We start from the raw sequence: 57,135 nt of genomic DNA, 5'->3' as shown, positions 1-57,135 counted from the left end.
TGGGCAACCGACGAGTAGGCCAGCATCCGCTTCACGTCGTTCTGCGTCACGGCCAGCACCGATCCCGCCACCATCGTCAGGATTGCGACGCCCCACAGCAGGGGACGCCAGTCGTCGCGCAGCCCGGGCAGCGCTACGTAGAACACCCGCAGCATCGCGCCGAACGCCGCGACCTTGGTGGCCGACGCCATGAAGGCGGTGATCGGTGTGGGCGCCCCCTGATAGACGTCGGGGATCCACGAATGGAACGGCACCGCCCCGATCTTGAACAGCAGACCCACCGCGAGCATCGCCGCGCCGATCAAGACCAGCGTGTCCCCGTCCGCGCGGTCGGCGACGGCGTCGGCGATACCCGCCAACCGGACCGTGCCCGCGTAGCCGTACAGCAGCGCCACGCCGAAGAGGAAGAAGGCCGAGGAGAACGCGCCGAGCAGGAAGTACTTCAGCGCCGCTTCCTGCGAGAGCAGGCGCTGCCGCCGGGCCAGGCCGCACAGCAGGTACAGGGGCAGCGACAGGACCTCGAGCGCGATGAACATCGTGAGCAGGTCGTTCGAGGCCGGGAACAGCAGCATCCCCCCGACCGCGAACAGCACCAACGGGAAGACCTCGGTCTGCGACATCCCCACCGCGGCGGCCTCGCGCTCGGCGACGCTGCCCGGCACCGCGGACGCCTGCGGGGCGAACGCGTCGGCACCGCCGGCGCCCGTCGCCACCGCCGCGCCCGGTCCCTCCTGCGTGGCGCCCCGGGCGCCCGGCTCGATTCCGCGTTCGGCGACGAGCAGCACCGCGAGGATCGAGACGAGCAGGATGGTGCCCTGCAGGAACAGGGTGGGCCCGTCGACCGCCACCGCGTCCACCGCGGCGGTGTACCCGGGCGCGGTCTCGGTGGAGAAGTCCAGCCCCGCGGCGAGTACGACGACGGCCACGAACGCGGCCACGAGACCACCGAGCGCGAGCAGCAACTGGCTCGCGTACCGGCCGCGGCGGGGAACGAACGCCTCGACGAGCACTGCGGCGACGGCGACCCCGAACACGATCAGCATGGGAGAGAGCGGGCCGTATTCGAGGTCGGGGGCCGGAATCGCCTGAGCGAGAACGGTGGTGCCGTCCGAGAGAGTCACCTGTGCGTCCCTCCGTGAGTGTCGGGCCCGGTCCCGCCGCCCGCGACGGGCTCGGCCGGCGCGGGCGGCGCCGGATCGGACTGGTCGATCGTGACCAGGACCCGGGTCACCGACGGGGTGATCACGTCGAGCGCGGGTTTCGGATACACGCCCAGGACGAGGAGCAACGCGATGAGCGGCGCCACGACGGCGAGTTCGCGGGGCACCAGATCGGACACGTGCTCGTTGCCGTCGGTGAGCGGCCCCGTCATCATGCGCTGGTACAGCCACAGCACGTAGATCGCCGAGAGGACGAGTGCGAGCACTGCGAACACGGCGGCGACCTGGTAGCGCGGATACGTGCCGATCAGCACCAGGAATTCGCTGACGAACGGCGCCAGCCCGGGAAGGGACAGGGTCGCCAGTCCCGCGACGAGGAACGTGCCGGCCAGGACGGGGGCGACCTTGCGGACGCCACCGTAGGCGGCGATCGCGCGGGATCCCCGCCGGGAGACGAGGAACCCGGCGATCAGGAACAGCGCCGCGGTGGAGATGCCGTGGTTGACCATGTACAGGGTCGAGCCGGCCTGCCCCTGGCTGGTCATCGCGAAGATGCCGAGGATGATGAACCCGAAGTGCGAGATGGAGGTGTAGGCGATCAGGCGCATCACGTCCGTCTGGCCGATGGCGACCGCCGCGCCGTAGACGATGCCGATCACCGCGAGGGTGACGATCACCGGCGCGAAGTACACCGACGACTCGGGAAACAGTTGCAGGCAGTAGCGCAGCATGCCGAACGTGCCGACCTTGTCGACCACGGCCATCATCAGCACCGCGCCGGCCGGGGTGGCCTGCACCGCGGCGCCGGGCAGCCAGGTGTGGAACGGCCACAGGGGTGCCTTCACGGCGAAGGCGAACATGAAGCCGAGGAACAGCGCGTGCAGCACCACGGCGTCGGCGCCGAGACCGCCGCCGGTGACGGCGGCGACGATTTCCCGGAAGTCGAAGGTGCCGGCGCCCTGCCGGGCGGTGACCACGTACAGCCCGATGACCGCGGCCAGCATGATCAGTCCGCCGAACAGGTTGTAGAGCAGGAACTTCACCGCCGCGCGGGAGCGCTGCGTGCGGTCCCCGAGACGATCCCCGAATCCTCCGATGAGGAAATACATGGGGATGAGCATCGCTTCGAAGAAGATGTAGAACAGCAGCACGTCGAGGGCGGTGAACGACACCATCACCATCGCCTCGACCGTCAGCATCAGCGCCATGTACAGCTGCGTGGTACGCCGCGGCGCGGTTCCCCGAGCGGTCGCGGCGGGCTCGGCCGGTGTCGCGTCGTTCCAGCCGGCCAGCATCAGCAACGGAAGCAGCACCGCGGTCAGCAGCACCAGCACGAGCGCGATGCCGTCCACGCCCAGCGTGTACCGGGTGCCCAGGGCCGGAATCCACGGGTGGGATTCGACGTACTGGTACTGCTCGCCTGCCGGATCGAAGCCGACCGCCAGCGCGCAGGCCAGTACGAGCACCACGGACGCGACCGCCAGCGCGGTCGTCTTGGCGAGGCTCCGCATGCGGGCGGGAAGCGCCAGCACGACGACGGCACCGACGAGCGGCACCACCCACAGGGTCGTCAACCAGGGAAAGTCGTCCACTACAGCCTCCCCAGCACCATCGCCGCGACCACGACGGCCGCGCCTACCAACATGGACAAGCCGTAGGACCGCACGAAACCGGTCTGCAGGTGCCGCATCCGGACGGAGAGAGCGCCGACTGTGGCGGAGATCCCGTCGACCGCCCCGTCGACCGCCTTGTCGTCGACGGTCACCAGGGTCGTGGTCAGGGACCGCCCGGGTCGCATGAACACCGCCTCGTTGACCGTGTCGCCGTAGAGATCCCTGCGGGCGGCGACGGTGAACGCCGACACGTCGGCGGGGGCGACCTCGGGAATCTCGCGCCGGGCGTACTGCCGGTAGGCCACCGCGACACCGGCGAGCACGACGGCGAGGGTGAGGGCGGTGATCACCCACACCGGGAGCACGTGTTCGATCTCGGAGGCCCCCACCACCGGCTCGAGCCAGTTCTGCAGCGCTCCCCCCAGGCTGAGCGCAGCACCGGCGCCGACCGAGCCCACGGCCAGCACGATCATGGGCACCGTCATCACGGCGGGCGCCTCGTGGGGGTGGACGTCGGCGGCCCAGCGGCGCCGGCCGAAGAAGGTCATCAGCATCACCCGCGTCATGTAGAACGCGGTGATGCCGGCACCGAGCAGGGCGGCCGTGCCGAGGACGACTCCCTCGGCGCCGCCCGCTCCGAACGCGGCCTCGATGATCTTGTCCTTGGAGAAGAACCCGGCGAACGGCGGAGCGCCGATGATCGCGAGGTAGCCGAGGCCGAAGGTGACGAACGTGACGGGCATGACGGTGCGCAGGCCGCCGTAGCGCCGCATGTTCACCTCGTCGTTCATGCCGTGCATCACCGATCCGGCACCGAGGAACAGTCCGGCCTTGAAGAAGCCGTGGGTGAGCAGGTGCATGATCGCGAAGGCGTACCCGGCGGGACCGAGTCCCGCGGCGAGGACCATGTAGCCGATCTGGCTCATCGTCGACGCGGCCAGCGCCTTCTTGATGTCGTCCTTGGCGCAGCCGATGACGGCCCCGAACAGCAGGGTCACCGCCCCCACGGTCACGACGGCGAGTTGTGCGGTGGGGGCGAGGTCGAAGATCGCGTCGGACCGGACGATCAGGTAGACGCCCGCGGTGACCATGGTGGCCGCGTGGATCAGCGCCGACACCGGTGTCGGGCCTTCCATCGCGTCACCGAGCCAGGACTGCAGCGGCACCTGCGCGGACTTGCCGCAGGCGGCGAGCAGCAGCACGAGGCCGAGTGCGGTGAGCACGCCGTCGCTCGCACCCTCGGCCCCGCCGAAGACGTCGTCGAACGTGACGGAACCGAACGTCGCGAACATGATCATCATGGCGACGGCCAGGCCCATGTCGCCGACGCGGTTGACGACGAACGCCTTCTTCGCGGCTGCCGCGGCGGACGGCTTGTACTGCCAGAACCCGATGAGCAGGTACGAGGCGAGCCCGACCCCCTCCCAGCCCACGTACAGGCCGAGATAGTTGTCGGCGAGGACGAGCAGCAACATCGCCGCAAGGAAGAGGTTGAGGTAGGCGAAGAACAGCCGGCGCCCGGGAGCGGCGGAGCGACCCGACGAACCCGAAGCGGAGCCGGCGGCGCGACCGGAGGGGTCGGGGCCGTGTGCCATGTACCCGACCGAGTAGATGTGGATGAGCGAGCCGACACCGGTGATCAGCAGCACGAAGCACATCGACAGCTGGTCGAGCTGGAGCCCGAAGTCGATCTGCAGGCCCGCGACCGGTACCCATTCGAAGAGGCTCTGATTCACGGCACGGTCGTCGGCGTCGTGGCCGAGCATGTCGACGAAGAGGGCGACACCGACCGCGAACGAGGCGAGTGCCGTCGCGCAGCCGAGCAGGTGTCCCCACGGGTCGCTGCGCCGGCCGGCCAGCAGCAGCACGGCCGCGCCGAGCAGCGGCAGCGCGGGCAGCAGCCAGACGGTCGACGAGATTCCGCCGTTCATGCCGGTCCGCCCGTCGGGGCGCCGCCGGCGCGGGCCGTCGTCTCGGGCACGGTCGTCTCGGGCACAGTCTCCTCCTCGTGCGTGTGCGGACGGGTGTGGCCGTCCGGGGTCGTCAGTACCTCAGGAGGTTGGCGTCGTCGACGGAAACCGAACGCCGGGCACGGAAGATGGTCATGATGATCGCCAGGCCGACGACGACCTCGGCGGCCGCGACGACCATGGTGAAGAACGCGATGACCTGACCGTCGAGGTTGCCGTGCATACGGGCGAACGTGACGAACGCCAGGTTCGCGGCGTTGAGCATGAGCTCGATGCACATGAACACGACGATCGCGTTGCGGCGCAGCAGGACACCGGCCGCACCGATGGTGAACAACAGGGCGGACAGGTACAGGTAGTTCTCGGGGTTCACCGCGATCCCTCCTCACCGGACGAGCCGCGTCGGGGTGCGTCGCCCGCGTGTGGGCCGGCTGCTCCGTCCGCGGACATCGCCCGCCGCCGGAGCACCTCGCTGACCGACAGGTCCGAGTACGATCCGTCGGGCAGCCGGGCCGGCACGTCGACCGCGTTGTGGCGGGCATAGACCCCGGGACTCGGCAGCGGGGTGGCGCGGCCGCCGGCGCGGAAGCGTTCCTGCGACAGTTCCTGCTGGGTCTTGCGCAGCCCGAAGCGTTCCCGGTGGGCGAGGACCATGGCGCCGATCGTGGCGGTGATCAGCAGGGCTCCGGTGAGTTCGAAGGCCCAGACGTACCGGACGAAGATCAGCTCGGCCAGGCCGGCGATGTTGCCTGCGGCGTTCGCGTCGTCGAGTCCGGCGAACTCCCCGACGGCGGCGTTGCCGAGTCCGCCGACGAGCAGCAGTCCGAATCCGAGGCCGGCCGCGATCGCGGCGACCCGCTGGCCGCGCAGGGTCTCGACGAGCGCGTCGGAGGAATCGACGCCGACGAGCATGACCACGAACAGGAACAGCATCATGACCGCCCCCGTGTACACCACGATCTGGACGACGCCGAGGAACAACGCGTCCTGGGCGATGTAGAACACCGCGAGGATGATCATGGTGACGGCGAGGAACATCGCCGAGTACACGGCCTTGGTCGCGGTGACGACGCCCAGTGCGCCGATCACCGCGAGTGTTCCGAGGATCCAGAACAGCACGGCCTCACCGGTGGACGTGCGGGTGAAGGCCTCGGCCGCCAGCAGGGCCGGCGTCATCGGGTCCATCGAGACCACTCCCCTCTCCGCCGGTCACGCCACATCACGGCCGCCTCGCGGCTGCGGCGGTTCCCGGTCGGATTCGACGGTTCCGTCGGCGGCCGACGCGGTGCCGGGCGCGGCCTCGGTCACCGTGCCGAGGTAGTAGTCCTCGTCCGTCGTGCCCGGGTACATGTCGTGGGGCGGAGCGGCCATGCCGGGCGCGAGCGGCGCGAGCAGCCTGGTCTTGTCGTAGATCAGGTCCGTCCGGTTGTCGTCGGCCATCTCGTACTCGTTGGTCATGGTCAGCGCCCGCGTCGGGCAGGCCTCGATGCACAGACCGCACCCGATGCAGCGCAGGTAGTTGATCTGGTAGACGCGCCCGTAGCGCTCCCCCGGCGAGTATCGCTCGGTGTCGGTGTTGTCCGCGCCCTCGACGTAGATCGCGTCGGCGGGGCACGCCCAGGCACACAGTTCGCACCCGATGCACTTCTCCAGTCCGTCGGGGTGACGGTTGAGCTGATGGCGGCCGTGGTAGCGCGGTGCGGTCGGTTCCTTCTGCTCGGGGTAGCGCTCGGTCTGGGCCTTGTGGAACATCGCCCGGAAGGTCACTCCGAATCCCGCGACGGGATCGAGGAAGTCAGGCATCGCGGTTCTCCTCGGTAATCGGATCGGAACGGCGCCCGCTCCCGCCCTCGGCGGCTGCGGCGACGGGGGTGCGTCGACGCCGCGGCGGCAGCGTCTGGCCGGGCAGCGGCGGGACGGGGAAGCCCCCGGCCATCGGGTCGAACGGCTCGGCCGGCGCCGTCCCCCCGGGGGTCTCGCCGGGCCGGGGGCGGCCGGCGCGCATGCGGTTCCACAGGAGCGACGGCACCGCCAGGGCGACGAGGACACCCGCCGAGGCGAGGACGATCTGCCACCGGTCCAGGCCCTCCGTGCGCAGGACGCGGATCACGGCGACGACCATGATCCAGGCGAGCGCCACCGGAATCAGCACCTTCCAGCCCAGGTTCATGAACTGGTCGTACCGCAGCCGCGGCAGTGTGCCCCGCAGCCAGACGAACAGGAACAGGAATCCCCACACCTTGAGGACGAACCAGAGCAGCGGCACCCAGCCGGAGTTCGCGCCCTCCCACATGTTCAGCGGCCACGGCGCGCGCCAGCCGCCGAGGAACAGGGTGGTGGCCAGCGCCGAGACCGTCACCATGTTGACGTACTCGGCGAGCATGAACATCGCGAACTTCAGCGACGAGTACTCCGTGTGGAAGCCGCCGACGAGTTCGCCCTCGGCCTCGGGCAGGTCGAACGGTGCCCGGTTGGTCTCGCCGACCATCGACGTGACGTAGATGAGGAACGAGGGCAGGAGCAGGAAGACGTACCAGACGCCGTCCTGGGCGGCGACGATGCCGGAGGTGGACAGCGTGCCCGACAGCAGGAAGACGGCCGCGAACGAGAGCGCCATCGCGATCTCGTAGGAGATCACCTGCGCCGTCGAGCGCAGACCACCCAGCAGCGGATAGGTGGATCCGGACGCCCAGCCGGCGAGCACGATGCCGTAGACCCCGATCGAGGTGGCCGCGAGGATGTACAGCACGGCCACGGGCAGGTCCGTCAACTGCAGCGGGGTGCGCTGGCCGAACACCGAGACCACCGGCCCGAGCGGGATGACGGCGAACGCCATGAACGCCGGCACCGTCGCGATGATCGGCGCGAGGACGTAGATGGGTTTGTCCACGCCCGCGGGCACGATGCCCTCCTTCAGGGCGAGCTTGACGCCGTCGGCGAGGCTCTGCAGCAACCCCCGCGGGCCCACCCGGTTCGGCCCGACCCGCATCTGCATGCGTGCCAGGATCTTTCGTTCCGCAAGGATCGCGACGAGCACCGTCAACACCAGGAAGGCGAAGACGGCCACCGCCTTCACGACGACCAGCCACCACGGATCCTGGCCGAACGACGCCGGATCGGGGTACCCGGACTGCGCCGACAGGGCACCGGGAGCCGGCACCGCCGCGGCGCCGAACAGCACGGCGTCACTCATCGGGCACCCCCTGCGACCGGGCGTCGCCCCGGCGGATGCGGACGGTGTCCCCCACGGACGCGGCCAGTTGCCGGTGCACCGCGCATCCCGGCGAATTGAGCGGCACCCACACCACCCGCTCGGGCATGTCGGTGATCACCAGGGGCAGCGTGATCGAGCCCCGGTCCGTCGCGACGGTCACCGGATCCCCGGCATCCGCGCCGATCTCGGCGGCGGTGGCGGCGGACAGCCGCGCCACCGGCCGCCGGGCGGTCCCGGCGAGATGCGGTTCACCGTCCTGCATCCGTCCGCGGTCGAGGAGCATCCGCCATCCCGCGAGCACCGCCTCACCGGGACCCGGCTCCGGGCGGTCCCGCGGCGCGACGTCCGGCGGACCGGCAGGCCCGCCGCCCCAGGAGCCCAGCGCCACGAGCTCGTCGAGGGCCGCCGCGGCGTCGGCGAGGCCGAGGCGGACCCCCATCTCGTCGGCGATCGCGCCGAGGACCCGCTGATCCGGCAGGGCGCCGGTGTTGCGCAGCGCGGCGGCGAAGGGGCGCTCCCGGCCCTCCCAATCGAGGAAGGTTCCCGGTTTCTCCACCGCGGGTGCGACGGGGAAGACGACGTCGGCCCGGTCGGTGATCGCGCTGCGCCGCAGTTCCAGGCTGACGACGAAGCCGGCGGCGTCGACCGCGGCGACGGCGGCGTGCGGGTCGGGCAGGTCGTCGACGTCGACCCCGCCGATCACCAGGGCTCCGAGCGCGCCCGACGCGGCGTCGGTGAGGATCTGCGCCGTGTCCCGGCCGGCGGACGGCGGCAGGTCCGGCACGCCCCAGACGGCAGCGACCTGGCGTCGGGCGCCGGCGTCGGCGACCGGGCGGGCGCCGGGCAGAAGTCCCGGCAGGGCCCCGGCCTCCAGCGCACCGCGTTCACCGGCCCGCCGCGGGATCCACGCCAGCCGCGCACCGGTGTCGTCGGCGAGACGGCCGACGGCCGACAGCGCCCCCGGCACTGCGGCCAGCCGCTCCCCCACCAGGACGACCGCCCCGGGTCGGCGTAGGAGTTCGGCGGTCTCCGCGACGTCCCGGTGTCCGGGCCGGCCGGCGAGGTGGAGGGCGTCGAGCAGGTCCGGTTCGGCGCCCGGGACGGCCGGCAGGAGCCGGCCGGACAGCTTCTCGAGGCCACGGCTCGCGAACGGTGCGATCGCGCACACCGCCAGTCCCCGTCTGCGGACCGCCTTGCGCAGCCGCAGGAACACGATCGGCGACTCGTCCTCGGGCTCGAATCCGACGAGCAGCACCGCGGGGGCGTGCTCCAGGTCGTCGTAGGTCACGGCGCCGGCGCCGGGCCATCGCCCGGCGACCCGGGCCGCCAGGAACTGTGCCTCCTCGGCGGAATGCGGACGCGCCCGGAAGTCGATGTCGTTGGTGCCCAGTCCGATACGCGCGAACTTGCCGTACGCGTACGCGTCCTCGACGGTGACGCGGCCGCCGACGAGCACGCCGGTACGGCCGCGGGCGGCGGTCAGGCCGCGGGCGGCGACCCGCAGGGCGTCGCGCCACGAGGCGGGCGCGAGCGTGCCGTCGTCGCCCCGGACCAACGGGGTGGTGAGGCGGTCGGGCTGGGTGGCGTAGGTGAAGGCCCACCGGCCCTTGTCGCAGTTCCATTCCTCGTTGACCTGCGGGTCGTCGCCGGCCAGCCGGCGCAGCACCGTCCCGCGCCGGTGGTCGGTGCGCTGGGCGCAGCCGCTGGCGCAGTGTTCGCACACGCTCGGGCTCGACACCAGGTCGAACGGCCGGGCACGGAACCGGTAGGCCGCCCCCGTGAGTGCGCCGACCGGGCAGATCTGCACGGTGTTGCCGGAGAAGTACGACTCGAACGGCTCCTTCTCGTAGATGCCGACCTGCTGCAGGGCGCCCCGTTCCATCAGTTCGATGAAGGGGTCGCCTGCGATCTGCTGGGAGAACCGCGTGCACCGGGCGCAGAGCACGCATCGCTCACGGTCCAGGAGGATCTGAGAGGAGAGCGAGATCGGTTTGGGGAACGTGCGTTTGACCTCGGTGAAGCGGGACTCGGCGCGCCCGTTCGACATCGCCTGGTTCTGCAGGGGACATTCGCCGCCCTTGTCGCAGACCGGGCAGTCCAGCGGATGGTTGATCAGCAGCAGCTCCATCACGCCTTTCTGCGCCTTGTCGGCCACGGGCGACGTCAGCTGCGTGTGCACGACCATTCCGTCCGTCACCGGGGTCGTGCACGAGGCGACGGGCTTGCGCTGGCCCTCCACGTCGACCAGGCACTGGCGGCACGCGCCGACGGGTTCGAGCAGCGGGTGGTCGCAGAATCGGGGAATCTGGACGCCGAGCAGTTCCGCGGCGCGGATGACGAGGGTGCCCTTCGGGACGCTGATCTCGACGCCGTCGACGACGACGGTCACCAGGTCGGGCGGGGTCGGCAGGCCGGTGGTGTCGTGGTTGGTGTGGACGCTCATCGCGCACCCCCGTCGTTCGGTCGGCCCGCACCGGCCATGACGGTGGACAGGTGCGGGTCGAACGGGCAGCCGCCCTGCTCGAAGTGCGCCAGGTACTCGTCGCGGAAGTACTTGATCGAGGACGTGATCGGGCTGGTCGCTCCGTCGCCGAGGGCGCAGAACGACCTGCCGAGGATGTTGTCGGAGAGGTCGAGCAGCTTGTCCAGGTCGGCTCCGGTTCCCTCGCCTCGCTCGAGCCGCCGCAGGATCTGCACCAGCCAGTAGGTGCCCTCCCGGCACGGGGTGCACTTGCCGCACGACTCGTGCGCGTAGAACTCGGTCCAGCGCAGCACCGCGCGCACCACGCAGGTGGTGTCGTCGAAGATCTGCAGCGCCTTGGTGCCCAGCATGGAACCGGCCCCGGCGACGCCCTCGTAGTCGAGCGGGACGTCGAGGTGCTCGTCGGTGAAGAGGGGCGTCGACGAGCCGCCGGGGGTCCAGAACTTCAGCCGGTGCCCGGCCCGGACGCCGCCCGCATAGTCGAGCAGCTCCCGCAGGGTGATTCCCAGGGGCGCCTCGTACTGGCCGGGCGTCGTCACGTGACCGGACAGGGAGTAGAGCGTGAAGCCCGGCGACTTCTCGGTCCCCATGGAGCGGAACCACTCGATCCCGTTGTGCAGGATCGACGGCACGCTCGCGATCGACTCGACGTTGTTGACGACCGTCGGGCGCGCGTACAGGCCCGCCACGGCGGGGAACGGCGGGCGCAGCCGGGGCTGGCCGCGCCGGCCCTCGAGGGAGTCCAGCAGCGCGGTCTCCTCACCGCAGATGTACGCCCCGGCGCCGGCGTGGACGACGAGTTCGAGGTCGTAGCCGCTGCCGAGGATGTCGCGGCCGAGGAAGCCCGCGGCGTACGCCTCGGCGACCGCGGCCTGCAGCCGGCGCAGCACCGGCACCACCTCGCCGCGGACGTAGACGAAGGCGTGCGCGGCGCGGATGGCGTACGCCGCGATGACGGCGCCTTCGACGAGCGCGTGCGGTGTGGCCAGCAGCAGGGGCATGTCCTTGCAGGTGCCCGGTTCGGATTCGTCGGCGTTGACCACCAGGTAGTGGGGTTTGCCGTCGCCCTGGGGGATGAAGCTCCACTTCACGCCGGTGGCGAAGCCGGCGCCGCCGCGGCCGCGCAGGCCCGCCTCCTTGACGGTGGCGATCACCTCGTCCGGGGGCATGCGCAGTGCCTTGCGCAGGCCCTCGTATCCGTCGTGGCGACGGTAGGTGTCGAGCGTCCAGGACTCGGGCTCGTCCCAGTACCGGCTCAGGACAGGGGTCAACGCCACGTCAGCCTCCTTCGGATCGGGGTCCGGCGACCGGGTCGGAGGGCTGTTCCGGCTCCGGGGCGGGCGCCCGCATGCCCCGCTCCCGGGCGATGCGCAGGCCCGCGAGCGATGCCGCACCCGCGCTGCCGCCGGCCGCCAGGGCGCCGGGACGCTCGTCCGGGAACCCGGCGAGGATGCGGGCGGTCTGCCGGAAGGTGCACAGCGGTGCGCCCCGGGTGGGCGTGACGGGCCGGCCGGCGCGCAGATCGTCGACGAGCGCGCGGGCCGAGTCCGGGGTCTGGTGGTCGAAGAACTCCCAGTTGACCATCACGACGGGCGCGAAGTCGCAGGCGGCGTTGCATTCGAGGTGCTCGAGGGTGACGGCGCCGGCTTCGGTGACGGCGCCGGCCGCGTCCTGCGCGGTGCCGGCGGCTGCGGTGCGCAGCCCGAGGTGTTCCTCGAGCGCTTCGAGGATCTCGTCGCCGCCCATGATCGCGCACAGGGTGTTGGTGCAGACGCCGACGAGGTAGTCACCGGTGGGCTCGCGCCGGTACATGGAGTAGAACGTGGCCACCGCGCCGACCTCGGCGCCGGTGAGCCCGAGCCGGTCGGCGCAGAACTCGACGCCGGCCGGGGTGATGTACCCGTCCTCGGACTGCACCAGGTGCAGCAGCGGCAGCAGGGCGGAGCGTGGCTGCGGGTAGCGGCCGATGATCTCCGCGGCATCGGTCTCGAGGCGGGTCCGCACGTCCGCCGGGTACCGCTCGCGGGCGCCCGGCCGCACCAACCGGGACCGCTCCTCGGGGCGTGGGCCGAACTGGATGAACACGGGGCCGGAGGCAGGGTCCGGCTCGATCGCTACGCGCTGCTCCGGTGTCAACGGTCCACTCCCCCCATCACGGGATCGATGCTGGCGACCGCGGCGATGACGTCGGCGACCATGCCGCCCTCGCACATCGCGGACACCGCCTGCAGGTTCGTGAAGGAGGGGTCCCGGAAGTGCACCCGGTACGGCCGGGTGCCACCGTCGCTGACCATGTGCACGCCCAGTTCCCCGCGCGGGGACTCGACGGCGGTGTACACCTGGCCGGGTGGGACGCGGAAGCCCTCGGTGACGAGCTTGAAGTGGTGGATCAGGCCCTCCATCGAGTTGCCCATGATCTTCCGGATGTGCTCCGGGGAGTTGCCGAGACCGTCCGCGCCGAGGGACAGGTCGGCCGGCCAGGCGATCTTCTTGTCCTCCACCATGACCGGTCCGGGCCGTAGCCGGTCGAGACACTGCTCGACGATCTTGATCGACTCCTTCATCTCGTCGATCCGGATCAGGTAGCGGCCGTAGGCGTCGCACCCGGTGTCGGTGCACACGTCGAACTCGTAGGTGTCGTAGCCGCAGTACGGTTGCGACTTGCGCAGGTCGTGCGGCAGGCCGGTCGAACGCAGGACGGGACCGGTGATGCCGAGGGCCATGCAGCCGGTCAGGTCGAGGTAGCCGATGCCCTGGGTGCGGGCCTTCCAGATGTGGTTCTCGTTGAGCAGGTCCGCCATGTCCCGCAGTCGCCGCGGCAGCAGGTCGAGCAGGTCGCGGATCTTTTCGACCGCCCCGGCCGGCAGGTCCTGCGCGAGCCCGCCGGGACGGATGTAGGCGTGGTTCATGCGCAGACCGGTGATCGTCTCGAACACGTCGAGGATCAGTTCCCGCTCACGGAAACCGAGGAACATCGCGGTCATCGCGCCGAGTTCCATGCCGCCGGTGGCCAGGGCGACGAGGTGCGAGGAGATCCGGTTGAGCTCCATGAGCAGCACCCGGACCACGGTGGCCCGTTCGGGGATCGCGTCGGTGATGTCGAGCAGCTTCTCGACACCGAGGCAGTAGGCGGTCTCGTTGAAGAACGGCGACAGGTAGTCCATCCGGGTGACGAAGGTGACGCCCTGGGTCCAGGTGCGGTACTCGAGGTTCTTCTCGATGCCGGTGTGCAGGTAGCCGATTCCGCAGCGGGCCTCGGTGACGGTCTCGCCCTCGATCTCGAGCACGAGTCGCAGGACGCCGTGCGTCGACGGGTGCTGCGGCCCCATGTTGACCACGATGCGTTCGTCGCCGCGGTCGGCGGCCGAGGCGCGGGCGGCCTCGACGATGCTGTCCCAGTCCTCACCGACGACGGTGTGGACCGGCCCCTCGGTGATGTCGGTCATCAGCTGTACGCCCTCCGCTCGTCGGGCGGCGGGATCTCCGCCCCGTGGTACTCGACGGGGATGCCGCCGAGCGGATAGTCCTTGCGTTGCGGATGCCCCGACCAGTCGTCGGGCATCTCGATGCGGGTCAGCGACGGGTGGCCGTCGAAGACGATCCCGAAGAAGTCGTAGGTCTCGCGCTCGTGCCAGTCGTTGGTCGGATACACCCCGTACAGCGACGGGATGTGGGGGTCGGCGTCCGGGGCCGACACCTCGAGCCGGATGCGGCGGTTGTGGGTGATCGACATGAGCGGATACACGGCGTGCAGTTCGCGGCCGGTGTCCTGCGGGTAGTGCGCCCCGTCGACGCCGAGGCACAGTTCGAAGCGCAGGTCCGGTTCGTCGCGCAACCGCCGGGCCACCTCGGGAAGGTGCTCGCGACGGACGTGGAAGGTCAGCTCACCGCGATGGACGACGACCTTCTCGATCGCCGCCGCGAAATCCACCCCGGACTCGGCGACGGCGGCGTGCAGGGCATCGGCCACGTCGTCGAAGTACCCGCCGTACGGGCGCGGGGTGCCCCCGGGCAGGGTCACCGGGCGCACGAGCCGCCCGTAGCCGGAGGTGTCGCCGCTGCCGCGGACCCCGAACATGCCCTTGCGGACGCCGATCACCTCGGCGCCGCCGTCGGGCCGCGCCGGCAGCGTTCCCTCGGGGCCGGTGGTGGCCACCCGGTCCACCGGCAGTGCGGCGTCCTGCCTGCGCGCTGCGGGATCCGTAGGGCGCGAGGACCGTTCGTTGTCGGAGGAGGCGGTCACCGGGCCGACCCCCGCACCTCGAGGGTGGGCACGACGGGCCGGGCGGCGGCCAGGGCCGCCTCCTCGGCGGCCTGCACGGCCTTGTCCCGGTCCACGCCGAGCGGCATCTGCTGGATCTTCTCGTGCAGCATCAGGACGGCATGCAGCAGCATCTCCGGCCGGGGCGGGCACCCGGGTAGGTAGATGTCGACGGGAACGATGTGGTCGACACCCTGCACGACGGCGTAGTTGTTGAACATGCCGCCCGAGGAGGCGCACACACCCATGGCCAGCACCCATTTCGGCTCGACCATCTGGTCGTAGACCTGCCGCAGCACCGGGGCCATCTTCTGGCTGACCCGGCCGGCGACGATCATGAGGTCGGCCTGTCGCGGCGAGGCGCGGAACGCCTCCATCCCGAACCGCGCGATGTCGAACCGCGGCGACACGGTGGTCATCATCTCGATCGCGCAGCACGCGAGCCCGAAGGTCGCGGGCCACAGCGAACCCTTGCGCGCGAAACCGGCGAAGCTCTCCACCGTGCTCAGCAGAAAGCCGCTCGGCAACTTCTCCTCGAGACCCATGTCCGACTCTTATCACTTTCGGTCGGTGTTCGAATCCATTACGGCACAATCCCATTCCCTGTCGCGCCCAATACCTGCCGCGGTCAGTCCCAGCCGAGACCACCCCGCCGCCACTCGTAGACGTAGGCGACGGCGACGTTGAACACGAACAGCGCCATCGCGGCCAGCCCGAAGACCCCCAGGGCATCGAGGTGCACGGCCCACGGATAGAGGAAGACGATCTCGATGTCGAAGATGATGAACAGCATGGCCGTCAGGTAGTACTTCACCGGGAACCTGCCACCCCCCGGCGGCTGCGGCGTCGGGTCGATCCCGCACTCATAGGCTTCGAGCTTGGCTCGGTTGTAGCGGCTCGGGCCGATCACCGAGGACACGACTACGGAGAACACGGCGAAGGCGACCGCTATCCCCCCGAGCACGAGGATCGGGATGTAGACGTTCATGCGCCTGGCTCCTCTCCGTGCGAGCCGGCCCCACGCGCCGACCCCGTTGCCCTTGCCGACCTCCTCCGGCCGCTGGGGCCGAACGATCACGATACGGGGACAGTGCCGTCAGTCACTTCAGCCGCATCATTGTGATGTACGGCTCAGCCTACCGGCGTGGTGTCCCGCCGAGGCGGATACGACGCGGCGTGATTTCTCCGTTTCGCCCGACCCGTGCGGGGACGCCGGCGCCGGCAGTTCGCCTGGGCCGCGGGCCGATGCCCGGGCCTGCCGGGCGGCGGGCCGATGCCCGGGCCTGCCGGACGGCGCCCGCTTCGCCGCCGCCCTCAGGTGGCGTTGCGGCCGCGTAGCAGCGCGACGACCGTCTCCGCGAGGCGGAACGGGTCGAGAGGCCGCGGCACCGCGGCCTCGGCCCGGGACCAGTCGGCCAGCCACGCGTCGTCCGCCCGGCCGGTCAGCACGACGACGGGCGGGCACTGTTCGAGTTCGTCCTTGAGTTGCTTGGCGATCCCCATTCCCCCGGCGGGGGCCGCCTCGCCGTCCAGGATCGCGAGGTCGATACCGCCGGCGTCCATGCGGCGGATCACCATCGGCTCGGTCGCCACCTCGACGAAGTCGAGTTCGGGGAGCTCGGGATCGGGTCGCCGGCCCAGCGCCCGGGTGACCTGCTCGCGCGTGTCGGCGTCGTCGCTGTAGACGAGAACGCGCAGGGCGGCAGGACGGCTGGTACTCGCGGTCGAGTCGGTCACGGAGCAGATGCTACTGGCCGGAACCGGGCGGCCCCGGGAGGCGAGCCGCGGCACGCACGGCCCCCGGCCACCTGCGCCCCGCCGGTCCCGCCGACGGCAGGCGACCGGTCCCCGTGCTCACCTGGCGTTACCGGGTGAGGAGAACCAGGCTGCCACGAGGGCCGGTCACACCGTCGATTCTACTCGCCCGGAAGAGCTTCGGAATCTCCCGCCCGCTTCCCCTCGGAACCGGCGGCGGCCGGGGCGTAGCGGTGTTCCGGCAGCACCAGCATGCGGGCGTAGGCGATCGCTCGGGGCGTGGTCGCAAAGACGTGCCGCTCCTCACTGTCCTTGGTGGTGAAGACGCCCAGCGCGGACAGCGGCCGCAGGTGCTCCGGTCTGGCCCCGGAGATCAGGACCGTGATGTGCCGGTGCTCGAGCTTGGTGATGGCGTCCTTGAGGACGAGGGCGCCGGTGGCGTCGATGGCCGTCACCCGGGACATGCGCAGGATCACGACCTTGACGTCCGTGACGTCGGCGAGCTCGAGCAGGAACCGGTGGGCCGCGGCGAAGAACAGAGCGCCGTCGATCCGGTACGCGACGATGTGCTCGCGCAGCAGCTCGTGTTCCTCGGCGGCGTGATCCCCTTCCTCGTCCAGGGGAACCTGCTCGATCCGGGCGGACTTGGCGACCGCCCGCAGCGCGAGAACCGCAGCGAACCCGACACCGATCGCCACCGCCGTCACGAGGTCGAGGGCGACGGTGACCAGGAACGTCACCATCATGACGATCGCATCCGCGCGGCTGGCCCGCGTGATCGCGACGATCGAGGCGGTTTCGACCATGCGCACCGTGGTGGCGAGCAGAACGCCGGCGAGCGCGGCAAGGGGGATCTGCGCGACGAGCGGCGAGGCGAGGTAGACGATCCCGGCGAGGATGACGGCGTGGGTGAGGGCGGACAGCCGCGACCGCGCCCCCGAGCGGACGTTGACGGCCGTCCGGGCAATCGCGCCCGTGGCCGGAACACCGCCGAACAGGGGGGCGGCGATGTTGGCCAGGCCCTGCCCGAACAACTCCCGGTCCGGGTCGTGCCGGGTGCCGACGCTCATCGAATCCGCGGCGGTCGCGGACAGCAGCGATTCGAGGGCCGCGAGCGCGGCCACCGCGAGCGCCGGCGCGAGAAGCGACGTCAGCTCGCCGAGGTCGAGGAATCCGAGGCTGGGGACACTGAAGCCGGACGGGATGGACCCGATCCGCGTGACGTCCAGATGGAACAGCTGCGCGACGACAGTGGCCACCACCACCGCGACGAGCGAGAACGGCAGCTTCGGCAGGTACCGGCCCCCGATCAGGATGGCCGTCGCGACAAGCACCGCCACGGCCGTGGGCAGGAGGGACGGCTGGTCGACGAACTGCCGGACGGCGTCGAACGCGCTCTGCCACACCTTCTCCCCCTCGGCGTGGGCGATGCCGAGCGCGGCCGGGACCTGCTGCAGGGCGATGACGACGGCGATCCCGGCGGTGAAGCCCTCGATCACCGGGGCGGGCATGAAGCGCACCGCCCGGCCGATGCCGGCGAAGGCGAGAACCACAAGAACGACGCCGGCGACGAGTCCCACCGCGAGGACGCCGGAGGCGCCGTGCTCGTGGAAGATCGGCACCAGGACGACGGTCATCGCGCCGGTCGGGCCCGACACCTGGAAGCGGGAGCCGCCGAACACGGCGGCGACCACACCCGCGACGACGGCGGTCGCGAGGCCCGCCGCGGCCCCCAGACCGGAGCTGATGCCGAAGCCGAGTGCGAGGGGCAACGCGACGAGGGCGACGACGAGTCCGGCGGTCAGATCGGCGCGGGGCGAACGCAGGGCCGGTTTCCACTCGCCCCAGCGCGGCATCAGCGCGGCGACCGACCGCGCGGCGCGAGCCAGGACGGGGCCGGCTCCCGTCACCTCTTCCTCCGTGCGCCCGGTCACCGCATCATGCTGCTCTGTCGACATCGACATCGTGCCTCCACCACAAACAATAAATAAGCACTTAATAAAGTCTGCAATCAATGCGCGCGAAGCGCCCCGGTGCGCGACCGGCTCAGCGGCGCACTCGGCCCGCCGGTTCGGCTACGTCCTCTTCGAGCAGTTCCGCCTGTCCGGCGACGACCCCCGTGAGGATGGCGCGGGCGACGCCCAGCAGTTCCGCGACCCGCGGCGACGTCAGCGCGTACGTCACCGACAGCCCCTCCCGGCGCGCGGTGACCAGGCCTGCGCGGCGGAGGATCGCCAGTTGCTGGGAGAGATTGGCGGGTTCGATCCCCACCTCGGGCAACATCTCGGAGACGGCATGCTCGCGCTCGCTGAGCAGCTCGAGGACGCGGATGCGCGCCGGATGTCCGAGCGTCTTGAAGAAGTCGGCCTTCATCCGATAGAGGGGCTGACGCGCCTGCGCGACCATCACCGTTCCCGTCGTCCGAGCCACCGCCGGCGGGCGATGCTGCTACTTGCGTAGTTTAGCAATCAAAGAGGTGGGGTGTGCGTGACATGCAACACACCGGACTCCGGCATCGTCGGCGCCCGGGGCGGTTCAGGAACGCGCCGCGCGCCCGAGCCGGGCGAGGCTCGCGGACATCTGCTCGGACGAGACCCGCGGAAGCTGCACGCGGCGCAGGTACGCGGTGTCGGTCACCGCAGACCAGTCGCAGGTCTGGCTCACCGCAGCGCCCCCGGGGTCCCGGTGAAGGACCACTCCCATCGGATGCCGAGCGGCGGCGTGTCCGGGTCGGCCGGCAGCCACGCCAGCAGCCTGTCCGGTTCGAACGCCACCACGTGGTTGACCACCGGATACGCCGTGCGGCCGGGAAAGTGCACCTGCGCGGAGAAGCGCTGTCCGACGGCGGTGATCGGGGACTGCCCCGCGGGCACGCGCAACGTGCCCGAGCCGTCGATCTCACTGTGCCGCAGCGGGTCCCGCATCACCCCGAACAGCGCCGCGGCCGGCACCGGAATCGTGGCCTCGACCCGGACCGATGTCGTCGTCCGCACCACGCGCACCCGGGCCCCACCGATGTCGCCGACCCGTGTCGCTTCTCCCCCACCGTTCACGCCGCACATCGTGCCACCTCGGCGCGCATCGTCCGGCGCGTGATCCGGGCCGGACGCGCATATCGCGCCGGGCGGCGGGGTATGCGTGCAAAGGTGGAACCGCCACCGATCACGGGAGGAAGCACATGATTGTCCGCAGAATTGCCCGCCCCATGCTCGCGTCGGTCTTCGTCGCCGGAGGCATCGACGCGCTGAGAGACTCGTCCACCAAGGCGGCGGCAGCGCAGCCGGGACTCGACCGGGCGGTGGGCATGCTGCCCGACACGGTGACGGAGAAGCTCCCCGGCACGGTGAGCGAGAAGCTCACGAACGATCCGGAGACGCTCGTGCGGATCAATGCCGCCGTGCAGATCGGGGCGGGTGCGCTGCTCGCGGTCGGGAAGGCACCGCGGCTCGCGGCTCTCGCCCTGGCCACCACGCTCGTGCCCACGACGGTGGCGGGCCACGACTTCTGGAACGTCGAGGATGCGGAGGCCCGGGCCATCCAGCGCACCCAGTTCCTCAAGAACGTCAGCCTGCTCGGCGGGCTGATCATCACCGCGGTGGACACCGAAGGCAAGCCGTCGTTGGGGTGGCGCGGACGGCGGGCCGCACGGCGCGCCCAGGTGGCCGTCGCCGGCGTCCTGCCGCATCAGGACGACGCCGCGGGCGAAGCGGTCACCGAGGGCCTGCACAAGGCGGCCGAGCGGGTCCGGGCCCTGTCCGAGGAGGCGGCGGAGGTGGCCGGCACCGCCCGCGAACGCGGAAGCCACCTGCTGGGCGTCGCCCGCGAACGCGGACCCGAGCTCGCCGAGGTCGCCCGCGAACGCGGCACGCACCTGCTGGGCGTCGCCCGCGAACGCGGACCCGAGCTCGCCGAGGTCGCCCGCGAACGCGGCACCGAACTGCTCGACGTCGCCAAGGAACGCGGACCCGAGCTCGCCGAGGTCGCCCGCGAACGCGGCACCGAACTGCTCGACGTCGCCAAGGAACGCGGACCCGAACTCGCCGAGGTCGCCCGGGAACGGAGTGCGCTGCTGTGGGGCACGGCCCGCGACCGCGGCCCGGAGCTGGCGAAGGTCGCCCGCGAGCGGGCGCTGACGGCGGAGGAGCGTTCCCTGTTGCTGGCCCAGCAGGCCCGTCACCGCGCCGAGGAGGCCCTCACCCGCGCCCGCCTGCAGTTGCAGCGCTGACAGCACGGTACGGTCCCGCACCCGGCGATTCTGCGCGGGTGCGGGACCGCCACTAGACTTCTTGGGCACTTCGTGGCGGCGCACCCGCCGCCCGTCCGACCCCGAGGAGACCCCTTGCCGGCCGATGGCCTGTCCCACCCCGACCATGAGCGTGAGCAGGACTACCTGTCGATGCTGTACGGCCACCTCGACTCCATGCGGGCGTACGCCAAGACCCGGCTGAGCCGGGTGCTGCTCGACACCGGCGGCACTCCGCAGGCCCGCAGCGAGCGGGAGTCCTTCACACAGCTGTACACGGAGGACATCGCGAAATACGACGCCGCCGAGCACGGGCTGTGCTTCGGCCGGATCGACGTGCGCGACGGCGAGGACGGCGACGGGGCCGAGGTGCGGTACATCGGCCGCATCGGCATCCTCGACGAGGCGAACGACTACGAGCCGCTGCTGCTGGACTGGCGTGCGCCGTTGGCACGGCCGTTCTATCTGGCGACGCCGGCGGCGCCGGAGGGCGTGACGCGGCGCCGGCACATCCGGTCGCGGAGCCGCGCGATCACCGCACTCAACGACGAGTACCTCGATCTCGGCGCGGCCCGGGCGCACGACGCCACCGTTTCGGCGGGGGGTGTCGCCGGCGAGTCGGCCCTGCTGGCCGCGTTGAACGCCGCGCGGACCGGGCAGATGCACGACATCGTCGCGACGATCCAGGCCGAGCAGGACGCGATCATCCGGTCCGAGCACAAGAGCGTGCTCGTCGTCCAGGGCGGCCCGGGCACCGGGAAGACCGCGGTGGCCCTGCACCGGGCGGCGTTCCTGCTGTACACGTACCGTCGGCAGCTCGCGAAGAGCGGTGTGCTCATCGTCGGTCCGAACTCGACGTTCCTGGACTACATCGGGCAGGTGCTGCCGTCCCTCGGCGAGACCGGCGTGTTGCTGTCCACGATCGGTGACCTGTATCCGGGGGTGCGCGCGACCGTCGAGGATTCCCTCGAGGCGGGCGCGATCAAGGGCTCGCTCGACATGATCGAGGTGCTGAAGAAGGCGGTGCGGGACCGTCAGGAGATCCCGGCGACGCCGATCCCCCTGGTCTTCGACACCTACCGGCTGGCCCTCGACCGCAAGACGGTCACGCGGGCGCGGGGCCGGGCCCGGTCGTCGCGCCGGCCGCACAACCTGGCTCGCCCGATCTTCGTCTCCGCGGTGGTGGACGCGCTCGCCGACCAGCTCGCGTCGATCATCGGCGCGAATCTGGTCGACGGCGGAAATCTGTTGAGCCGGGACGACATCGACGACATCCGGGCCGAGATGCGGGCGGACCGCGACATCACGGCGGCGATCGACTCGCTGTGGCCGCAGCTGAGCCCGCAGCAGGTGCTCGCGGAGCTGTTCGCGTCCCGGGAGCGGCTCGCGTCGGCGGCGCCGCAACTCGACGAGGACCGGCGCGCGCTGCTGCTGCGCCCCTCGGCGACGCGGGTGTTCAGCGCCGCGGACGCACCACTGCTCGATGAACTCGCCGAGTTGCTCGGCGTCGACGACGCCGCCGAGCGAGAGCGTGCCGCGCGGCGGTGGCGCAAGCAGATCGCCGACGCGCAGGGCGCCCTGGACATCCTGACGGGGTCGGCCCCGCAGGATCTCGAGGACGAGCTGGATCCGGAGATCCTGATGGCGTACGACCTGATCGACGCCGACCAGCTGGCGCAGCGACAGAGCCGCTCGAGCCACGAGACCACGGCCGAACGGGCCGCCGGGGACCGGACCTGGGCGTACGGGCACGTGATCGTCGACGAGGCACAGGAGCTGTCCGAGATGGCCTGGCGGATGCTGATGCGGCGCATCCCGAACCGTTGGATGACCCTGGTCGGCGACACCGCGCAGACCGGGGATCCGGCCGGCAGCTCGTCCTGGCAGCGGATCCTGGAGCCGTACGTGGCCAACCGGTGGAAGAAGGCCGAGCTGACCGTCAATTACCGCACACCCGCGGAGATCATGGAGATCGCACATGCGGTCCTCGCCGAGATCGATCCGCACCAGGTGCCGCCCCGCTCGGTGCGCGAGTCCGGGTTCGCGCCGTGGGTCCGGAACGTCGACGCGGACGGACTCCTCGAAGCCGTGCACGGCGCCCTCGCAGCCGAGGACGGCCCGGGCCTCACGGCGGTGATCGTGCCGCACGACCTCGCGGCGCAGTGGGCGCATCTCCGGTCGGATTCGGTGCGGGTGTCCACCGTGAAGGACGTCAAGGGACTGGAATTCGATTCGGTGCTGCTGGTGGAGCCGACCGCCATCGTGGCGGAGTCGCCTCGCGGGCTCAACGACCTGTACGTGGCGCTCACCCGCGCCACCCAACGGCTGGGGGTGCTGCACACGGGAAAGCTGCCCGAGGCGCTGGCGGCGCTGGTGGCGCCGGCCCGGCTGTGAGGGGTCACCGATGTGCCGTGTCACCGCCTGCGCCGTTCCGCCGGGCGGTATGTTGCGGGCGAACGTGCGACCGGTCGGAGCGGGAGGCGGGGCGGTGAGAGCGGTGTGGGCTCGGGGGCGCTGGGCGCGCATCCTGGCAGGGTTCGGGGTCCTCGCCACCACCGCGGGTTGTACGGGGACCGCGGCCTCGGAGGACTCCGCGGCCGCCGTCCCGGTCACGGTCCCGATGGCGGCCGCACCGGTCGAGCCGGAGGCGCTGGACGGGCCGGCCCTGCGGTTCAAGCAGGCACTGGCCGAGGTGGGGCTGGCCGCCGGGGTGCCCGACGAGACGCTGGTGGCACTGGTCCGTGGGACGTGTGCCCAGCTGGCCGCCGGCCTGCCGGAAGAGCAGATCCTCGGCTCGGTCCGGTCCGTCGCGGCCTTCGCGGCGTCCGTCTCGCGGGCGGCGTTGCAGGGCGACGACGCCGCCCGGTTCTACGTGGGTGCCGCCCGCGAGACCTACTGCTGATCGACGCGTCAGCGGACGGTGTGCACGATGAGCACGTCCGAGGTCGACTTGCGGGCCAGATCCGAGGGTACGGAGCCGAGCAACCGGCCGGTGAGGGTGTTCAGGCCCCGGTTGCCCACGACGAGCAGGTCCGCCTCCACCTCGTCGACCAGTTCGAGGAGCGAGTCGACGGGAGCCCCGACGACGGCCCGTTCGAGGACGTTCGTGGCACCGGCTGCGTGGGCCTTCTCCCGGGCGGTGCGCAGGATGTCGTAGGTGGGCGCCGATCCGGTCACCTGGTAGGCGTCCTCACCGAGCACGTCGGCGGCGCGGGCGCTGTCCTTCGGATCCACCGGGTAGTAGGCGCACGCGATGACGAGGCGGGCCTCGGCGTCGCCGGCGAGGGCTGCTGCCTTCTCGACGGCGCGGTACGACGACTCGGAACCGTCGGTTCCGACGACTACGGTCCGGTAGGCGCTCATGCGTTCCTCCATGAAATTGGTCGGGTTTCGCCGGCGGGCGACCGTCGTTGCGTCCCCCTTCCGACTGCTGCGTCGACAGTAGCGGCCGATCGGACGGGGTCGGCGGCCTTTGGGGTGGATCCCACAGGGCCCGCCGCCGTGCGCTCGACGCCACTGACGACCGTTGACGTTACCGTGCGTCACCGTAACGCGGGCCGAACATCTGCGCGGGGAACACGCCGGACTCCACGAGGGCGTCCCGCCACGGCAGCGCGAGTTCCGTCAGCCGGTCGGCCTTGGCTTCGCCCAGCGCCGCCCACGGCGCCGCCGCGAGGTCGTCGGTCAGGTCCTCGACGAGTTCGCGGACCTCGAAGCCCTCGTCGGTCAGCGCACCGGAGCGGTCGAGCAGTCCGCGCGAGCGCAGCGTCGACTCCGCGTCGGCCCACTCCTCCCTGCTCCAGCCGCGGCGCGCGCGGGCGAAGTCCTCGCTGAATCCGATACCCGCGGCGGTGTGGGTGACGAGGGACTCGATCCCGGTCAGGCCGGCGGTCTGCAATGCCGCGATGTGCCCGTCGCCGCGGTACTCGCGCAGCAGGGTCAGCGCGTGCCACAGGATCAGGTGGGGGGCGTCCGGCCACGGCAGGTCGGCGTGCCCCGCGTACAGCGGCCGGCCCTCCGGTCCCGGGACGGCCCGGGCGGCGCCCGCGGCGAGTTCCGCCGCCTCACGCATCTCCGGCGAGTCCAGCACCTCGGGCCCCAGGATTCGGGCCAGCGACTCGTCGATGCCGCGCAGCCGGGCGGCCACGACGGCCTCCGGGGTGGCGAGCCGCCAGGCGTCCGGGATCGCGGACGCGACGAGGCGGGGACTGAAGTTGTAGAAGGTGGCGGTCACGACGCCCGCCCCGACCGCGCCGAGCGCGGCGGAACGCGCCGCGAAGTACCGCATCCGGCCGGCCTCGAGGCCGGTGTCGCCGAGCGCGGCGTCGACTTCGGGGGCGAAGTACCCGACGGAGTGGATCAGTTCGAGGGCACGGGCGATGCGGCCGGCAGACTGTGGGTCCATGCCGCCGACGCTACGCGAGGCCTGCCGCGTCCATCCCGCGCAGCTCCTTCTTCAGGTCGGCGATCTCGTCGCGCAACCGCCCGGCCAGTTCGAACTGCAGCTCGCGGGCCGCGTTCATCATCTGGTCGGTCAGTTCCTGCACGAGGTCCGCGAGTTCGGCGCGGGGCATGGACTTCACGTCGCGGCCCTCGTAGACGCCGGCGCTCACGGCGCGACCGGATTCACCCTGGGCGCGGCGGCCGCGGGAGGCGTTGCGTCCCGAGCCCCCGACCTCCACGGTGTCGTCGGCCTCCTCGTAGACCTGGTCGAGGATGTCGGCGATCTTCTTGCGCAGCGGCTGCGGGTCGATGCCGTGCTCGCGGTTGTACGCGATCTGCTTCTCGCGGCGCCGCTCGGTCTCCTCGATGGCACGCGCCATCGAGTCGGTGATCTTGTCGGCGTACATGTGGACCTCGCCGGAGACGTTGCGGGCGGCGCGGCCGATGGTCTGGATGAGGCTGGTGGTCGAGCGCAGGAACCCCTCCTTGTCGGCGTCGAGGATCGCCACGAGCGAGACCTCGGGCAGGTCGAGGCCCTCGCGGAGGAGGTTGATGCCGACGAGGACGTCGTACTCGCCGAGCCGCAGCTGCCGGAGCAGCTCGACGCGCCGGAGGGTGTCGATGTCGGAGTGCAGGTAGCGCACCCGGACGCCGAGCTCGAGCAGATAGTCGGTGAGATCCTCGGACATCTTCTTGGTGAGGGTGGTGACGAGGACCCGCTCGTCCCGCTCGGCGCGCTCGCGGATCTCGTGTACCAGGTCGTCGATCTGGCCCTTGGTGGGCTTGACGACGACCTTCGGGTCCACCAGTCCGGTCGGCCGGATGACCTGTTCGACGAACTCGCCGCCGGCCTGCCCGAGCTCGTAGGGCCCGGGGGTGGCCGACAGGTACACGGTCTGGCCGATGCGCGCGGCGAACTCCTCCCAGGTCAACGGGCGGTTGTCGACAGCCGAGGGCAGCCGGAACCCGAACTCGACGAGGTTGCGCTTGCGCGACATGTCCCCCTCGTACATCGCGCCGATCTGCGGGACGGTGACGTGGGACTCGTCGATGACCAGCAGGAAGTCCTCCGGGAAGTAGTCGATCAAGGTGGCCGGCGCGGAACCGGCGGGACGGCCGTCGATGTGCCTCGAGTAGTTCTCGATGCCGGAGCAGAACCCGACCTGGCGGATCATCTCGAGGTCGTACTGGGTGCGCATGCGCAGACGCTGCGCCTCGAGCAGCTTGCCGCGGTTCTCGAGGTCGGCGAGACGTTCCTCGAGTTCGGCCTCGATGTCGGTCACGGCCCGTTCCATCCGTTCCGGCCCGGCGACGTAGTGGGTGGCGGGGAAGATCCGCAGCGAATCCACCTTCCGCACCACGTCCCCCGTCAGGGGATGCAGGTAGTAGAGCGCGTCGATCTCGTCGCCGAAGAACTCGATGCGCACGGCGAGTTCCTCGTACGCGGGGATGATGTCGACGGTGTCGCCCTTGACCCGGAACGAGCCGCGCGTGAACGCCATGTCGTTGCGGGTGTACTGCACGTCCACCAGCAGGCGCAGCAGGGCGTCGCGGGGCACCTCCACTCCGACCTCGAGCGCGATGGAGCGGTCCAGGTAGGACTGCGGCGTGCCCAGGCCGTAGATGCACGACACGGACGCGACCACCACGACGTCGCGCCGGGAGAGCAGCGCGGAGGTGGCCGAGTGCCGCAGCCGTTCCACGTCGTCGTTGATCGAGGAGTCCTTCTCGATGTACGTGTCGGTCTGCGCGATGTACGCCTCGGGCTGGTAGTAGTCGTAGTACGACACGAAGTACTCGACGGCGTTGTGCGGCAACATCTCCCGCAGCTCGTTGGCGAGCTGCGCGGCGAGGGTCTTGTTCGGCGCCATCACCAGGGTGGGGCGTTGCACCCGCTCGATCAGCCACGCGGTGGTGGCCGACTTGCCGGTGCCCGTGGCGCCGAGCAGCACCACGTCCTTCTCCCCCGCCTGCAGGCGGCGTTCGAGCTCGTCGATCGCGGCCGGCTGATCCCCGGCAGGTTTGTGGTCGCTGACCACCTCGAACCGGCCCTCGGCCCGTTCGATCTCCCCCACGGGGCGGAACTCGGAGTGGGCGACAACGGGATGCTCGCTTGCGAACGCCATGGGAACCAGGGTAGGCGGCGGCACCGACAATGCCGATCGGCGGCAGGGACCCGGTGCGTGGCCGCCGGGACACGGGACATCCGCAGGGACACGGGGCATCCGCAGGGACACGGGGCATCCGCAGGGACACGGGGGCATCCGCCGGGCATGATCGACCGGACCGGCCCGCCCGTCCACCGCCGGCTCTCGTCGGACCGTCCGCCGGGAGACCGCGAAATCCAGGGGGAACACGTGAACGCTCGCAACGACCCGAAATCCGTGGTGGCACCCCCACCGGACTACCGGGTCCACACCCGGCTGGACCTGAAGAACGACAGGCGGGCGGCCGCGGCCGTGCGGATCGTCCTCGTCCTCACCGTCGCCGTCCTTCTCGGCGCGGCAGTGATCCTGGGCCTGCCGCTGCGGAGCGGGTGGGGCACGGTGCCCACGGTCGCCGTCACCGTCGTGGCGTGCCTCGGCTACCTGGCGGTGCACGAACTGACCCACGGCCTGGTCTCCCGGATCCTCTCCGGCGTGCGCCCGAGGTACGCGGTGCGGTTCCCCTTCCTCACGACAGGCAGCGACGCCTGGCTCACGCGGAACGCGGCCGTGACCGTCACGCTCGCCCCCGTGGCGTTGTGGGGCGCGGTCCTGGTGGCCTTGCTGTTCACCGTGCCGGTCGACTTCGTCCTCACCGTCTATGTCGTCACGGTGGTGAACTTCGCGGGGTCGGCCGGCGACTACGTCCAGGCCGGCGCGCTGTGGCGGCTGCCCGCCTCCGCGCTCGTGCAGGACAACGGGCACGAGACGACGACGGTGGTGCCGGCCGGGTCGACGGGCCGGTAGGTCCGGTACCGGCGGGTTCGCCGGCCCGGACCGCAGTAACGTTCAGCCCATGTCCGAGGCGAAACTCCACCACGTCAAGGTCGAGACCTTCGATGTGGCCGCGCACACCAACGTCGACCCGAAGGGCATCGTGCGGGAGGTGGAGGTGTACCGGGTCGAGCGGTGGGGCCTGTACATGGCGCGGCCCGCCGACCACCCGCAGTTCGGGTATCTCGAGTCGTGGCTGCTGCCGGACCTCGGCCTGCGCGCGTCGATCTTCCACTTCCGGCCCGGTTTCGAACGCGACCAGGACCGGTACGTCGACGTCGGCGAGTTCTGGTGCGAAGGGGACGTGTGGCACTCGCGCGACCACTACCTCGATCTCGTGGTGCGCACCGGCCGCGACACCGCCGTCGAGGACGTCGACGAACTGCTCGCCGCCACGGCGGCGGGCCTGCTGGATCCGGGGACCGCCGAGCGCGCGGTGCAGCGGGCGTTGCGGGCGGTGGACGGCATCGCCACGCACGGCCACGACCTCGATGCCTGGCTGGCCGCGCTGGCCATGCCGCTCAGCTGGCGCTGAGCGAGCCCGCGCCTCGGTCCGGGTATCAGGCCGACCAGCCGGTCTTCTCGGCCCACTCCCACGCACGCGTGTAGGCGCCGTCGAACCAGGGGGCCTTCGCCCCGGCGTAGACGGCGGCGGCCTCGGCCGGGTCGTGCCGGGCGGCCGCATCACGGGCCGCGGCCTGCTTGATCTCGGCGTATTCGGCGACGGCCTCGGGGTTCGCGCGCAACCAGTCCCGCAGCAGCAGGGCGAACCGCTGTCCGGGCCAGCCCTGCACCCGCAGGTGCACGTACGCGGGCCGACCGGGGTCGGCACTGCCGTGCAGGCGCGCACCCCACACGGCCGGATCGGTCTCGCCGCCGGCACCGTACGACGGCCGCGGATCGTCGTGGTCGACGTGGGCGATGCGGGGGAACCCGGCGACGGCGAGAGGGTCCTCGAGCGCCTCCGCTGCGGCGAGGTCCGGCACGGTGATCTGGAGGTCCAGCACGTCGACGGCGGCCAGTCCGGGCACGGCGGTCGAGCCGATGGGGTCGATCCGCAGGGCACCGCCCCCGGCGGCGATCGCCAGCCGGCCGATCAGCCGCTGCGCCTGCCGATGCCAGTCCGGATTCGGGTCGACGAGCACGGGCGCCGGCTGCACGGGGGTGCGACCGCGCAGGTTCGCCTCGAACGGCACGAGCCGCTCGGTCCACAGGGCGCGCACGGCCGCCGCGAGGACGTCCCGCTCGCCGTTGTTGTCCAGCCAGACGTCCGCGGCTGCGCGGCGCTGTTCGTCGGTGGCCTGGGCGGCGATGCGGGCACGCGCGTCGCCCTCGGGCATCGCGCGCAGTTCGACCAGGCGGCGCAGGCGCTCGTCGGCGTCCGTGTGTACCACGGCGACGAGGTGGAACGCGGGCGCCATGCCACCCTCGACGAGGAGCGGGATGTCCTGGACGACGATCGCGTCGGCGGGTGCCGCGGCGACCAGTTCGGCGGTGCGCGCCCCCACCCGGGGATGGGTGATCGCGTTGAGCACCGCCCGCGCCTCGTCGCTGGCAAAGGCCTTGGCGGCCAACGCCGGTCGGTTCAGGGATCCGTCGGGCAGCAGGATGTCGTCACCGAAGGCCGCGGCGAGTTCGGCCAGGCCCTCGGTGCCCGGCGCGACGACTTCGCGGGCGATGGCGTCCGCGTCGACGAGCACCGCCCCCAGCGCCACGAGTTCGTGGGAGACGGTGGATTTGCCCGCTCCGATGCCTCCGGTCAGTCCGAGTCTCAGCACGCCGAACAGTGTCGCATCACCGATCCGGGTGCCGGACACCGGCCGGTCGTCACACTGCAGTCACAACGGGGTCACGGACTGGTCGCGACCTGGGATTTCGGCGGCAACACGCCCATCTCACCCGCCTCGCCTGCCCCAGTATCATCGGCGCGTCGGATATCGTCGGTCCGAGCGTCCGACCATCGTCATTACCCGCCCCACTCGAAAAGGCACCGCATGCGATCCTCCCCTCAGCTGCCCGGTCGGCATCGCCTCGGCATGGAGAACGGTGTTCACTGCATCCTCATCCCCGAGGTCGCCGCCGCGCTCGCCGAACACCGGCGTAACTGGTTCACCATGCTGCTCAGCAACGCCCGCCACAGCCAGGCGGCGATCCGCAAACGCGCCGCCGAACTGCCGGCCCAGTGGGCCGGCACTGCCGCGGTGAGCTGAGCACCTCCGGCATCCGGTCGGCGCGACGCCGAAGGCCACGGCCCCGCTCCTCGAGGAGCGGGGCCGTGGCCTTTTCCGGGGACCGATATCCGGTACGGGCTGTCTACCGGACCGGAGAACGCGAGGGGCCCCGCACCGGTCGGTGCGGGGCCCCTCGATCGAACGTGTCAGGCGTTGCCGGACAGCTTCTCGCGCAGCGCGGCGAGCTGCGCGTCGCTGGCCAGCGAACCACCGGTCGTCTCGGAGGTGCCGGTCTCGGCACCCGTCTCCGACGAGTAGTTGGTGCCGGAGACACCCGCGGCAGCCTCGGCGGCCTCGTCGGCGGCCATCTTCTCGATCTGAGCGGTGTGCATCTTGTGGCGACGCTCGGCCTCCGCGTAGCGGGACTCCCACTCCTCACGCTGCTTCTCGAAGCCCTCGAGCCATTCGTTGGTCTCGGGGTCGAAGCCCTCGGGGAAGATGTAGTTGCCCTGCTCGTCGTAGCTGTCGGCCATGCCGTACTTCGACGGGTCGAACTCGGCGTTGTAGTCCTCGTTCGCCTGCTTCAGCGACAGGGAGATGCGGCGACGCTCCAGGTCGATGTCGATGACCTTGACCATCGCGTCGTCGCCCACGGCCACGACCTGGTCCGGAACCTCCACGTGGCGCTCGGCCAGCTCGGAGATGTGCACCAGGCCCTCGATGCCCTCCTCGACGCGGACGAACGCGCCGAACGGAACGAGCTTGGTGACCTTGCCCGGGACGATCTGACCGATCGCGTGGGTCCGGGCGAACTGACGCCACGGGTCTTCCTGGGTGGCCTTGAGCGAGAGCGACACGCGCTCCCGGTCGAGATCGACGTCGAGAACCTCGACCGTGACCTCGTTGCCGACCTCGACGACCTCGGACGGGTGGTCGATGTGCTTCCAGGACAGCTCGGAGACGTGCACCAGACCGTCGACCCCGCCCAGATCGACGAACGCGCCGAAGTTGACGATGGAGGACACGACGCCCTTGCGGACCTGGCCCTTCTGGAGCTGGTGCAGGAACTCGCTGCGGACCTCGGACTGGGTCTGCTCGAGCCAGGCGCGACGCGACAGGACCACGTTGTTGCGGTTCTTGTCGAGCTCGATGATCTTGGCCTCGATCTCCTTGCCGACGTACGGCTGCAGATCGCGGACGCGACGCATCTCGACGAGCGACGCGGGCAGGAAGCCACGCAGGCCGATGTCGAGGATCAGGCCGCCCTTGACGACCTCGATGACGGTGCCCTTGACGGCCTCGTCCTTCTCCTTGAGCTCCTCGATCGTGCCCCACGCGCGCTCGTACTGCGCACGCTTCTTCGACAGGATCAGGCGGCCTTCCTTGTCCTCCTTGGTGAGAACCAGGGCCTCGACCTCGTCGCCGACGGAAACGACCTCGTTGGGGTCGACGTCGTGCTTGATGGAGAGCTCGCGGGACGGGATGACGCCTTCGGTCTTGTAACCGATGTCGAGCAGCACCTCGTCGCGATCAACCTTGACGATGGTGCCTTCCACGATGTCGCCATCGTTGAAGTACTTGATCGTGGCGTCGATGGCGGCGAGGAAATCCTCGGCGGAGCCGATGTCGTTGACGGCTACCTGCGGCGAGGTGACGGTGGTGGAGGGCATGTGTTGAGTTGCTCCGGACGGGTTGGTGTCGGTTGATGAAGTTCGGTCGGACAAGCGGATTGCGCGCCGCGCGAACGCCACGCACACTCCGCCGCGGGCGACCGCGCCGGATCCTGTCGGGCCACGGGCGGACACTCGCGATCATCAGGCTACGCGTCCCGGTGCTAGCTGGGCAAACCCGGCCCGGTCGCGGCGGGCCGGCGACTCTACGCTGAACGACATGTCCGACGACCGTCACGCCCACGCCCAGTCCGTCCTGGGAGCCACCCGCGCAGGTCGGGCCCGCCTCGGCACGCGGGACAGCGAGCACGCGAGCCGCACCTGGTGGGACGCGGACGCCGCGGACTACCACCGCACCCACGGCGAGTTCCTCGGCGTGGACTCCGCGGAGGGCGAGTTCGTGTGGTGCCCGGAGGGCCTGCACGAGGCCGACGTACGCCTGCTCGGCGACGTGTCCGGCCGGGACGTCCTCGAGGTCGGTTGCGGGTCGGCGCCGTGCGCCCGCTGGCTCGCCGGCCACGGCGCCCGGGCGGTGGGGCTGGACATCTCCATGGGGATGCTCGCGCGCGGGCAGGCAGCGATGGACCGCGGCGGGCCGCGGGTACCGCTCGTGCAGGCCGGCGCGGAGGATCTGCCGTTCGCGGACGAGAGCTTCGACATCGCGTGCTCGGCGTTCGGGGCAGTGCCGTTCGTCGCTGACTCGGCACGGGTCATGCGGGAGGTCGCGCGGGTGCTGCGCCCGGGCGGGATCTGGGTGTTCGCGGTCAACCACCCGATCCGCTGGATCTTCCCCGACGACCCGGGTGAGCGGGGACTGACCGCGATGCTGCCGTACTTCGACCGCACCCCGTACGTGGAGGTCGACGAGACCGGGGTTCCCACCTACGTCGAGCATCACCGCACCATCGGGGACCGGGTCCGAGAACTCGTCGCGGCCGGCCTCGAGGTACGCGACATCGTCGAACCCGAATGGCCGGAGGGCCTCGACCGCGAATGGGGCCAGTGGAGCCCCCTGCGAGGGGAACTGTTCCCCGGCACCGCGATCTTCTGCAGCCGCAAACCGGACTGACCCGCCCGCGACCGCCGGCCCGGCCCCATCACCCGTCCGGCCGTTGCCCGGTCCCCGCCTGTGTCATGGTCGTGGGGTGACGCCCGCCGAGGACGACTCCGGCGCACCGCGAGCGCCCCGCGCCGATCACCGCGACCCGTCGCGGCACGGCGGCCGGTTGCTGCCCACCACGCGGCTCGACGCGTTCTCCGACGGCGTCTTCGCGATCGTCGTCACCCTGCTCGTCCTCGAACTGGACGTACCCGAATCCGCAGCCCGGCTGCTCGAGGACCTGCGCGCCGAGTGGCCTTCCTTCCTGGGATACCTGGTCAGCTTCGCCTTCATCGGTGGCCTGTGGGTCGAGCACAGCAACCTCACCCGGGTGCTGCGGGCGACCGACGGGGTCTTCCTGCGCCTGAATCTGCTGCTCTTGCTGTTCGTGACCTTCCTGCCGTTCACCACCAGCCTGATGGCGACCCACCTGTCCGACGCGGCGCGAAGGCCGGCCACGGTGGCGTTCGGGCTGAACCTGACCCTGGCGATGCTCATGAGCAACGTGCTGATCGCCTACGCCGTGCGCAACGCCGACCTGACCGACGAGGCGGGCCGGGCCGAACTGCCGGCGCTGGCCCGGGAGCGGTGGTCGGTGGCGGTACTCATGGCCGCATCGACCCTCTTGGCAGCGTTCCTGCCGCAGCTCGCGGTGGCGTTCTACCTCGCGGTGGCCGTACTTCTGCTCGTCGAGCCGTTCCGGCTTCTCCGGATGCACCGACACCGAGCAGGCACCGAGCCCGAGTGAACCGACACCCGGGGCCTTCGGCCCTTCTGATCGCCCGAGCGGCCGCCTATGTTGGGCAGGAGGACGACCCGTCCCTCCCACAGACGGGAGACGACCGTGAGCGAGCCTGCGACCTCGGGGCAGGACGATATCGTGCTGCTCGCGGTGGTCCGGGATCTGGTGGCCGAGAGGTACACGGTCGATCGCGCGGCCGGCACGCGGCTCGACAGCGTCTTCGATCGTGATCTCGGGCTCGACAGTCTCGCGGTCACCGAGCTGATCGCCCGCGTCGAGGATGCGTTCGGGGTGAGCCTGGAGCGTGGGGTGCTCGGCACCGTGGCCACCCCGCGTCAGCTCCTGACGGCGGTGCACCACGCACCCGCGCGGGAGCGCCGCCGGCCGGTGTCCGCGCGACGGGCCGCGCCCCCACCCACCGATCGGACGCCGGACGCGACCGCGACCCTGACAGAGGCGCTCTCGTGGCACGCCCGCACCCATCCGGATCGGGTACACCTGCGCATTCTCGTCGAGGGACACCAGAGTGAGATCAGCTACGGGGAGCTGCATTCCGCGGCCGCCACCGTGTCCGCCGCCCTGCTCGCCCACGATCTCCGGCCCGGTGACGCGGTCGGCCTCATGCTCCCCACGGGCCGGGACTACTTCACCACGTTCACCGGCGTGCTCCTGGCCGGCGGTGTCCCGGTACCGGTCTATCCGCCGGCGCGTCCGTCCCAACTCGCCGAGCACCTTCGTCGGCAGGTGCACATTCTCGACAACGCACGGGCCCGTGTGCTGGTCACCGACCCGGAGGCCGCCCGTCTGGCCCGGCTGACGCGCGGCCAGGTGGAGACGGTGCGCCATGTCCTGACCCCGGGCGACCTGGCCGGCTGCGGGGAGGCGACCGGCGCACCGCGCGGCGCCGGCGACATCGCCCTGTTGCAGTACACCTCCGGCAGCACGGGCGACCCCAAGGGCGTGACCCTGACCCACGCGAACCTGCTCGCCAACATCCGTGCGATGGGCAAGGCAGCCGAGGTCTCCACCTCCGACGTCTTCGTCAGCTGGCTGCCCCTCTACCACGACATGGGCCTGATCGGCGCCTGGTTGTCCGGCCTGTACTTCGGGGTGCCGCTGGCGGTGATGTCCCCGCTGGAGTTCCTCGCCCGTCCGGCGCAGTGGCTGTGGGCGATCCACACCCACCGCGGCACCCTGTCGGCGGCTCCGAACTTCGCCTACGAGCTGTGCCTGCGCAGAATCACCGACGCCGACCTCGACGGGCTCGACCTCGGCTCGCTGCGCATGCTGTTCAACGGTGCCGAAGCCGTGAACGCGGACACCGTGATCCGGTTCGGAGAGCGGTTCGCCGCCTACGGACTCCGCCGCGAGTCCCTGGCCCCGGTCTACGGACTGGCCGAAGCATGTGTCGGCCTCACCTTCCCGCCCGTGGGACGGGGACCGGTGATCGATTCGGTCGCCCGCGAACGTTTCCTGCGCACCGGCCGGGCGGCCCCCGCCGCCGACGACGACCCGAACCCGCTGCGCTTCGTCGCCTGTGGTCGGCCGATCCCGGATCACCGGGTCCGGGTGGTCGACTCGGCTGCGAACGCGCTCGGCGACCGGCGCGAGGGCCGGATCGAGTTCCGCGGCCCCTCGGCCACCGCGGGGTACTTCCGCAACCCGCACGCGACCAAGGCGCTGTCCCGGCACGGCTGGCTCGACACGGGCGACCTCGGCTATCTCGACGACGGCGAACTCTACGTCACCGGCCGCCTCAAGGACCTCGTCATCCGCGCGGGCCGCAATCTGCACCCAGAGGAGCTCGAGCGGGCGGTGGGCGAGATTCCGGGACTCCGGAAGGGCTGCGTGGCGGTCTTCGCGACCTCCGCGCAGACCTACGGCACCGAACGCCTGGTCGTGCTGGCCGAGACGCGCGAGAGCGAGGCAGCCACCCTGGACCGGCTCCGGGAGCGCATCGTCGGGGTCGCCGTGGATCTGCTCGGAACACCGCCGGACGACATCGTGCTCGCCCCGCCCGGAACGGTGCGCAAGACCTCGAGCGGCAAGATCCGGCGCTCCGCCACCCGGCAACGCTACGAGCAGGGCGACGTGCGGGCCCGTCCCCGGCCGGTGTGGTGGCAGCTGACTCGCTTCGCGGTCCGCGGCGCGATCCCGAGCCTGCGGCGTGCGGCGCAGCTCGTCCGGACCGGGGTGTTCGCCCTGTGGTGCTGGTCGATGGTCCTCGCCGTCGGACTGCCGACCCTGATCGCCCTGGCGGTGCTGCCCCGCCTCCCTGCGCGCCGCGCGGCCGCGCGCAGGGCCGCCCGCGCTCTCGCCCGTCTGACCCGGACCCCGGTGACCGCGCACGGGGCCGAGCATCTCGTGCGGCTGCCGATCTGCGTGGTGGTCGCCAACCACGCCAGCTTCCTCGACGGAATCGCGTTGTCGACGATCTTGCCGGGCCGCTACACGTTCGTCGCCGGGGAGGTCTTCGAGCGCAAGCCGTTCATCGGTTTCCTCCTGCGGCGGATCGGTACGCGGTTCGTCGAACGGACCGAACGTGAGCAGAGCGTGGCCGACGCCGATCGGCTGGTCGAGGAGGCACGCGCCGGGGGCCGCCTGGTGGTGTTCCCGGAAGGCGCGTTGTCGCCGGTGCCCGGGCTCCGGTCCTTCCACCTGGGTGCGTTCGTGATCGCCGCGCGGGCGGGTCTTCCCGTGGTCCCCGTCGCGATCACCGGCACCCGCGCGATGATGTGGCCCGATCACGGCAGGATCATCCACCGCGGAGCGGTCCGTCTCGTCGTCGGCGAGCCGATCCTCCCGTCCGGAGACGGCTGGGACGCGGCCGTCACGCTGGAACGCGCAGCGCGGGCCGTGATCGCCGAACACTGCGGAGAGCCCGACAGCGGCCGCTGAGCGGGGGCCCGATCGCTAGAGCAGCTTGGACAGGAACGACTGGGTTCGTTCGTGCTGCGGATTGCGCAGCAGTTCCCGGGGGGCACCGGCTTCGACGACCACGCCGCCGTCCATGAACACCAGTTGGTCGGCGACCTCGCGGGCGAAGCCCATCTCGTGGGTGACCACCATCATCGTCATCCCGCCGGCGGCGAGGTCCCGCATCACCGCGAGGACCTCTCCGACGAGTTCGGGGTCCAGGGCGGAGGTGGGCTCGTCGAAGAGCATGAGCTTCGGCTCCATGGCCAGGGCACGGGCGATGGCCACGCGCTGCTGCTGGCCGCCGGAGAGCTGGGCCGGGTAGGCGTCGGCCTTGGCCGCGAGCCCGACCTTGTCGAGCAGTTCCCGCCCCAGCGCGACGGCGTCGGCGCGGCGCATCTTCTTCACCAGCATCGGCGCCTCGATGACGTTCTCGAGAGCCGTGCGGTGCGGGAACAGGTTGAAGTGCTGGAACACCATGCCGATCTCGCGGCGCTGCCTGGCCGCCGCGCGCGGGCTCAGCTCGTAGAGCTTGCCCCCGCGTTCGGCGTAGCCGACGAAATGGCCGTCGACGTGCAGGCGGCCGGCGTCGATGTTCTCGAGGTGGTTGATGCAGCGCAGGAAGGTGGACTTACCGGATCCGGAGGGCCCGATCAGGCATGCGACGGTGCCGTCGGGCACCTCGAGCGACATGCCGTTGAGCACCCGCAGGGCACCGTAGCTCTTGTAGACCCGGTCGGCCTGGACCATCGGTGTCATCGGCGTTCTCCTCCGGGGATGTCGGGTGCCTGCGCCGCGCCGGGCTCGACGGGGACGGGCTTGCCCTGCGCGTCGGCGAGAGCCTGCAACTGCCGCGCGGTGAGCTGGCGGCTCAGGCCCTTCGAGTAGTGCCGTTCCAGGAAGTACTGGCCCACCATGAGCAGGCTCGTGATGGCCAGGTACCACGTGGCGGCGACCAGCAGCAGCGGGATGGGCTGGAAATTGGCGCCGGAGATGTCCCGGGCGCGGCCGTAGAGCTCGAGGCTGTACGGCACCGCCGCGACCAGCGAGGTGGTCTTGAGCATGCTGATGAGCTCGTTGCCCGTCGGCGGAATGATCACCCGCATCGCCTGCGGCAGGACGGTGCGGCGGATGGTCTGCGACCACGACATGCCGAGCGCCACCGAGGCCTCCGTCTGGCCTTCGGGGACCGAGCCGATCCCGGCGCGCACGATCTCGGCCATGTAGGCGGCCTCGTTCAGCCCGAGGCCGATCACGGCGAACAGGAAGGCGGCGTTGATGCCCTGCAGATCGATGTGCACGAACTGGTGCACGAACGGGATGCCGAGGTCGAGCTGCTTGTAGATCGAGGGGAACAGGCCCCAGAACACCAGCTGCACGTAGACGGGGGTGCCGCGGAAGATCCACAGGTACCCCCACGAGACGGTCTTGAGCACCGGGTTCGGCGACAGGCGCATGACCGCGAGCAGCACGCCGAGGAGCACGGCGAGCAGCATCGCCAGCACGGTCAGCTGCACGGTCTTCCAGGCCGCCTCGGTGATGCGGCGGTCGAACAGGTACTGCGCGTACACGTCCCAGCGGTACGCCTCGTTGGTGGCGGCGCCGTAGAGGAACAGCGCCAGCAGCACGGCGACGACGATGCCGGCGATCCAGCGGCCGGGCCGGCGCAGCGGCACGGCCTTGATGGTTTCCGGTTCGGTCTGCGGTTCCGGTCCGGTGACGGATGTCGGGCGGTCGCTCATCGCACCTCTTTCGCTCAGCTCGTCGCCGCGTTGATCTGCGCGGTGTCGATGGTTCCTTCTTCCATGCCCCACCGCTGCGCGATGCGCGCGTAGACGCCGGAGTCGATGAGGTGCTGCATCGCCTGCTGCAGCACGGGTCCGAGGGGCGAGCCCTTCGCGACGACGAAGCCGTAAGGGGCGGCGTCGAACACGGCTCCGGCGGTTTCGAGCCGGCCGTCGCTACGGGCGATCGCGTACGCGGTGATCGGCGAGTCGGCCGAGAGGGCGTCGACGCGGCCGAGGATGAGGGCGTTGGTGGCCTCGTCCTGACTGTCGTACTTGATTGTCGATCGGTGGTTTGCCGGCGGCGACGCACGCCTCGCTCTTGGCGGGCACCTCGTCGATGTCCTCGTAGGTGGTGGTCTGCACCGCGACCCGCAACCCGCACGCGTTGTCGGGGTCGACGTCGTCGCCGACGCGCTGGGCCCATTGCACGCCGGCGCTGTAGTAGGTGACGAAGTCGACGGACTGTTCGCGTTCCTCGGTGTCGGTGAACGAGGACGATCCCATGTCGAACGTGCCGGCCTGGACTGCGGGGATGATGCGGTCGAAGTCGGATTCGCTGAATACCGGGCGGACGCCGAGGACGTCACCGACGGCGTCGACGAGTTCGACCGCGAAACCGACGATGCGCCCGTCGTCGTCCTTGAATTCGTTCGGGGCGTACGGCACGTTGACGCCCACCTTCAGCTCGCCGGTCGCCGCGACGGGCGCCGGGAGCCGGTCGGCGATCGCATCGACCCGTTCGGCGCCGACGGGTTCGCCGGGCGGCACGGTCGACTCGGTGTTGACGACGCAGCCGGACAGGACCGCGGCCGTCAGCAACGTCCCGAGCAGCCCCGCGACGAGGCGTCGGCGGCCGGCCGGTCCGGTAGGTGCTGGTTCGTCCACAACCGCACAGTATCCATCGGCGGGCCCGGATTACGGAATCCGGCCCGGACGCCCTCGGTGTCGCCGGCCGCATCTGCCTACCGGTCGCCGGCGGCGACCGGTACGTAGTTGCCGACGTCGGCGATGACACCGAGCCCGAGCCGGAACGCGGCCGGGTCGAACCCCCGACGTGCGTGGCTCTCCTGCAGGGCCGCCCGCGCCCGCTGCAGTGCCGAGTGGTCCGCCCAGCGCACCACGGTGACGATGTTGTATTCGCTCGGGCCGGAGCACAGTTCGACGACGTCGTCGCCACGGAACCCGGGCCGGGTGCGCAGCTCGCGGTGTGTCTCGTGGACCGCGGCGAGGAAGGCCTCCCGTGCGGCCGCGGGAACGGAGAACTTGTCGATGCGCAGGATCTCGGTCGTCATGGCGGCCACGGTAGGACCTCGAGCCGACTCGAGGTCAAGAGCTGCGCGCTCGGCGGCGAGAAGAGCTGCCGCTCAGCGGCGACGAGAGCGAGCGACGACGGCCTCGGTGAATTCGGCGGTCGAGGCGAGTCCGCCGAGATCCGCGGTGGCCACGCCCGCCTCGACGGTCGCGTCGACGGCGTGCTCGATCCGCCGGGCCGCGGCGACGAACTCCGGCAGGTCGTGGACGATGCCGAGCCGGTCGAGGAGCATCGCGGCGGACAGGATCAGCGCCGTGGGATTGGCGCGGTTGCGGCCGGCGATGTCCGGGGCGGCGCCGTGCGCAGCCTGCGCCATGGCCTGGGTGTCGGATGCGTTGATCGACGCCGCGGTGCCGAGCGAGCCGGACAATTCGCCCGCGAGGTCGGAGAGGATGTCGCCGAACATGTTCTCGGTGACGACGACGTCGTAGTCGTCGCCGTGGCGGACGAGGTGGGCGGCCATGGCGTCGACGTGCTCGTCGTCCACCGTCACCGACGGATACTGTGCGCCGACCTCGCGGCAGACGTCCCGGAACAGGCCGGTGGTCAGGGACAGGACGTTGGCCTTGTGCACGATCGTGACGCGGCGGCGGCGGCGGGTGGCGAGCCGGAACGCCGTGTGGGCGATGCGTTCGCAGGCCGCCCGCGTGACGACGCCGACGGCGAGCGCGACGTCGGGGGTGGGCATGAACTCGCCGCTGCCGACGACCATGTTGCGGTCGGCGTAGAGCCCTTCGGTGTTCTCCCGCACGATGACGAGATTCATGCGCGGGGACACGGCGCGGACACCCGGCAGGGCGCGGGCGGGACGGATGTTGGCGTACAGGTCGAACCGCTTGCGGATCTGCCCTCCCGGGGCGAGCTGCGCGCGGAACGGGTCGGGATAGGCAGCGCTGTCGTGCGGTCCGAGGATCCACGAGCCCAGGCCCGCGAGTGCGTCGAGGGTGGATTCGGGGGTGGGGGTGCCGTGGGTGGCGATCGCGTCGGCGCCGAGCGGCAGCGGCACCCAGTCGATCTCCGGGCCGTGTACGGCGGCAACGGCGGCGTCGACCACGCGGCGGGCGGCCGGGACGATCTCGTGACCGATCCCGTCTCCTTCGAGCAGTCCGATGCGGTGCGGGGCGGGGATTGCGACGGCGTCGGTCATGCGGCAATCATTACCCACCATGGTGCAGTCGGTGGAACTGCTCCTCGACGACCGCCTGGATCAGGCGGTCCGCGAGGAATGGTCGCGGTTGCTGGACGTGGGGCTCTCCAGCCAGGCCCGCAACCGGTCCGAGTCGAACCGCCCGCACATCACGCTCGCGGTCGCCGCGTCGATTCCGCCGGGCGTGGAAGGGGCGATGCGGGAGCGGATCACGGGCGAGCCGTTGCCGGTGCGGCTCGGGGGGATGGTGCTGTTCGGCTCGCGCACCGCGACGGTGGCGCGGCTGGTGGTGCCCACGGTCGAACTGCTCGAGTTGCAGCGGGTGGTGTTCGAGCTGATCGACGGTTGTCCGGGTGTGCCGGCGCACATCCGGCCCGGCGAGTGGACCCCGCACGTGACCCTGGCCCGCCGGGTGCCGCCGGGCCGGCTCGGATCGGCGCTGACGGCGACCCGTGCGGGCACCCGGGAGCTGACGGGCGCGTCGGCGGGCATCCGGCGGTGGGACGGCGAGGCGCGGCGCGAGTGGCGGGTGGTGTGACGCCGCGCCGCCGCGGGCCGGGGCCGGGTCAGACGCGGTAGTCGCCGAACTGGGTTTCCTCGCGGTGGGTGTCGGGCGTCCGGCCGGCCAGCGCCAGGGCGTCGAGCACCACGAACACGACGAGGACGAACAGGAGGACGGTCATGACCTCAGCCTGGTCCGCGGGCCGCCCCGCCGACAGCGGCAGAAACGACACGTATCGTCGATTTCCGGCCAACCCGGTGGCAGACTGGGCGGCATGCTGACGACGGTGGTCGTGCCGCTGTTGCCCCGCACCGAGGCCTTCGAACTCGGCGTCGCCTGCGAGGTGTTCGGCTTCGACCGATCCGACGACGGGCTGCCCGTGTACGACTTCAGCCTCGTCGCGGGCAGCCCCCGGCCGGTCACCACCCGGTTCGGGTACACGATCGACGTCCCCTACGAGCTCGATCGCCTCGACGACGCGGATCTGATCGTGATTCCCGCCGGCGGCACCGGGATCGCCGACCTGGACGAGTCGTTCGTGTGCGGCGTCGCCGACGAGATCGCCGACCTGCATCCGCTGTTCGCCAAGCTGCGGGCGGCGGTGGACCGCGGCGCGCGGGTCGCGAGCCTGTGTACGGGAGCGTTCGTGCTGGGCGCGGCCGGCCTGCTCGACGATCGCCGCTGCACCACCCACTGGCGCCACGCCCCGCGGCTGGCCGAACGCTTCCCGTCCGCGAAGGTCGATCCGGATGTGCTCTACGTCGACGACGACCCGGTGTTCACGAGCGCCGGCACCGCCGCCGGAATCGACCTGTGCCTGCACATCGTCCGCAAGGAACAGGGCTCGGACGTGGCCAACGGCATCGCGCGCCGGATGGTGGTCCCGCCGCACCGCGACGGCGGGCAGGCCCAGTACGTCGCCATGCCGCTGCCGACGGCACCCGCCGAGACACTCGCGCCCCTGCTCGACTGGATGACCGGGCACCTCGACGAGGATCTGCCCGTGGCGGCGCTCGCCGCGAAGGCGCACATGTCCGCGCGGACCTTCGCGCGGCGGTTCCTGGCCGAGACCGGGACGACGCCCGCCCGCTGGTTGCGCGATCAACGGGTCCTCGCCGCCCAGCGGCTGCTCGAGACCACCGACCTGCCCGTCGACGTCATCGCCGACCGCGTCGGCTTCGGGACGGCCGCGGTCCTGCGGCAGCACTTCCTGCGCCTGCGCCGCACCACCCCGCACAGCTACCGTCGCACCTTCCGCACCGAACCCACCCGCGTGCGGTAGACCGCCGGGGGCCCACGGACGACCCGGGCGTCGGCGCAGCGCGTATCCACCGGGGGTATCCACGGGAGGAACGGGTACCCGCGGGAAGAAACGGTCGCGACATGACGTTGACGCGATCAGTACCCGACCGAAAGGATCCCCGTGGCCACCCAGACTCTCACCCAGCAGAACTTCGACGACATCATCACCGGTAACGACGTGGTCCTCGTCGACTTCTGGGCATCGTGGTGCGGGCCGTGCCGCTCCTTCGCCCCCACCTTCGAGTCGTCGTCGGAGAAGCACCCGGACGTCGTGCACGCCAAGGTGGACACCGAGGCCGAACAGGGCATCGCGGCGGCGGCGAACATCCGGTCCATCCCGACGATCATGGCGTTCCGTGAAGGCGTCCTCGTGTTCAACCAGGCCGGCGCCCTGCCCCCGGCCGCGCTCGAGGACCTCGTGACCCAGGTCAAGGCCCTCGACATGGACGAGGTGCGCCGCCAGATCGCCGAACAGAACCAGAAGCAGGGCTGAGCGACCCCGGGTGCGCACGTCCCGCCGCGACAGGGCGACGGGACGTGCGCACCTCTGTGCCGGGGTCAGTGCGCGGCGGCGTCCCAGCTGCGCCCGAAGCCGACCGAGACGTCCAGCGGAACCGACAGGTCGATGACCGAGGCCATCTTGTCCCGCACCAGCTGCTGCACCTGTTCGCGCTCGTCGGCGGTCACCTCGAGCACCAGTTCGTCGTGTACCTGCAGGAGCATGCGCGAGCGCAACCCGGCCCCGCGCAGCGCCGTCTGCACGTCGATCATCGCGACCTTGATGATGTCGGCGGCGGTGCCCTGGATCGGGGCGTTGAGCGCGGCCCGCTCGGCGACCTCCCGGCGCTGACGGTTGTCGCTGTTCAGGTCCGGCAGGTAGCGCCGGCGGCCGTAGAGGGTGGAGGTGTAGCCGTCCTTGCGGGCCTGCTCGACGACGGCGTGCAGGTAGTCGCGCACGCCGCCGAAGCGGTTGAAGTAGGCCTCCATCTGTTCGCGGGCCTCTTCGGTGGAGATCTTCAGCTGCTGCGCCAGCCCGTACGCGCTGAGCCCGTAGGCCAGGCCGTACGACATCGCCTTGACCCGGCGCCGCAGCTCCGGCGTGACCTCCTCGATCGGCACCCCGAACGCCCGGGAGCCGACGAAGCTGTGCAGGTCCTCGCCGGTGTTGAACGCCTCGATCAGGCCCTCGTCGCCGGAGAGGTGCGCCATGATCCGCATCTCGATCTGGCTGTAGTCCGCGGTGAGCAGCAGGTCGTAGCCGGGACCGACGACGAACGCGTCGCGGATGTGCCGGCCCGCCTCCGTGCGCACCGGGATGTTCTGCAGGTTCGGCTCGGTCGAGGACAACCGGCCGGTGGCCGCCACGGTCTGGTTGAAGGTGGTGTGGATCCGGCCGTCGTCGGCGATGGACTTGACCAGGCCGTCGACCGTGGTCTTCATCTTCATCGCTTCCCGGTGCGCGAGCAGGTGCCCGAGGAACGGGTGCCCGGTCTGCTCGAACAGATTCTGCAGCGCCTCGGCGTCGGTGGTGTAGCCGGTCTTGGTCTTCTTCGTCTTCGGCATCCCCAGCTCGTCGAACAGCACCACCTGCAGTTGCTTCGGTGAGCCGAGGTTGATCTGCTTGCCGATCACGTCGTAGGCGGCCGACGCCGCGGCGGCGACGTCCGCGACGAAGCCGGACTGCAGGTCGTCCAACCGTCCGGCCTCGACCGCGATTCCGGTCGTCTCGAGGTCGGCGAGCACACCCAGCAGGGGCAGTTCCATGTCGGTCAGCAGGGCGGTGGACTCGATCTCCTCGAGCTCGGTGTCCAGGGCCGCGGCGAGGTCCACCACCGCACGGGCCCGCAGAATCGCGGCCTCCGCGGCCTTCGCGTCCGCGGCGTCGGCGTCGTCGAGCAGCGAGAGCTGCTGCTCCCCCGACTCCTCCACCCGTAGCTCCCGCTTGAGGTAGCGCAGGGACAGGTCGTCGAGATTGAAGGTGCGCTGGCCGGGACGCACCAGGTAGGCGGCGAGGGCGGTGTCGCTGGTGACCCCGCCCAGCGTCCACCCGCGGCCCCGCAGTGCGTGCAGGGCCGCCTTCGCCTCGTGCAGCGCCTTGGGCACGTCCACGTCGGCCAGCCAGGCGGCGAGCGCCGTCTCGTCCTCGGGCGTGAGGGTGGTGGTGCTCACGTACGCGCCCTCACCGTCGGCCGCGGCGATCGCCACGGCCGTGGCGTCGCCGCCGTACGGGACGCAGGAACCGAGCACCGCCATGCCGTGCCGCACGTCCGGCACGGCATGCACGGCGAGCCATCCGGCGAGTGTGCCCGGCTCGAGCACGCCGCCGCGCACCTCGAAGCCCTCCTCGGCCTCCGGCTCGACCGAGCTGAGGGTCGCGAACAGCCGGTCGCGCAGCACCTTGAACTCGAGGTCGTCGAACAGCCGGTGGATGCGGTCGCGGTCCCAGGGGGTCAGGGCCAGCTGATCGGGGGTGTAGGGCAGGGCCATGTCCCGCACCATCTCGGTGAGCTGACGATTGAGCAGCACGCTGGACAGATGTGCCCGCAGGGCGTCCCCGGTCTTCCCGCGGACCTCGTCGACGCGGTCGACGAGCTCGGTGAGGCTGCCGAACTCGCGGATCCACTTGGCGGCGGTCTTCTCCCCCACCCCCGGGATCGACGGCAGGTTGTCGCTCGGGTCTCCGCGCAACGCCGCGAAATCGGGGTACTGCTGCGGGGTCAGGCCGTACTTCTCCGCCACCGCCCCGGGCGTGAACCGGGTCAGGTCCGACACCCCGCGCCGGGGGTAGAGGACGGTCACGTCGTCGGTGACCAGCTGCAGCGAGTCCCGGTCGCCGGTGACCACGAGGACCCGGTACCCCTGGGCGGCGGCCTGCGTGGCCAGGGTCGCGATGATGTCGTCGGCCTCGTAGCCGGGCTCGGCCATCACCGGGATGCCCAGCGCCTCGAGCACGTCCTTGGTGATGTCGACCTGACCGCGGAACTCGTCGGGCGCCGAGCTGCGATTGGCCTTGTACTCGGGGTACGCCGCCGCCCGGAACGTGTCGCGGTTGACGTCGAAGGCCGCGGCGACATGGGTGGGCTGCTCGTCGCGCAGCAGGTTGATGAGCATGGACGTGAACCCGTACACCGCGTTGGTGGTCTGGCCGCTGTGGGTCTTGAAGTTCTCCGCCGGCAGCGCGTAGAACGCGCGGAACGCCAGGGAATGCCCGTCGAGCAGCAACAGGGTCGGTCGGTCGCCGGTGGTGCCGGCGGGTGCGGAGGAGGTGGATGCACGAGTCACGGTTCCTCAGTCTAGGGACCGGCTCGGACAACCCGCTCTCGTCCGCGACTGTGTGCAGAGCCCAGCACACCACCGGCTCTTTGTGCCCGACGACCGGTGGAATCCCGTGGGGGCGGCCCTACCGTGGAGGAAACGTCGGCGAACTCGGATCGTCGACACCGCTCACGACGCGGATCTGTCGCTTCGCGACCGGTACGCCACCGGCCGCCCTGCGGCACCTGCGTGTGTCGAAAGGACCCGCCGTATGCATTCCGCACCCGCACCCGCACCCGTCGACGGGTATGCCGGAACGCGCGGACGCCTCGCCTCCGCCGACTCCCACCGGCGCCGTTACACCGCCCTGCCTGCTCACGGCGCAGCCCAGCGCGTGGCCGTCCAGCACCTTCCGACCGAAGGAAGTTGTCCCGTCGGTACCTCGAGTCGGCCGCTGATGCTCGAGCGCTGCCGCCGATGCGCCATCCTGCTCGCGCCGTTGACGGCGTCCTGCTCGCGGTGCGGCAGCACCCACCTCGACGCGGTGCCCTCCACCGGCACCGGCTCCGTCGTGTCGTCGCGGGTCGTGCACCGCGCCCCGAAAGGTCCGGGAGGGGATCTGGTGCCCGACACCATCGCCATCGTGGCCCTCGACGACGGTCCCTGGGTGTACACGTCCATCGACGGCCCCCTTCCGGAGCACCCGGACGACCCGATCCGTGTGGAGTTCCGGCCCACACCGCCCGGTGCGAGATTCCCCGTGTTCACCGTGCGACAAGCGTGATCGATGCGACCACCGAGAGGAATCGGCAGGAGGTGAGCGAGATGCCGGCGTTGCGGAAGGCGGGGCTGTTGGGGTCGACTCTGGCCACTCTGGCCACAGGCGCCGGGCTGTACGCGGTGCGCACCGCGGGCCTGCCCGCGCACGAGAGCTACGGCGAGGAAGACTTCGACGCAATACTCGCGCTGCCCGAGCACACCGTCCGCACCGAGGACGGCGTCGAACTCGCAGTCCGGCTGACCGGATCCGCAGACCCCTCCGTCACCGTCGTGTTCGTCCACGGTTACTGCATGCGCATGCAGTCCTGGCACCTGCAGATGCGCCACATCGCGCAGCACTGGGGTAAGGACGTCAGGGTGGTGTTCTACGATCAGCGCGGCCACGGGGAATCCACCATGGCCGACGCCGAGTCCTGCACCATCGCCCAGCTCGGCCGCGATCTGGGCACGGTCATCGACACCGTCGCCCCCACCGGCCCGGTGGTCGTGGTCGGGCACTCGATGGGCGGGATGACGACCATCGCCCTGGCCGCTCAGCGCCCGGAGCTGTTCGACGAACGCATCGTCGGGGTCGGATTGCTCGCCACCACCGCGGCCGGGCTGACGAAGACCGGCATCGGCCGCAACCTCGAGAACCCGGTGCTCGACGCGTTCCGGCACCTGGCCCGCACCGCGCCGGGCGTGGTGCAGTACGCCCGTGGGGCCGCCAAGGCGATCATCGCGCCGATCCTGCGCGCCGCGTCCTACGGGACGGTGGTCAGCCCGAAGCTGGTGGAATTCTCCGACCGGATGCTGGCGGAGACCTCGGTGCTGACCATCGTGAACTTCCTGCGCACCCTCGAACTGCACGACGAGTCCGCGGCGCTGCCGGTGCTCGGACAGGTGCCCGCCCTGGTGCTGTGCGGGGACGCCGACATGATCATCCCGTTCTCCGGCTCCGAGGAGCTCGCGGGGGCACTGCCGGATGTCGAGCTCAAGCGGGTCCGCGGGGCCGGGCACCTGGTCCAGCTCGAGTTCCCCGAGGTCGTCGCCGGCGCCCTCGACCGGCTGATGCACCGCGCGTGGGCGCACCATCGAGCCGGACGGGCTGCGGCCGGATAACGCTCGAGGTAGCGGGGATCATCGTCCGTGGGAACGTCGTCGATCCAGAAGACCAGGCCCAGGTGATGATGGTCGAGCCGGTAACCGAGGGTGCCCTCCGCAACGGCCGGATCGCACGGGCGTCCGGCCAGAAGGTCCCCGATCCGCGCCGAACCCGCAGCACTGCGATTGAACAGCCACGTCTCGCGCTCGGCTTCGTAGGCCTCGAGCACCTCCTGAAACACCCGATCGGAGCGGGCGGACAGCTTTGCCATGATCACCAGCGCGGTCCGCGCGACGATCGAGGCGCCCGCATCGGACCCTTCCAGCCGCTCGAGACACCACTGCAGCACGACGTCGTCGATCAGGTTCGAGCCTGCCACCAATGCAGTGATCGGAACGTCGCGCTGGGCCAGCATCCTGGCGTACTCCACGCTGAGGGGAGTCGCCGGCAGTTGATCGGCCGCGATGTCGTGCTCGAGCATCTGCACGGCCACGCCGACGCCGGCCTCGACCACGGCGGTCAGCATCCGACCGAGACCGGGGTCCCCTCTCAGCGTCTCGATCCTGGAGGCGAGGCGCGCCATGATCCCCTGCGTGATCGCTGCCCGGTTCTCGTCGATGTCGGCGGCGACGGCCGCGACCCGGGCGCGCACGGCCATGTCGAAATCCGCGGTCGAACCCCGCTCACCGATGTTCGGCTCCCGGGCACTCACCCCGTACACCCCCGGTGGGGCCACAGTCGCGCGCGTCCTGCCCTGAGGGCCCTCGCCCCGGTGAACGAACCGGATACGCACCGCACCTCTGCGAGTCCAGGGAATGCTCCGCTCGACGCGGCAGGCGCGACGCGCGACCACCCGGAGCCGCGCCCTGGTTCCCGAGGATCCGCATGCCGGGATCCGTGCCCCAGCGGAACGAAACGGAACAGATACGCGGCGGAAATCGCAGAGCCCCGTGGAAAGCGATTGCAGCCGCTAAAGTCCGGTTCCACGACGCCGATCCCCCGGCGCCGCGCTCGACGACCCCGACGTGATCCGGAGGACCTGCGTGGCCCCATCCGTGCCGCTCCGGGGGCGACCGCCGATACCTCGGCTCGCACCGATACCTCGGCTCGCCCCGACGCTCCTGCTCCTGCTCGTCGCACTCGCGCTCGCCGGTGTCGGAGCCGGAGCCGCCGCGGCGCAGGAACCCACGCCACCCCCGGCGCCGGCCACCACTGCTCCCCAGCCGAGCGCGGGGGTGCGGGTCAGCGGCAGTCTCAACAACGCCGGGGAGCGTCTCGGCGGGGTCACGGTCCGGGCCCGCGACGCCGCGGGCGCCGAGGTCGCCCGGGCGACCTCGGCGCCCGACGGCCGCTGGCAGATGACCGTTTCCCCCGGCACCTACACGTTCGAGGTGGACGAGCAGTCCCTTCCCGAGGGGGTGAGCGTGCAGGCCACCGTGCAGCGCGACGTCGCCGCCGGCCGGGCGAACACGGTCATCTTCTCGTTCGGCGAGTCGCGGTCCGGGTTCGCCACCTCGGGGTGGGAAACCCTGATCCGCACCGTCGTCGACGGATTACGGTTCGGCCTCGTGATCGCGATCGCCGGGGTCGGGCTGAGCCTGATCTTCGGGACCACGGGCCTGACGAACTTCGCGCACGGCGAGCTCGTGACCCTCGGCGCGGTGGCCGCGTGGATCTTCAACGTCAGCCTGGGCATCCAGTTGATCCCCGCGACGCTGCTGGCGATCGTGGTCGGCATCGTCATCGGCCTGCTCAACAACGGGCTGATCTGGGCGCCCCTGCGGCGCCGGCGCACCGGCCTCATCGCCCAGCTGGTCGTGTCCATCGGCCTGGCGATCTCGCTGCGCTACCTGATCCTCGCGCTGTTCTCCGACCGGGCCGAGGCGTTCGCCGACTATCAGGGCCAGCGCCAGCTGGAATGGGGTCCGATCGCGATCACCCCGGTGAACCTGGCCTGCATCGTGGTCAGCCTCGTCGTGCTGGTCGGGGTGGCCCTGCTCATCCAGCGCACCCGCATCGGCAAGGCCATGCGGGCGGTGGCCGACAACCGGGATCTGGCGGCCGCCTCCGGCATCGACGTCGAACGCGTCGTCCGGTTCGTGTGGGCCCTCGGCGGTGGGCTGGCCGCCCTGGGCGGCGTGCTCTTCGGCCTGTCCGAGCTCGGGGGCCGCGTGCAGTGGGAGATGGGCTTCAAGCTGCTGCTGCTGATGTTCGCCGGGATCACCCTCGGCGGCCTCGGCACCGCGTACGGGGCGTTGCTCGGCTGTGTCATCGTGGGCCTGCTGGTGCAGTTGTCGACGCTGGTCATCAACCCCGACCTGAAGTACATCGGCGGCCTGCTCGTGCTGATCCTCATCCTCGTCGTCCGGCCCCAGGGCATCCTCGGCAGCCGGGCAAGGGTCGGGTGACCGCCGTGGACATCGCTGCCGTTCTCCAGGTTTCCTTCGCCCAGTTGATCGGGCCGTCGGCGATCTTCTACGCGCTGCTGGCCATCGGGCTGAACCTGCACTTCGGGTACGCCGGACTGCTCAACTTCGGTCAGATCGGGTTCGCCCTGCTCGGCGGGTACGGCGTCGGGATCATGACCGTCACCTACGACCAGCCGCTGTGGCTCGGCATCCTCGTGGGGCTGGCCGCCTCGGCCCTGCTGGCCGTGGTGCTGGGCATCCCCACGCTGCGGCTGCGGGCCGACTACCTCGCCATCGTCACCATCGCCGCCTCCGAGATCCTGCGGCTGGTGTTCCGGTCCACCGCCTCGGATCCGGTGACCGGTTCGACCAACGGCCTGTTCGGGTTCGCCGGGCCGTTCACGCAGCTCAGCCCGTTCGACTCCGGGCGCCAGTACTCGCTGCTCGGGATGCGGTTCTACGGCGACGACCTGTGGGCGATGGTCGTGGGCTGGACCCTGGTGCTGGCGCTGTGCGGGCTGGTGTACCTGCTCAGCCACAGCCCGTGGGGCCGGGTCCTCAAGGCCGTCCGCGAGGACGAGGACGCCGCCCGATCGCTCGGCAAGAACGTCTTCGTGTACAAGATGCAGGCGCTGGTGCTCGGCGGCATGATCGGCGGGCTCGGCGGCATCTTCAATGCACTGCAGACCAAGTCGATCAACCCCGACTTCTACTCCACCGCGCAGACGTTCTTCGCCTTCGGCGCCCTGATCCTCGGTGGCGCCGCCACCGTGTTCGGTCCCGTGCTCGGCGCGATGCTGTTCTGGTTCCTGCTCACCGTTCCCGATGCCCTGCTGCGCCAGTCCATCTCGGGCCCGGACCCGCTGCTGGCCCTGTCCGAGCAGCAGGTCGGGGCGATGCGCTACATCCTCCTCGGTGTGCTCATCGCAGTCATGATGGTGTTCCGGCCCCAGGGAATCCTCGGCAACAAGCGGGAGGTGCAGCTCGATGCCTGACGCGCCCCTCTCCGCGGCGCAGCGCTCCGCGCTGTTCGACTCCGTGCCCCGCGAGCCCGGCGCGGCCAAACCGGACCCGATCCTCGTGGTGGACGGGCTCTCCCGCACCTTCGGCGGCCTCAAGGCCGTCGACGTGGCGCACCTCGAGATTCAGCGAGGGTGCATCACCGGGCTGATCGGGCCGAACGGCGCCGGCAAGACCACGCTGTTCAACCTGCTCACCGGCTTCGACCGCCCCGACACGGGGACCTGGAGCATGGACGGGACCTCGCTCGGCCGCCTGCACCCGCACCAGCTGGCGCGCCGCGGGATCGTGCGGACGTTCCAGCTGACCAAGGCGCTGTCGAAGATGACGGTGCTCGACAACGTGCGGCTCGGCGCGACGGGCCAGCACGGGGAACGGATACTCGGTGCACTGCTGCCGTGGACGTGGCACCGGCAGGAACGCGCCGTCACCGAGCGGGCCCGCGACCTGCTGGCGCGGTTCGCTCTGGACGCGAAGGCCGACGACCTGGCCGGCTCCCTGTCCGGCGGGCAGCGCAAGCTCCTCGAGATGGCGCGGGCCCTGATGACCGAGCCGACGGTGGTGATGCTCGACGAGCCGATGGCCGGGGTCAATCCCGCGCTGACGCAGAGCCTCCTCGGCCACATCAAGGCCCTGCGCGACGACGGGATGACCGTCGTGTTCGTCGAACACGACATGGACGTCATCCGCGACATCTCCGATTGGGTGGTGGTGATGGCCCAGGGGTCGGTGATCGCCGAGGCCCCGCCGGACCAGCTGTCCTCGAGTCCCGCCGTCGTCGACGCCTACCTGGGCAGCCACCACGACCAGGCGCTCGAGTTCGACGACGAGGGCAACCCCGTCGGCGCCACGGCCGCGCTCGCCGTGGCGATCGAGGAGGCCGAGGCCCACACCCTCGAGACCGGCGGCGACCTGTCCGAGCCGAGCGCCACCGCCCTCGCCGACATGCCCGGCGCGACCGGGCAACCCGAGACCGGTACCGAGCCTCCGACGCAGGAGAAGCCGTGAGCGAGACGCCCTCCCCCAGCCCGGCGCAGATGACCGCGGCCGAGCGCGCGGCCACTCCCGAGGAGCACGCCCGTCTCGCCGAGGGGGCGCTGGTGCGCGCCGACGACATCGTCGCCGGGTACTTCCCCGGTGTCGACATCCTGCGCGGCTGCAACTTCTTCCTCCGCGACGGCGAGATCGTCGGCATCATCGGGCCCAACGGCGCCGGCAAGTCGACCCTGCTCAAGGCGCTGTTCGGGTTGATCCCGGTGCGTCGCGGCACGGTGACGCTGCGTGGCGACGACATCACCGCCGCGCCCGCGCACGTACTGGTGCGCAAGGGTCTCGGCTACGTGCCGCAGACCCGTAACGTGTTCCCCTCGCTGACCATCGAGGAGAACCTCGAGATGGGAATCTACTTGCGGCCCAAACAGTTCGAGGAGCGTTTCACGTTCGTCGCGGAGCTGTTCCCGCTTCTCGGTGAGCGCCGCAAGGTCAAGGCCGGTGCCCTGTCCGGCGGTGAGCGGCAGATGGTGGCGATGGGCCGGGCGCTGATGATGGATCCGTCCGTGCTGCTGCTCGACGAGCCGTCGGCGGGCCTGTCGCCGATGTTCCAGGACGAGGTGTTCATCCGCTGCAAGAAGATCAACGCCGCGGGGGTGTCGATCATCATGGTCGAGCAGAACGCGCGACGATGCCTGCAGATCTGCAACCGCGGCTATGTGCTCGACCAGGGCCGCAACGCCTACACCGACACCGGGCCGAACCTCATGCACGACCCGAAGGTCGTCGAGCTCTACCTCGGGACACTCGCCGGCAGCCAGGAGAAGAAGCGCAGCTGACGGGCCCGGACGACGGACGGGGCCGGGAACCGATCCCGGTTCCCGGCCCCGTCCGCTGGGTCGCCGCTACTCACCGACCACGATGTAGTCCTCGGTGGTGAGCTTGTTGTCCGGCCCGAACACCAGGTGCCCGTAGGACCCGATGCCGGGCTCGCCGGCGTCGGTGAAGTTGAGCCGGCCGGTGACACCGTCGTAGTCGATGTCCTCGCCCCCGCGCAGCAGATCCACGCACTGCTGGTAGCTGGTGCACGTCGTGCCGTCCTTGGTGACGCTGTTGATGTTCGCGGCGATGTCCACCCCGGCGGTGGAGCCGGCCTGTTCCGCAGCGAGCGCCGAGATCACCACGGCGTCGTAGGACTCGCCGGCATAGTTGAAGTCGATCAGCGCGGGATCGATCGCCTCGAGCCGATTCTGGAACTCCGGCCCGACGTCCGTGAGCGGAGTGGTGCCGCGCATCGTGTCGACCAGCCCGGGCGCGACGGCCTCACCGAGGGCGTTGCCCATGTTTCCGTCCACGCCGTAGACGAGCATGCCGTCGGACGGCCCGATACCCACCTCGTGCATGCGGGTGAGGATCTTCGCGGACTCCTCGAACCCGATGATCGCCACGGCGTCGGGGCCGAAGTTGTTGATCTGGTCGACCTCGGCGTTGAAGGACTGCGCATTGGGGTCGTAGATGATCTTCTGGACCTGGTCCTCCGGCACACCAGCCTCGACGAGGTTGTTCTGGGTGTTGGTGGCCAGGCCGGTGCCGTACGGGTCGTTGAGCGCGATGATCGACACCCGCTGGGCACCGTCGTCCGAGATCAGCTGCGCCAGGGCCTGCGCCTGCAGCACGTCGGTGGGGGCGGTGCGGAAGTACAGCCCCTTGTCGGGGTAGCACACGAACTGGTCGGAGGTGTTCGCCGGCGAGAACATCACCACCCCGGCGCTGGCGATCTTGTCGATCACCTTCAGCGACACCGACGACGAGGCCGCGCCCACGATCACCTGCGTTCCGGCCGCGAGCTCCCGATCCACCGTGGAGTTCGCGGTGTCGGTCGTGGTGTCGCCCGAGTCGCCGGTGATCAGCTCCACCGGCTGGCTCAACACGCCGCCGGCGGCGTTCACGTCGTCCACCGCGAGCCGCACCGCCGCCACCTCCGGGGGCCCGAGGAAGGCGAGGCTGCCCGTCTCGGGAAGCAGGGTACCGATCTTCAGCGGGGTCGTCACCGGCGTGGCCCCGGCGGTCGCCTGCGCGGGTTCGCAGTCGGTGGTCACGGTCGTCGCGGACGCCGCGCTGTCACCGGAACCGGCCGCGGCGGAATCGTCGCTGTCCGAGCTACAACCCGCGAGGGCGAGAGACGCTGCTCCGAACACCGCAGCGGCGCGGACGAAGGTCCGTCTGGCCATCCAACTCTCCTTCGATCGGCATGCACACCGTCCCGGATGCGTCACCGGTACGTGGCCAGAAACCTATCCGCCCCGCGCCTTCCGTGAACCCGGGCGAAATCCTTGTGACACGACCGTTATCGAAGAATTTACGCCGGTGTGACGGGGAGATCTGTCATCCCGCCGCGGCACCGCCCAGCGTCTCGATGACCACCTCGGCGACGTGCTTCATCGTGGTGCGCCGATCCATTGCCGCCCGCTGAATCCAGCGGAACGCCTCCGGCTCCGTCATCGCATGCTTGTCCATGAGCAGGCCCTTGGCGCGGTCGACGAGCTTGCGGGTCTCGAACCGCTCGGCCAGCCCCGCCACCTCGCGCTCGAGTTCACGGATCTCCGCGAACCGGCTCGCCGCCACTTCGATGGCCGGAACGAGATCGGACTTGGAGAACGGCTTGACGAGATATGCCATGGCGCCGGCGTCCCGGGCACGTTCGACGAGTTCGCGCTGACTGAACGCCGTGAGGATGACCACAGGTGCGATGCGGCGGGCGGCGATCTCCGAGGCGGCGTCGATGCCGTCGCGCCGGGGCATCTTCACGTCCATGATGACCAGGTCGGGCTTCAGCTCCTCCGCCAGTTCGACCGCCCGCTGCCCGTCGCCGGCCTCACCGACGACCTCGTAGCCTTCCTCGCGCAGCATCTCCACCAGATCGAGCCTGATCAGCGCCTCGTCCTCGGCCACTACGACGCGCCGCGGCTGAGCGGGATTCTCGTGCGGGGCGGCTGTCATCGTCGGCCATCTCCTGTTGCTCGGGCGGCCCCCGCGGAGGGGGTGGAACGTTAGAAGGGTACCGGTGGTCGACGGCAGTTACCGATCTTCTACAGTGGTCTCCGCACGACGCCCCCGTATCCCAATTGGCAGAGGAAACGGATTCAAAACCCGTACAGTGTCAGTTCGAGTCTGACCGGGGGCACCCACAGTGCGCCGCCTCATCGGAGCGGCGCCCCGAGCGACCCGCGGGCCCCCACCCCGTCGCCATCTCGACCGGTGCGCCGAGCCGACGTCCGGGAACGCTGATAGGGTGCCGATTTCGGTTGCGCCGGCCGGTGTTCCGGGTCGGGACCAGCCCCGACCGTTCCCGGTCCCTGCGGAACACGGATCGAGATTGGAGAAGGCATGGGACGCGCCCTTCCCCTCGTGGCGGCCTGTGCGGCTGTGATGCTCGCCCCGGTTCCGGATGCCGCCGCGCACGTGCCGGACGACCGGATCGTGCTGCGCCCGGGCGACGGCATCACCTTCACCGCCGCCGATCCCGCGCCGGGTTGGTGCTCGGTCGCCGCGATCGGTTACGACCGTGAGGACCGGCTCGTGGCCATCACCGCCGGGCACTGCCGACAGACCGGCTCCAGTGCGGTGTGGAAGGTCGGCGAACAGGCCCGGGGCCCGATCGGCACCGAGACGGCGATCCACAGCCCGGGTTCGGTGGACCCGCTCGGAATGCCGACCGACGCGGCGCCGGACTACGCGGTGATCCTGCTCGCCGAGACGACGGTGCGCGGCTCGAACACCTCGGCGCCGGACGCCGACGGCGAGGTCGTGGTGCTCGAGTCGATCGGCTCGCTGCCGGACGGCGACCAGGACATCGGCAGGCACTGCGCGGCCGGGTACACGACCGGGATCGTGTGCGGGCCCGCCCCGCTCGTCGACGCGCTGGACGGCGCCGGCACCCGCGACGTGCTGGTGAACCCGAACTCGGTCAACTCGTGGCTCGTGATGAGGCAGGGCGACTCCGGCGGTCCGCTGGTCCGCACCGGCACCGACGAGTGGCTCGGCCTCACTGTGGGGTACCGGCCGAACGACGTGCGCTTCGCGGTCTACCAGCGGGCCGACCGGATCGTCGAGGACCTGGACGCCCAAGGCGGCCTCGGCGCGGGATTCACGCTCGTGTGCACCCCGTGACGAGTCAGGTCGCCGCCTCCGCGGACACCGTCGTCGCCGTGCCCGCGTCGGTCGTCGTCCCGGGACGGTGTGTCGCGGCCGCGGCGCCGCGGTGGTTGTGCTCGGTGACCACCACCTGACCCGCGGCGATGGCCACCGCCACCGGCCACTCGATCAGGTCCAGCGCCACCAGCGCCGCCAGCCCGGCGAAATAGGCGAGCTGGTCGGGCCGCGGAATCCCGACTCGGCCGACGAGGGGCAGGTGCACGGCGAAGCGTTCGGCGTCGCGGGCGAGCCGTGCCATCGTTCGGTGGGATTCCCAGAAGGACTGTTCGTCGGCCATTCTTTCCTCGCTCGTCAACTCCGGTTCACCTGACGTCCCTACCGTCGGGGGCATGTCGAACCCGATGGCCGCCGTGGGCCCGGATGCGGTGGTCGGCGCCGTGGTCCGGCTGCTCACTCCCCCGTTGTGCGAGCTGTACGCCGTGTTGATGCGCGCCGGCGTGGTGGTCGTGGTCGACGACTGACACCACCGGCCGACCTAGCTCGTCGCCGCGGTCGGGGTCTTCCCTCGCGGCTTCGCCGGGGTGGTGCGGGCCGTGGCCGGCCTCGTCGGCGGCTGCGCCGTCGGCGCGGGCGCGGTGACCGCACGGGGGGCGGTCGTGCCGGGACGCACCGGGCC

General features: G+C 70.9%; 53 protein-coding genes, 1 tRNA gene and 1 pseudogene (1 of these 55 only partly in view). 22 read left to right on the top strand and 33 right to left on the bottom strand.

Annotation, left to right across the window (positions count from 1 at the left end; all coding sequences use genetic code 11):
• From nuoN to G6038_RS16295, 19 genes are all read right to left on the bottom strand, one after another.
• A protein-coding gene (gene nuoN, locus G6038_RS16380; protein ID WP_165038883.1) for an NADH-quinone oxidoreductase subunit NuoN crosses the window boundary here: on the bottom strand, positions 1-1,121 show its 5' portion. It extends 529 nt beyond the left edge of the window; 1,121 of the gene's 1,650 nt are visible here — the first part of the coding sequence; its start codon is at positions 1,119-1,121; the stop codon falls past the left edge of the window.
• Entirely contained in the window at positions 1,118-2,752 is a 1,635-nt protein-coding gene (locus G6038_RS16375; protein WP_165038882.1) for an NADH-quinone oxidoreductase subunit M, read from the bottom strand. The genes nuoN and G6038_RS16375 overlap by 4 nt, the downstream gene beginning before the upstream one ends.
• On the bottom strand, positions 2,752-4,704 hold the full coding sequence (gene nuoL / locus G6038_RS16370; RefSeq protein WP_165038881.1) for an NADH-quinone oxidoreductase subunit L: 1,953 nt from the start codon (positions 4,702-4,704) through the stop codon (positions 2,752-2,754). The genes G6038_RS16375 and nuoL overlap by 1 nt, the downstream gene beginning before the upstream one ends.
• Positions 4,705-4,816: 112 nt before the next feature.
• The gene (gene nuoK, locus G6038_RS16365) at positions 4,817-5,116 is read right to left on the bottom strand and encodes an NADH-quinone oxidoreductase subunit NuoK (protein ID WP_165038880.1); all 300 of its coding nucleotides are present in this window, start codon (positions 5,114-5,116) and stop codon (positions 4,817-4,819) included.
• Positions 5,113-5,919, bottom strand: coding sequence for an NADH-quinone oxidoreductase subunit J (locus G6038_RS16360; protein WP_206024867.1), 807 nt, complete (start codon positions 5,917-5,919; stop codon positions 5,113-5,115). The genes nuoK and G6038_RS16360 overlap by 4 nt, the downstream gene beginning before the upstream one ends.
• 33 nt (positions 5,920-5,952) lie before the next feature.
• Positions 5,953-6,546: an NADH-quinone oxidoreductase subunit NuoI gene (gene nuoI, locus G6038_RS16355; RefSeq protein ID WP_165038878.1), complete on the bottom strand. Its 594-nt coding sequence runs from the start codon at positions 6,544-6,546 to the stop codon at positions 5,953-5,955.
• Positions 6,539-7,885: an NADH-quinone oxidoreductase subunit NuoH gene (nuoH, locus tag G6038_RS16350; protein ID WP_165038893.1), complete on the bottom strand. Its 1,347-nt coding sequence runs from the start codon at positions 7,883-7,885 to the stop codon at positions 6,539-6,541. Before nuoH ends, nuoI begins: the two co-directional genes overlap by 8 nt.
• A gap of 43 nt (positions 7,886-7,928) precedes the next feature.
• Positions 7,929-10,400 (bottom strand): NADH-quinone oxidoreductase subunit G, encoded by a 2,472-nt coding sequence (locus G6038_RS16345; RefSeq protein WP_165038877.1) that lies wholly within the window; start codon positions 10,398-10,400, stop codon positions 7,929-7,931.
• Positions 10,397-11,716 (bottom strand): NADH-quinone oxidoreductase subunit NuoF, encoded by a 1,320-nt coding sequence (gene nuoF / locus G6038_RS16340; RefSeq protein ID WP_165038876.1) that lies wholly within the window; start codon positions 11,714-11,716, stop codon positions 10,397-10,399. Before nuoF ends, G6038_RS16345 begins: the two co-directional genes overlap by 4 nt.
• Position 11,717: 1 nt before the next feature.
• The gene (gene nuoE, locus G6038_RS16335) at positions 11,718-12,575 is read right to left on the bottom strand and encodes an NADH-quinone oxidoreductase subunit NuoE (protein ID WP_165038875.1); all 858 of its coding nucleotides are present in this window, start codon (positions 12,573-12,575) and stop codon (positions 11,718-11,720) included.
• Complete coding sequence (gene nuoD, locus G6038_RS16330) at positions 12,572-13,876, bottom strand: NADH dehydrogenase (quinone) subunit D (RefSeq protein ID WP_346772836.1); 1,305 nt, start codon at positions 13,874-13,876, stop codon at positions 12,572-12,574. The genes nuoE and nuoD overlap by 4 nt, the downstream gene beginning before the upstream one ends.
• An 8-nt stretch (positions 13,877-13,884) precedes the next feature.
• Positions 13,885-14,595, bottom strand: coding sequence for an NADH-quinone oxidoreductase subunit C (locus G6038_RS16325; RefSeq protein WP_346772835.1), 711 nt, complete (start codon positions 14,593-14,595; stop codon positions 13,885-13,887).
• A gap of 83 nt (positions 14,596-14,678) precedes the next feature.
• Entirely contained in the window at positions 14,679-15,245 is a 567-nt protein-coding gene (locus G6038_RS16320) for an NADH-quinone oxidoreductase subunit B (RefSeq protein ID WP_165038873.1), read from the bottom strand.
• A gap of 83 nt (positions 15,246-15,328) precedes the next feature.
• Complete coding sequence (locus tag G6038_RS16315; protein ID WP_010595343.1) at positions 15,329-15,688, bottom strand: NADH-quinone oxidoreductase subunit A; 360 nt, start codon at positions 15,686-15,688, stop codon at positions 15,329-15,331.
• A gap of 326 nt (positions 15,689-16,014) precedes the next feature.
• The gene (locus tag G6038_RS16310; protein ID WP_165038872.1) at positions 16,015-16,437 is read right to left on the bottom strand and encodes a response regulator transcription factor; all 423 of its coding nucleotides are present in this window, start codon (positions 16,435-16,437) and stop codon (positions 16,015-16,017) included.
• A 179-nt stretch (positions 16,438-16,616) separates the two neighbouring features.
• On the bottom strand, positions 16,617-18,419 hold the full coding sequence (locus tag G6038_RS16305) for a SulP family inorganic anion transporter (RefSeq protein WP_165038871.1): 1,803 nt from the start codon (positions 18,417-18,419) through the stop codon (positions 16,617-16,619).
• Positions 18,420-18,501: 82 nt separating this feature from the next.
• The gene (locus G6038_RS16300) at positions 18,502-18,861 is read right to left on the bottom strand and encodes a metalloregulator ArsR/SmtB family transcription factor (protein ID WP_165038891.1); all 360 of its coding nucleotides are present in this window, start codon (positions 18,859-18,861) and stop codon (positions 18,502-18,504) included.
• 129 nt (positions 18,862-18,990) lie between these two features.
• Positions 18,991-19,119 carry a hypothetical protein gene (locus tag G6038_RS31895; protein WP_276613855.1) on the bottom strand — a complete coding sequence of 43 codons (129 nt, stop codon included), beginning with the start codon at positions 19,117-19,119 and terminating at the stop codon, positions 18,991-18,993.
• Positions 19,116-19,517 carry a hypothetical protein gene (locus G6038_RS16295; protein WP_240918530.1) on the bottom strand — a complete coding sequence of 134 codons (402 nt, stop codon included), beginning with the start codon at positions 19,515-19,517 and terminating at the stop codon, positions 19,116-19,118. Before G6038_RS16295 ends, G6038_RS31895 begins: the two co-directional genes overlap by 4 nt.
• 116 nt (positions 19,518-19,633) lie before the next feature.
• On the opposite strand from G6038_RS16295, the gene G6038_RS16290 reads away from it, so the two are divergent.
• From G6038_RS16290 to G6038_RS16280, 3 genes are all read left to right on the top strand, one after another.
• Entirely contained in the window at positions 19,634-20,680 is a 1,047-nt protein-coding gene (locus tag G6038_RS16290; protein ID WP_165038870.1) for a DoxX family protein, read from the top strand.
• Between the two features lie 171 nt (positions 20,681-20,851).
• Positions 20,852-23,092 (top strand): ATP-binding domain-containing protein, encoded by a 2,241-nt coding sequence (locus G6038_RS16285; protein ID WP_165038890.1) that lies wholly within the window; start codon positions 20,852-20,854, stop codon positions 23,090-23,092.
• 94 nt (positions 23,093-23,186) lie between these two features.
• Positions 23,187-23,600 carry a DUF732 domain-containing protein gene (locus tag G6038_RS16280; protein WP_346772834.1) on the top strand — a complete coding sequence of 138 codons (414 nt, stop codon included), beginning with the start codon at positions 23,187-23,189 and terminating at the stop codon, positions 23,598-23,600.
• Between the two features lie 8 nt (positions 23,601-23,608).
• Here G6038_RS16280 and G6038_RS16275 read toward each other — a convergent pair whose 3' ends face one another.
• From G6038_RS16275 to uvrB, 3 genes are all read right to left on the bottom strand, one after another.
• Entirely contained in the window at positions 23,609-24,061 is a 453-nt protein-coding gene (locus tag G6038_RS16275; RefSeq protein ID WP_100056598.1) for a universal stress protein, read from the bottom strand.
• 169 nt (positions 24,062-24,230) lie between these two features.
• Entirely contained in the window at positions 24,231-25,103 is an 873-nt protein-coding gene (locus tag G6038_RS16270) for a hypothetical protein (RefSeq protein WP_165038869.1), read from the bottom strand.
• A gap of 10 nt (positions 25,104-25,113) precedes the next feature.
• On the bottom strand, positions 25,114-27,267 hold the full coding sequence (gene uvrB / locus G6038_RS16265) for an excinuclease ABC subunit UvrB (protein ID WP_165038868.1): 2,154 nt from the start codon (positions 27,265-27,267) through the stop codon (positions 25,114-25,116).
• Positions 27,268-27,498: 231 nt separating this feature from the next.
• On the opposite strand from uvrB, the gene G6038_RS16260 reads away from it, so the two are divergent.
• Together G6038_RS16260 and G6038_RS16255 are read left to right on the top strand one after the other, a co-directional pair.
• Positions 27,499-28,092, top strand: a complete 594-nt coding sequence (locus G6038_RS16260) for a DUF3267 domain-containing protein (protein ID WP_165038867.1) — start codon at positions 27,499-27,501, stop codon at positions 28,090-28,092.
• A 49-nt stretch (positions 28,093-28,141) separates the two neighbouring features.
• Positions 28,142-28,654 carry a DUF402 domain-containing protein gene (locus G6038_RS16255; protein ID WP_165038866.1) on the top strand — a complete coding sequence of 171 codons (513 nt, stop codon included), beginning with the start codon at positions 28,142-28,144 and terminating at the stop codon, positions 28,652-28,654.
• A gap of 25 nt (positions 28,655-28,679) precedes the next feature.
• Here G6038_RS16255 and coaE read toward each other — a convergent pair whose 3' ends face one another.
• Positions 28,680-29,897, bottom strand: a complete 1,218-nt coding sequence (gene coaE / locus G6038_RS16250) for a dephospho-CoA kinase (RefSeq protein ID WP_165038865.1) — start codon at positions 29,895-29,897, stop codon at positions 28,680-28,682.
• Between the two features lie 216 nt (positions 29,898-30,113).
• On the opposite strand from coaE, the gene G6038_RS16245 reads away from it, so the two are divergent.
• Positions 30,114-30,329 (top strand): hypothetical protein, encoded by a 216-nt coding sequence (locus tag G6038_RS16245; RefSeq protein WP_165038864.1) that lies wholly within the window; start codon positions 30,114-30,116, stop codon positions 30,327-30,329.
• A 167-nt stretch (positions 30,330-30,496) separates the two neighbouring features.
• Here the strand turns inward: G6038_RS16245 and rpsA are convergent, their stop codons facing one another.
• On the bottom strand, positions 30,497-31,960 hold the full coding sequence (rpsA, locus tag G6038_RS16240) for a 30S ribosomal protein S1 (protein ID WP_165038863.1): 1,464 nt from the start codon (positions 31,958-31,960) through the stop codon (positions 30,497-30,499).
• A gap of 220 nt (positions 31,961-32,180) precedes the next feature.
• On the opposite strand from rpsA, the gene G6038_RS16235 reads away from it, so the two are divergent.
• The 3 genes from G6038_RS16235 (at position 32,181) to G6038_RS16225 (ending at position 36,699) form a co-directional block, all read left to right on the top strand.
• A complete protein-coding gene (locus tag G6038_RS16235) occupies positions 32,181-33,029 on the top strand; it encodes a class I SAM-dependent methyltransferase (RefSeq protein WP_165038862.1) in 849 nt (282 codons plus the stop codon).
• A gap of 76 nt (positions 33,030-33,105) precedes the next feature.
• Positions 33,106-33,807, top strand: a complete 702-nt coding sequence (locus G6038_RS16230) for a TMEM175 family protein (RefSeq protein ID WP_165038861.1) — start codon at positions 33,106-33,108, stop codon at positions 33,805-33,807.
• A 96-nt stretch (positions 33,808-33,903) separates the two neighbouring features.
• Positions 33,904-36,699, top strand: a complete 2,796-nt coding sequence (locus G6038_RS16225) for an AMP-binding protein (RefSeq protein WP_165038860.1) — start codon at positions 33,904-33,906, stop codon at positions 36,697-36,699.
• Positions 36,700-36,714: 15 nt separating this feature from the next.
• On the opposite strand, the gene G6038_RS16220 is transcribed toward G6038_RS16225, so the two are convergent.
• From G6038_RS16220 to G6038_RS16200, 5 genes and pseudogenes are all read right to left on the bottom strand, one after another.
• Positions 36,715-37,476, bottom strand: coding sequence for an amino acid ABC transporter ATP-binding protein (locus G6038_RS16220; protein WP_165038859.1), 762 nt, complete (start codon positions 37,474-37,476; stop codon positions 36,715-36,717).
• Positions 37,473-38,459, bottom strand: coding sequence for an amino acid ABC transporter permease (locus tag G6038_RS16215; protein ID WP_165038858.1), 987 nt, complete (start codon positions 38,457-38,459; stop codon positions 37,473-37,475). Before G6038_RS16215 ends, G6038_RS16220 begins: the two co-directional genes overlap by 4 nt.
• 14 nt (positions 38,460-38,473) lie before the next feature.
• Positions 38,474-39,335: pseudogene (locus G6038_RS16210) on the bottom strand (ABC transporter substrate-binding protein).
• 131 nt (positions 39,336-39,466) lie between these two features.
• Complete coding sequence (locus tag G6038_RS16205; RefSeq protein WP_206024844.1) at positions 39,467-39,796, bottom strand: antibiotic biosynthesis monooxygenase; 330 nt, start codon at positions 39,794-39,796, stop codon at positions 39,467-39,469.
• Positions 39,797-39,868: 72 nt separating this feature from the next.
• Positions 39,869-40,963 (bottom strand): isocitrate/isopropylmalate family dehydrogenase, encoded by a 1,095-nt coding sequence (locus tag G6038_RS16200; RefSeq protein ID WP_165038856.1) that lies wholly within the window; start codon positions 40,961-40,963, stop codon positions 39,869-39,871.
• A gap of 19 nt (positions 40,964-40,982) precedes the next feature.
• Here G6038_RS16200 and G6038_RS16195 point away from each other — a divergent pair, with 19 nt between their 5' ends.
• The 3 genes from G6038_RS16195 to trxA all read left to right on the top strand — a co-directional run bounded on the left by G6038_RS16195 (position 40,983) and on the right by trxA (position 43,260).
• The gene (locus tag G6038_RS16195; protein WP_165038855.1) at positions 40,983-41,501 is read left to right on the top strand and encodes a 2'-5' RNA ligase family protein; all 519 of its coding nucleotides are present in this window, start codon (positions 40,983-40,985) and stop codon (positions 41,499-41,501) included.
• A gap of 238 nt (positions 41,502-41,739) precedes the next feature.
• Entirely contained in the window at positions 41,740-42,747 is a 1,008-nt protein-coding gene (locus G6038_RS16190; RefSeq protein ID WP_165038854.1) for a helix-turn-helix domain-containing protein, read from the top strand.
• A 141-nt stretch (positions 42,748-42,888) separates the two neighbouring features.
• Positions 42,889-43,260, top strand: coding sequence for a thioredoxin (trxA, locus tag G6038_RS16185; RefSeq protein ID WP_006941139.1), 372 nt, complete (start codon positions 42,889-42,891; stop codon positions 43,258-43,260).
• Between the two features lie 65 nt (positions 43,261-43,325).
• Here trxA and polA read toward each other — a convergent pair whose 3' ends face one another.
• Complete coding sequence (gene polA / locus G6038_RS16180; protein ID WP_165038853.1) at positions 43,326-46,049, bottom strand: DNA polymerase I; 2,724 nt, start codon at positions 46,047-46,049, stop codon at positions 43,326-43,328.
• 244 nt (positions 46,050-46,293) lie between these two features.
• On the opposite strand from polA, the gene G6038_RS31390 reads away from it, so the two are divergent.
• The 7 genes from G6038_RS31390 to G6038_RS16145 all read left to right on the top strand — a co-directional run bounded on the left by G6038_RS31390 (position 46,294) and on the right by G6038_RS16145 (position 53,143).
• Entirely contained in the window at positions 46,294-46,806 is a 513-nt protein-coding gene (locus G6038_RS31390; protein WP_240918529.1) for an OB-fold domain-containing protein, read from the top strand.
• 41 nt (positions 46,807-46,847) lie between these two features.
• Positions 46,848-47,903 (top strand): alpha/beta hydrolase, encoded by a 1,056-nt coding sequence (locus G6038_RS16170; RefSeq protein WP_165038887.1) that lies wholly within the window; start codon positions 46,848-46,850, stop codon positions 47,901-47,903.
• Between the two features lie 576 nt (positions 47,904-48,479).
• On the top strand, positions 48,480-48,644 hold the full coding sequence (locus G6038_RS16165) for a hypothetical protein (RefSeq protein WP_165038852.1): 165 nt from the start codon (positions 48,480-48,482) through the stop codon (positions 48,642-48,644).
• Positions 48,645-48,983: 339 nt separating this feature from the next.
• On the top strand, positions 48,984-50,294 hold the full coding sequence (locus tag G6038_RS16160; RefSeq protein ID WP_165038886.1) for a branched-chain amino acid ABC transporter permease: 1,311 nt from the start codon (positions 48,984-48,986) through the stop codon (positions 50,292-50,294).
• Positions 50,295-50,299: 5 nt separating this feature from the next.
• Positions 50,300-51,289 (top strand): branched-chain amino acid ABC transporter permease, encoded by a 990-nt coding sequence (locus G6038_RS16155; RefSeq protein WP_165038851.1) that lies wholly within the window; start codon positions 50,300-50,302, stop codon positions 51,287-51,289.
• Positions 51,282-52,322 (top strand): ABC transporter ATP-binding protein, encoded by a 1,041-nt coding sequence (locus G6038_RS16150; RefSeq protein WP_165038850.1) that lies wholly within the window; start codon positions 51,282-51,284, stop codon positions 52,320-52,322. The genes G6038_RS16155 and G6038_RS16150 overlap by 8 nt, the downstream gene beginning before the upstream one ends.
• A 29-nt stretch (positions 52,323-52,351) precedes the next feature.
• Positions 52,352-53,143 (top strand): ABC transporter ATP-binding protein, encoded by a 792-nt coding sequence (locus G6038_RS16145; protein WP_165038885.1) that lies wholly within the window; start codon positions 52,352-52,354, stop codon positions 53,141-53,143.
• A 66-nt stretch (positions 53,144-53,209) separates the two neighbouring features.
• On the opposite strand, the gene G6038_RS16140 is transcribed toward G6038_RS16145, so the two are convergent.
• Together G6038_RS16140 and G6038_RS16135 are read right to left on the bottom strand one after the other, a co-directional pair.
• Positions 53,210-54,535: an ABC transporter substrate-binding protein gene (locus tag G6038_RS16140; protein WP_165038849.1), complete on the bottom strand. Its 1,326-nt coding sequence runs from the start codon at positions 54,533-54,535 to the stop codon at positions 53,210-53,212.
• A gap of 154 nt (positions 54,536-54,689) precedes the next feature.
• Complete coding sequence (locus G6038_RS16135) at positions 54,690-55,304, bottom strand: response regulator (protein WP_165038848.1); 615 nt, start codon at positions 55,302-55,304, stop codon at positions 54,690-54,692.
• Between the two features lie 110 nt (positions 55,305-55,414).
• Here G6038_RS16135 and G6038_RS16130 point away from each other — a divergent pair.
• Together G6038_RS16130 and G6038_RS16125 are read left to right on the top strand one after the other, a co-directional pair.
• A tRNA-Leu gene (locus tag G6038_RS16130) sits at positions 55,415-55,488 on the top strand.
• Between the two features lie 203 nt (positions 55,489-55,691).
• Positions 55,692-56,474 carry a serine protease gene (locus G6038_RS16125; protein ID WP_165038847.1) on the top strand — a complete coding sequence of 261 codons (783 nt, stop codon included), beginning with the start codon at positions 55,692-55,694 and terminating at the stop codon, positions 56,472-56,474.
• Positions 56,475-56,478: 4 nt separating this feature from the next.
• On the opposite strand, the gene G6038_RS16120 is transcribed toward G6038_RS16125, so the two are convergent.
• Positions 56,479-56,796 carry a hypothetical protein gene (locus tag G6038_RS16120; RefSeq protein WP_165038846.1) on the bottom strand — a complete coding sequence of 106 codons (318 nt, stop codon included), beginning with the start codon at positions 56,794-56,796 and terminating at the stop codon, positions 56,479-56,481.
• 52 nt (positions 56,797-56,848) lie between these two features.
• Between G6038_RS16120 and G6038_RS31890 the strand changes: the two genes are divergently transcribed.
• Positions 56,849-56,980 (top strand): hypothetical protein, encoded by a 132-nt coding sequence (locus tag G6038_RS31890; protein WP_256997108.1) that lies wholly within the window; start codon positions 56,849-56,851, stop codon positions 56,978-56,980.
• Positions 56,981-57,135 lie beyond the last annotated feature (155 nt).

The sequence above is a fragment of the Rhodococcus sp. 14C212 genome, assembly GCF_011058195.1.
GTDB lineage: Bacteria > Actinomycetota > Actinomycetes > Mycobacteriales > Mycobacteriaceae > Rhodococcus > Rhodococcus aetherivorans.
The sequence above is the reverse complement of the archived record's forward strand: the minus strand, read 5'-3'. Positions and strand labels throughout refer to the sequence as shown.

What these genes read in the sequence shown, in the direction of transcription:
- G6038_RS31890 (WP_256997108.1), top strand. Translation starts at nt 56,849, where the DNA reads ATGTCGAACCCGATGGCCGCCGTGGGCCCGGATGCGGTGGTCGGCGCC.
- G6038_RS16360 (WP_206024867.1), bottom strand. Translation starts at nt 5,919, where the DNA reads ATGACGCCGGCCCTGCTGGCGGCCGAGGCCTTCACCCGCACGTCCACC.
- G6038_RS16320 (WP_165038873.1), bottom strand. Translation starts at nt 15,245, where the DNA reads ATGGGTCTCGAGGAGAAGTTGCCGAGCGGCTTTCTGCTGAGCACGGTG.
- G6038_RS16270 (WP_165038869.1), bottom strand. Translation starts at nt 25,103, where the DNA reads ATGGACCCACAGTCTGCCGGCCGCATCGCCCGTGCCCTCGAACTGATC.
- G6038_RS16255 (WP_165038866.1), top strand. Translation starts at nt 28,142, where the DNA reads ATGTCCGAGGCGAAACTCCACCACGTCAAGGTCGAGACCTTCGATGTG.
- G6038_RS16145 (WP_165038885.1), top strand. Translation starts at nt 52,352, where the DNA reads ATGACCGCGGCCGAGCGCGCGGCCACTCCCGAGGAGCACGCCCGTCTC.
- G6038_RS16140 (WP_165038849.1), bottom strand. Translation starts at nt 54,535, where the DNA reads ATGGCCAGACGGACCTTCGTCCGCGCCGCTGCGGTGTTCGGAGCAGCG.
- G6038_RS16150 (WP_165038850.1), top strand. Translation starts at nt 51,282, where the DNA reads ATGCCTGACGCGCCCCTCTCCGCGGCGCAGCGCTCCGCGCTGTTCGAC.
- G6038_RS16220 (WP_165038859.1), bottom strand. Translation starts at nt 37,476, where the DNA reads ATGACACCGATGGTCCAGGCCGACCGGGTCTACAAGAGCTACGGTGCC.
- G6038_RS31390 (WP_240918529.1), top strand. Translation starts at nt 46,294, where the DNA reads ATGCATTCCGCACCCGCACCCGCACCCGTCGACGGGTATGCCGGAACG.
- G6038_RS16200 (WP_165038856.1), bottom strand. Translation starts at nt 40,963, where the DNA reads ATGACCGACGCCGTCGCAATCCCCGCCCCGCACCGCATCGGACTGCTC.
- G6038_RS16120 (WP_165038846.1), bottom strand. Translation starts at nt 56,796, where the DNA reads ATGGCCGACGAACAGTCCTTCTGGGAATCCCACCGAACGATGGCACGG.
- G6038_RS16125 (WP_165038847.1), top strand. Translation starts at nt 55,692, where the DNA reads ATGGGACGCGCCCTTCCCCTCGTGGCGGCCTGTGCGGCTGTGATGCTC.
- G6038_RS16285 (WP_165038890.1), top strand. Translation starts at nt 20,852, where the DNA reads ATGCTGTACGGCCACCTCGACTCCATGCGGGCGTACGCCAAGACCCGG.
- G6038_RS16190 (WP_165038854.1), top strand. Translation starts at nt 41,740, where the DNA reads ATGCTGACGACGGTGGTCGTGCCGCTGTTGCCCCGCACCGAGGCCTTC.
- G6038_RS16290 (WP_165038870.1), top strand. Translation starts at nt 19,634, where the DNA reads ATGATTGTCCGCAGAATTGCCCGCCCCATGCTCGCGTCGGTCTTCGTC.
- G6038_RS16170 (WP_165038887.1), top strand. Translation starts at nt 46,848, where the DNA reads ATGCCGGCGTTGCGGAAGGCGGGGCTGTTGGGGTCGACTCTGGCCACT.
- G6038_RS16305 (WP_165038871.1), bottom strand. Translation starts at nt 18,419, where the DNA reads ATGTCGATGTCGACAGAGCAGCATGATGCGGTGACCGGGCGCACGGAG.
- G6038_RS16300 (WP_165038891.1), bottom strand. Translation starts at nt 18,861, where the DNA reads ATGGTCGCGCAGGCGCGTCAGCCCCTCTATCGGATGAAGGCCGACTTC.
- G6038_RS16215 (WP_165038858.1), bottom strand. Translation starts at nt 38,459, where the DNA reads ATGAGCGACCGCCCGACATCCGTCACCGGACCGGAACCGCAGACCGAA.
- nuoI (WP_165038878.1), bottom strand. Translation starts at nt 6,546, where the DNA reads ATGCCTGACTTCCTCGATCCCGTCGCGGGATTCGGAGTGACCTTCCGG.
- nuoL (WP_165038881.1), bottom strand. Translation starts at nt 4,704, where the DNA reads ATGAACGGCGGAATCTCGTCGACCGTCTGGCTGCTGCCCGCGCTGCCG.
- G6038_RS16315 (WP_010595343.1), bottom strand. Translation starts at nt 15,688, where the DNA reads ATGAACGTCTACATCCCGATCCTCGTGCTCGGGGGGATAGCGGTCGCC.
- G6038_RS16195 (WP_165038855.1), top strand. Translation starts at nt 40,983, where the DNA reads ATGGTGCAGTCGGTGGAACTGCTCCTCGACGACCGCCTGGATCAGGCG.
- G6038_RS16205 (WP_206024844.1), bottom strand. Translation starts at nt 39,796, where the DNA reads ATGACGACCGAGATCCTGCGCATCGACAAGTTCTCCGTTCCCGCGGCC.
- uvrB (WP_165038868.1), bottom strand. Translation starts at nt 27,267, where the DNA reads ATGGCGTTCGCAAGCGAGCATCCCGTTGTCGCCCACTCCGAGTTCCGC.
- G6038_RS16275 (WP_100056598.1), bottom strand. Translation starts at nt 24,061, where the DNA reads ATGAGCGCCTACCGGACCGTAGTCGTCGGAACCGACGGTTCCGAGTCG.
- G6038_RS16295 (WP_240918530.1), bottom strand. Translation starts at nt 19,517, where the DNA reads ATGTGCGGCGTGAACGGTGGGGGAGAAGCGACACGGGTCGGCGACATC.
- G6038_RS16135 (WP_165038848.1), bottom strand. Translation starts at nt 55,304, where the DNA reads ATGACAGCCGCCCCGCACGAGAATCCCGCTCAGCCGCGGCGCGTCGTA.
- G6038_RS16345 (WP_165038877.1), bottom strand. Translation starts at nt 10,400, where the DNA reads ATGAGCGTCCACACCAACCACGACACCACCGGCCTGCCGACCCCGCCC.
- rpsA (WP_165038863.1), bottom strand. Translation starts at nt 31,960, where the DNA reads ATGCCCTCCACCACCGTCACCTCGCCGCAGGTAGCCGTCAACGACATC.
- G6038_RS16245 (WP_165038864.1), top strand. Translation starts at nt 30,114, where the DNA reads ATGCGATCCTCCCCTCAGCTGCCCGGTCGGCATCGCCTCGGCATGGAG.
- G6038_RS16235 (WP_165038862.1), top strand. Translation starts at nt 32,181, where the DNA reads ATGTCCGACGACCGTCACGCCCACGCCCAGTCCGTCCTGGGAGCCACC.